Origin of the sequence: Paraburkholderia graminis C4D1M (genome assembly GCF_000172415.1) — a bacterium.
In the GTDB taxonomy this organism is placed as follows: Bacteria; Pseudomonadota; Gammaproteobacteria; order Burkholderiales; family Burkholderiaceae; genus Paraburkholderia; species Paraburkholderia graminis.
This window is the reverse complement of sequence record NZ_ABLD01000005.1, coordinates 57,672-114,783: the sequence shown is the minus strand read 5'-3', so window position 1 is coordinate 114,783 and position 57,112 is coordinate 57,672. Positions and strand designations below refer to the sequence as shown.

At 61.6% G+C, this 57,112-nt stretch carries 44 protein-coding genes, 2 tRNA genes and 9 pseudogenes (2 of these 55 only partly in view); 21 read left to right on the top strand and 34 right to left on the bottom strand.

Translation table 11 applies throughout. The features are described from left to right. Positions 1-94, bottom strand: the 5' portion of a protein-coding gene (locus tag BGRAMDRAFT_RS10805; protein WP_006048768.1) for a GNAT family N-acetyltransferase. The gene continues 440 nt to the left of window position 1, outside the view; 94 of the gene's 534 nt are visible here — the first part of the coding sequence; the start codon lies at positions 92-94; the stop codon falls past the left edge of the window. Between the two features lie 1,544 nt (positions 95-1,638). Between BGRAMDRAFT_RS10805 and BGRAMDRAFT_RS10795 the strand changes: the two genes are divergently transcribed. The 3 genes from BGRAMDRAFT_RS10795 to BGRAMDRAFT_RS10785 are packed head-to-tail and all read left to right on the top strand — an operon-like array spanning position 1,639 to position 4,765. After that, complete coding sequence (locus tag BGRAMDRAFT_RS10795) at positions 1,639-2,373, top strand: Crp/Fnr family transcriptional regulator (RefSeq protein ID WP_006048767.1); 735 nt, start codon at positions 1,639-1,641, stop codon at positions 2,371-2,373. 35 nt (positions 2,374-2,408) lie between these two features. Continuing rightward, positions 2,409-3,803: an undecaprenyl-phosphate glucose phosphotransferase gene (locus tag BGRAMDRAFT_RS10790; RefSeq protein ID WP_006048766.1), complete on the top strand. Its 1,395-nt coding sequence runs from the start codon at positions 2,409-2,411 to the stop codon at positions 3,801-3,803. Positions 3,804-3,805: 2 nt separating this feature from the next. Next, positions 3,806-4,765 carry a glycosyltransferase family 2 protein gene (locus tag BGRAMDRAFT_RS10785; protein WP_006048765.1) on the top strand — a complete coding sequence of 320 codons (960 nt, stop codon included), beginning with the start codon at positions 3,806-3,808 and terminating at the stop codon, positions 4,763-4,765. Between the two features lie 84 nt (positions 4,766-4,849). Here the strand turns inward: BGRAMDRAFT_RS10785 and BGRAMDRAFT_RS10780 are convergent, their stop codons facing one another. The 5 genes and pseudogenes from BGRAMDRAFT_RS10780 to rnr all read right to left on the bottom strand — a co-directional run bounded on the left by BGRAMDRAFT_RS10780 (position 4,850) and on the right by rnr (position 11,373). After that, on the bottom strand, positions 4,850-5,272 hold the full coding sequence (locus BGRAMDRAFT_RS10780; RefSeq protein ID WP_006048764.1) for a helix-turn-helix domain-containing protein: 423 nt from the start codon (positions 5,270-5,272) through the stop codon (positions 4,850-4,852). A gap of 300 nt (positions 5,273-5,572) precedes the next feature. Then, entirely contained in the window at positions 5,573-6,787 is a 1,215-nt protein-coding gene (locus tag BGRAMDRAFT_RS10775; protein ID WP_006048763.1) for a glycosyltransferase family 4 protein, read from the bottom strand. Between the two features lie 322 nt (positions 6,788-7,109). Further along, a pseudogene (gene rpiA / locus BGRAMDRAFT_RS10770) lies at positions 7,110-7,803 on the bottom strand (ribose-5-phosphate isomerase RpiA). 64 nt (positions 7,804-7,867) lie between these two features. Further along, positions 7,868-8,611 (bottom strand): 23S rRNA (guanosine(2251)-2'-O)-methyltransferase RlmB, encoded by a 744-nt coding sequence (rlmB, locus tag BGRAMDRAFT_RS10765; protein ID WP_006048761.1) that lies wholly within the window; start codon positions 8,609-8,611, stop codon positions 7,868-7,870. 266 nt (positions 8,612-8,877) lie between these two features. Continuing rightward, the gene (gene rnr, locus BGRAMDRAFT_RS10760) at positions 8,878-11,373 is read right to left on the bottom strand and encodes a ribonuclease R (RefSeq protein WP_006048760.1); all 2,496 of its coding nucleotides are present in this window, start codon (positions 11,371-11,373) and stop codon (positions 8,878-8,880) included. Positions 11,374-11,690: 317 nt separating this feature from the next. On the opposite strand from rnr, the gene BGRAMDRAFT_RS10755 reads away from it, so the two are divergent. From BGRAMDRAFT_RS10755 to BGRAMDRAFT_RS10745, 4 genes and pseudogenes are all read left to right on the top strand, one after another. Beyond that, positions 11,691-11,777: transfer RNA gene (locus tag BGRAMDRAFT_RS10755), tRNA-Leu, on the top strand. 152 nt (positions 11,778-11,929) lie between these two features. After that, positions 11,930-12,016: transfer RNA gene (locus BGRAMDRAFT_RS10750), tRNA-Leu, on the top strand. A 182-nt stretch (positions 12,017-12,198) separates the two neighbouring features. Continuing rightward, positions 12,199-12,342: pseudogene (locus BGRAMDRAFT_RS35925) on the top strand (integrase arm-type DNA-binding domain-containing protein); the annotation flags it as partial. 36 nt (positions 12,343-12,378) lie between these two features. Further along, the gene (locus tag BGRAMDRAFT_RS10745) at positions 12,379-13,314 is read left to right on the top strand and encodes a tyrosine-type recombinase/integrase (RefSeq protein WP_006048759.1); all 936 of its coding nucleotides are present in this window, start codon (positions 12,379-12,381) and stop codon (positions 13,312-13,314) included. A gap of 677 nt (positions 13,315-13,991) precedes the next feature. On the opposite strand, the gene BGRAMDRAFT_RS10735 is transcribed toward BGRAMDRAFT_RS10745, so the two are convergent. From BGRAMDRAFT_RS10735 to pdxR, 7 genes and pseudogenes are all read right to left on the bottom strand, one after another. Further along, complete coding sequence (locus tag BGRAMDRAFT_RS10735) at positions 13,992-14,348, bottom strand: immunity 8 family protein (RefSeq protein ID WP_006048757.1); 357 nt, start codon at positions 14,346-14,348, stop codon at positions 13,992-13,994. Beyond that, the gene (locus BGRAMDRAFT_RS36235) at positions 14,345-15,238 is read right to left on the bottom strand and encodes a VENN motif pre-toxin domain-containing protein (protein WP_409372908.1); all 894 of its coding nucleotides are present in this window, start codon (positions 15,236-15,238) and stop codon (positions 14,345-14,347) included. Before BGRAMDRAFT_RS36235 ends, BGRAMDRAFT_RS10735 begins: the two co-directional genes overlap by 4 nt. Positions 15,239-15,337: 99 nt before the next feature. Further along, positions 15,338-16,370 (bottom strand): annotated as a pseudogene (locus tag BGRAMDRAFT_RS36230) (DUF637 domain-containing protein); the annotation flags it as partial. Positions 16,371-16,373: 3 nt separating this feature from the next. Further along, positions 16,374-16,944: pseudogene (locus tag BGRAMDRAFT_RS34960) on the bottom strand (nitrilase-related carbon-nitrogen hydrolase); the annotation flags it as partial. A gap of 67 nt (positions 16,945-17,011) precedes the next feature. Beyond that, the gene (locus BGRAMDRAFT_RS10720; protein ID WP_006048754.1) at positions 17,012-17,323 is read right to left on the bottom strand and encodes a DMT family transporter; all 312 of its coding nucleotides are present in this window, start codon (positions 17,321-17,323) and stop codon (positions 17,012-17,014) included. 30 nt (positions 17,324-17,353) lie between these two features. Further along, positions 17,354-17,812 carry a carboxymuconolactone decarboxylase family protein gene (locus BGRAMDRAFT_RS10715; RefSeq protein WP_006048753.1) on the bottom strand — a complete coding sequence of 153 codons (459 nt, stop codon included), beginning with the start codon at positions 17,810-17,812 and terminating at the stop codon, positions 17,354-17,356. A 117-nt stretch (positions 17,813-17,929) separates the two neighbouring features. Further along, positions 17,930-19,351: a MocR-like pyridoxine biosynthesis transcription factor PdxR gene (pdxR, locus tag BGRAMDRAFT_RS10710; protein WP_006048752.1), complete on the bottom strand. Its 1,422-nt coding sequence runs from the start codon at positions 19,349-19,351 to the stop codon at positions 17,930-17,932. A gap of 271 nt (positions 19,352-19,622) precedes the next feature. On the opposite strand from pdxR, the gene BGRAMDRAFT_RS10705 reads away from it, so the two are divergent. The 3 genes from BGRAMDRAFT_RS10705 (at position 19,623) to BGRAMDRAFT_RS33390 (ending at position 22,370) form a co-directional block, all read left to right on the top strand. Further along, entirely contained in the window at positions 19,623-20,261 is a 639-nt protein-coding gene (locus BGRAMDRAFT_RS10705; protein ID WP_044020809.1) for an FMN-dependent NADH-azoreductase, read from the top strand. After that, positions 20,239-20,871 (top strand): LOG family protein, encoded by a 633-nt coding sequence (locus BGRAMDRAFT_RS10700; RefSeq protein ID WP_006048750.1) that lies wholly within the window; start codon positions 20,239-20,241, stop codon positions 20,869-20,871. Before BGRAMDRAFT_RS10705 ends, BGRAMDRAFT_RS10700 begins: the two co-directional genes overlap by 23 nt. A gap of 773 nt (positions 20,872-21,644) precedes the next feature. Continuing rightward, positions 21,645-22,370, top strand: coding sequence for a hypothetical protein (locus BGRAMDRAFT_RS33390; RefSeq protein WP_006048749.1), 726 nt, complete (start codon positions 21,645-21,647; stop codon positions 22,368-22,370). 840 nt (positions 22,371-23,210) lie between these two features. Here BGRAMDRAFT_RS33390 and BGRAMDRAFT_RS10690 read toward each other — a convergent pair. Continuing rightward, a complete protein-coding gene (locus BGRAMDRAFT_RS10690; protein ID WP_006048748.1) occupies positions 23,211-23,945 on the bottom strand; it encodes a GntR family transcriptional regulator in 735 nt (244 codons plus the stop codon). A 153-nt stretch (positions 23,946-24,098) separates the two neighbouring features. Here BGRAMDRAFT_RS10690 and pcaB point away from each other — a divergent pair, with 153 nt between their 5' ends. The 3 genes from pcaB (at position 24,099) to BGRAMDRAFT_RS10675 (ending at position 28,391) form a co-directional block, all read left to right on the top strand. Further along, positions 24,099-25,469: a 3-carboxy-cis,cis-muconate cycloisomerase gene (gene pcaB / locus BGRAMDRAFT_RS10685; protein WP_006048747.1), complete on the top strand. Its 1,371-nt coding sequence runs from the start codon at positions 24,099-24,101 to the stop codon at positions 25,467-25,469. 27 nt (positions 25,470-25,496) lie between these two features. Continuing rightward, entirely contained in the window at positions 25,497-26,909 is a 1,413-nt protein-coding gene (locus tag BGRAMDRAFT_RS10680) for a cation:dicarboxylate symporter family transporter (RefSeq protein WP_006048746.1), read from the top strand. Between the two features lie 75 nt (positions 26,910-26,984). Beyond that, positions 26,985-28,391 (top strand): class II fumarate hydratase, encoded by a 1,407-nt coding sequence (locus BGRAMDRAFT_RS10675; protein ID WP_006048745.1) that lies wholly within the window; start codon positions 26,985-26,987, stop codon positions 28,389-28,391. A gap of 259 nt (positions 28,392-28,650) precedes the next feature. Here the strand turns inward: BGRAMDRAFT_RS10675 and BGRAMDRAFT_RS10670 are convergent, their stop codons facing one another. Further along, positions 28,651-29,295: a hypothetical protein gene (locus tag BGRAMDRAFT_RS10670; RefSeq protein ID WP_006048744.1), complete on the bottom strand. Its 645-nt coding sequence runs from the start codon at positions 29,293-29,295 to the stop codon at positions 28,651-28,653. Between the two features lie 786 nt (positions 29,296-30,081). On the opposite strand from BGRAMDRAFT_RS10670, the pseudogene BGRAMDRAFT_RS10665 reads away from it, so the two are divergent. Next, positions 30,082-31,189, top strand: a pseudogene (locus BGRAMDRAFT_RS10665) (cytosine permease); the annotation flags it as partial. Here BGRAMDRAFT_RS10665 and BGRAMDRAFT_RS10660 read toward each other — a convergent pair. Further along, positions 31,174-31,326, bottom strand: a pseudogene (locus tag BGRAMDRAFT_RS10660) (carbonic anhydrase); the annotation flags it as partial. The pseudogenes BGRAMDRAFT_RS10665 and BGRAMDRAFT_RS10660 sit on opposite strands and share 16 nt — an antisense overlap. A 335-nt stretch (positions 31,327-31,661) precedes the next feature. Between BGRAMDRAFT_RS10660 and BGRAMDRAFT_RS10655 the strand changes: the two are divergent. Beyond that, on the top strand, positions 31,662-32,579 hold the full coding sequence (locus BGRAMDRAFT_RS10655) for a LysR family transcriptional regulator (RefSeq protein WP_006048739.1): 918 nt from the start codon (positions 31,662-31,664) through the stop codon (positions 32,577-32,579). On the opposite strand, the gene BGRAMDRAFT_RS10650 is transcribed toward BGRAMDRAFT_RS10655, so the two are convergent. The 10 genes and pseudogenes from BGRAMDRAFT_RS10650 to leuC form a co-directional block, all read right to left on the bottom strand. After that, entirely contained in the window at positions 32,570-33,493 is a 924-nt protein-coding gene (locus BGRAMDRAFT_RS10650; protein WP_006048737.1) for an SMP-30/gluconolactonase/LRE family protein, read from the bottom strand. The two genes, BGRAMDRAFT_RS10655 and BGRAMDRAFT_RS10650, sit on opposite strands and share 10 nt — an antisense overlap. 21 nt (positions 33,494-33,514) lie before the next feature. Beyond that, a complete protein-coding gene (locus BGRAMDRAFT_RS10645) occupies positions 33,515-34,546 on the bottom strand; it encodes an ABC transporter substrate-binding protein (protein ID WP_081653066.1) in 1,032 nt (343 codons plus the stop codon). 54 nt (positions 34,547-34,600) lie between these two features. Then, positions 34,601-35,443, bottom strand: coding sequence for a fumarylacetoacetate hydrolase family protein (locus tag BGRAMDRAFT_RS10640; RefSeq protein WP_006048735.1), 843 nt, complete (start codon positions 35,441-35,443; stop codon positions 34,601-34,603). A 13-nt stretch (positions 35,444-35,456) separates the two neighbouring features. Further along, complete coding sequence (locus tag BGRAMDRAFT_RS10635) at positions 35,457-36,212, bottom strand: SDR family NAD(P)-dependent oxidoreductase (RefSeq protein WP_006048734.1); 756 nt, start codon at positions 36,210-36,212, stop codon at positions 35,457-35,459. Between the two features lie 39 nt (positions 36,213-36,251). Further along, entirely contained in the window at positions 36,252-37,058 is an 807-nt protein-coding gene (locus BGRAMDRAFT_RS10630; RefSeq protein WP_006048733.1) for an ABC transporter permease, read from the bottom strand. After that, positions 37,039-37,893 carry an ABC transporter ATP-binding protein gene (locus tag BGRAMDRAFT_RS10625; protein ID WP_044020806.1) on the bottom strand — a complete coding sequence of 285 codons (855 nt, stop codon included), beginning with the start codon at positions 37,891-37,893 and terminating at the stop codon, positions 37,039-37,041. Before BGRAMDRAFT_RS10625 ends, BGRAMDRAFT_RS10630 begins: the two co-directional genes overlap by 20 nt. Continuing rightward, positions 37,890-38,914 (bottom strand): annotated as a pseudogene (locus BGRAMDRAFT_RS36095) (ABC transporter substrate-binding protein). The gene BGRAMDRAFT_RS10625 and the pseudogene BGRAMDRAFT_RS36095 overlap by 4 nt, the downstream one beginning before the upstream one ends. Positions 38,915-39,030: 116 nt before the next feature. Then, the gene (gene leuB / locus BGRAMDRAFT_RS10615) at positions 39,031-40,101 is read right to left on the bottom strand and encodes a 3-isopropylmalate dehydrogenase (protein ID WP_006048730.1); all 1,071 of its coding nucleotides are present in this window, start codon (positions 40,099-40,101) and stop codon (positions 39,031-39,033) included. Positions 40,102-40,133: 32 nt separating this feature from the next. Further along, a complete protein-coding gene (leuD, locus tag BGRAMDRAFT_RS10610) occupies positions 40,134-40,730 on the bottom strand; it encodes a 3-isopropylmalate dehydratase small subunit (protein WP_006048729.1) in 597 nt (198 codons plus the stop codon). 2 nt (positions 40,731-40,732) lie between these two features. After that, a complete protein-coding gene (gene leuC, locus BGRAMDRAFT_RS10605; protein WP_006048728.1) occupies positions 40,733-42,163 on the bottom strand; it encodes a 3-isopropylmalate dehydratase large subunit in 1,431 nt (476 codons plus the stop codon). 224 nt (positions 42,164-42,387) lie between these two features. Here leuC and BGRAMDRAFT_RS34500 point away from each other — a divergent pair, with 224 nt between their 5' ends. Continuing rightward, positions 42,388-42,528 (top strand): hypothetical protein, encoded by a 141-nt coding sequence (locus BGRAMDRAFT_RS34500; RefSeq protein ID WP_006048727.1) that lies wholly within the window; start codon positions 42,388-42,390, stop codon positions 42,526-42,528. A 289-nt stretch (positions 42,529-42,817) separates the two neighbouring features. Here BGRAMDRAFT_RS34500 and BGRAMDRAFT_RS10600 read toward each other — a convergent pair whose 3' ends face one another. From BGRAMDRAFT_RS10600 to BGRAMDRAFT_RS10575, 7 genes and pseudogenes are all read right to left on the bottom strand, one after another. After that, on the bottom strand, positions 42,818-44,311 hold the full coding sequence (locus BGRAMDRAFT_RS10600; RefSeq protein ID WP_006048726.1) for a methyl-accepting chemotaxis protein: 1,494 nt from the start codon (positions 44,309-44,311) through the stop codon (positions 42,818-42,820). A 51-nt stretch (positions 44,312-44,362) separates the two neighbouring features. Next, on the bottom strand, positions 44,363-44,800 hold the full coding sequence (locus BGRAMDRAFT_RS35320; protein ID WP_006048725.1) for a GMC oxidoreductase: 438 nt from the start codon (positions 44,798-44,800) through the stop codon (positions 44,363-44,365). Further along, positions 44,772-46,007 carry a GMC family oxidoreductase gene (locus tag BGRAMDRAFT_RS10595; protein WP_006048724.1) on the bottom strand — a complete coding sequence of 412 codons (1,236 nt, stop codon included), beginning with the start codon at positions 46,005-46,007 and terminating at the stop codon, positions 44,772-44,774. Before BGRAMDRAFT_RS10595 ends, BGRAMDRAFT_RS35320 begins: the two co-directional genes overlap by 29 nt. A 4-nt stretch (positions 46,008-46,011) precedes the next feature. Beyond that, entirely contained in the window at positions 46,012-46,656 is a 645-nt protein-coding gene (locus tag BGRAMDRAFT_RS10590) for an aldehyde dehydrogenase family protein (protein ID WP_232292253.1), read from the bottom strand. A gap of 154 nt (positions 46,657-46,810) precedes the next feature. Continuing rightward, on the bottom strand, positions 46,811-48,466 hold the full coding sequence (locus tag BGRAMDRAFT_RS10585; RefSeq protein ID WP_006048722.1) for a tannase/feruloyl esterase family alpha/beta hydrolase: 1,656 nt from the start codon (positions 48,464-48,466) through the stop codon (positions 46,811-46,813). Between the two features lie 59 nt (positions 48,467-48,525). Then, positions 48,526-49,568: pseudogene (locus BGRAMDRAFT_RS10580) on the bottom strand (hypothetical protein). Beyond that, the gene (locus BGRAMDRAFT_RS10575) at positions 49,565-50,914 is read right to left on the bottom strand and encodes an MFS transporter (protein ID WP_006048719.1); all 1,350 of its coding nucleotides are present in this window, start codon (positions 50,912-50,914) and stop codon (positions 49,565-49,567) included. The pseudogene BGRAMDRAFT_RS10580 and the gene BGRAMDRAFT_RS10575 overlap by 4 nt, the downstream one beginning before the upstream one ends. Before the next feature lie 112 nt (positions 50,915-51,026). Between BGRAMDRAFT_RS10575 and BGRAMDRAFT_RS10570 the strand changes: the two genes are divergently transcribed. Both BGRAMDRAFT_RS10570 and BGRAMDRAFT_RS10565 read left to right on the top strand, forming a co-directional pair. Continuing rightward, entirely contained in the window at positions 51,027-51,935 is a 909-nt protein-coding gene (locus BGRAMDRAFT_RS10570; protein WP_006048718.1) for a LysR family transcriptional regulator, read from the top strand. 172 nt (positions 51,936-52,107) lie between these two features. After that, positions 52,108-52,409: pseudogene (locus BGRAMDRAFT_RS10565) on the top strand (AMP-binding enzyme); the annotation flags it as partial. 93 nt (positions 52,410-52,502) lie between these two features. On the opposite strand, the gene BGRAMDRAFT_RS10560 reads toward BGRAMDRAFT_RS10565, so the two are convergent. Then, on the bottom strand, positions 52,503-53,399 hold the full coding sequence (locus tag BGRAMDRAFT_RS10560) for a LysR family transcriptional regulator (protein ID WP_006048716.1): 897 nt from the start codon (positions 53,397-53,399) through the stop codon (positions 52,503-52,505). Positions 53,400-53,683: 284 nt separating this feature from the next. Between BGRAMDRAFT_RS10560 and BGRAMDRAFT_RS10555 the strand changes: the two genes are divergently transcribed. From BGRAMDRAFT_RS10555 to BGRAMDRAFT_RS10545, 3 genes are all read left to right on the top strand, one after another. Beyond that, complete coding sequence (locus BGRAMDRAFT_RS10555; RefSeq protein WP_006048715.1) at positions 53,684-55,564, top strand: TRAP transporter large permease; 1,881 nt, start codon at positions 53,684-53,686, stop codon at positions 55,562-55,564. Between the two features lie 108 nt (positions 55,565-55,672). Continuing rightward, complete coding sequence (locus tag BGRAMDRAFT_RS10550; protein ID WP_006048714.1) at positions 55,673-56,752, top strand: TRAP transporter substrate-binding protein; 1,080 nt, start codon at positions 55,673-55,675, stop codon at positions 56,750-56,752. A 32-nt stretch (positions 56,753-56,784) separates the two neighbouring features. Continuing rightward, positions 56,785-57,112, top strand: partial view of an HpcH/HpaI aldolase family protein gene (locus BGRAMDRAFT_RS10545; RefSeq protein WP_006048713.1) — the 5' portion only. 389 nt of this gene lie beyond the right edge of the window; the window shows 328 of its 717 coding nt (coding positions 1-328); its start codon is at positions 56,785-56,787; its stop codon lies beyond the right edge, outside the window.

Here is a 57,112-nt window from a genome sequence, read left to right as displayed (position 1 = left end):
ATTGCTCGACGACGAACACTGCGCTGCGCGCCCGCAAGATCAGGTACAGCTCGCGTGCAGAAAGCTGCTCGAATTCCAGCGTTTTCCAGTTCATCACGTTCCCCAGCGGATTCTTTAATGTTCGGTGCGGCGAGCGCACAGGTTGCCCTCGCGGGCCTCGCACGATTGGCGGGCCGGTTTTGACGCCTACACGGTAAGGCCGCCGTACGGCTGTTTCCGTTCGCCATCGCACTCACGCTGGAGGTTGCCGAATCTTCATACGAGGCACCGATAACGCGGCGCGAACGGAGACGCTGCACGTCGGATAGTGACGGCCTTAAAGTTGCTGAGTGATGCGCGCCACGCGATCGGAAACGTGGACATCGCAAGCAAAATAGACGGCGACGACAGCGTTGTTTCGCTGACGCTACATTTCGCTGATTCGCACGGTGCCGCGACAACGGCGCATAGACATGGCCGCGAGGCTCGTTCGGCTCTCGCGAAATCGGAGTCGAACGCGGCGCGCACGGCACCCGACTTCGCGCCGCGTATCACCGACGTGCCGGTGTTCTTCCTCGGCACCTGTCGGACGAATACCGATCCCGTCAGCCGGAGAAGCAGCGAAGCGCAACCACAACACGCCTTCGAGCCGGCCCGCGACGCACGCATGAACATGCTGCGCGCGAGCAGGACAATGGCGTACGAATCGGACACGTTCTATGCGCTAGCCGACGAGCACGGTCGTGCTCATCTGGCCACACGTCGCATTGGCGAATTTCGACTATGCGAATGACGCGGCCCGCGCGCCCACTACAGACGTCTGGCCATTTTCAACTAATAAGGGCATCACTCATCACCACGCGTGGCGCCCTGCCCGACGCGATCCCACTCTCGCCACCCACATCACAAAGCGCGGGCTGTTGCGTGCGCATCCATCATTCAGCTTTAAAGCGGATGCAACACTTGCGGCACGGGCCGCCGAAGTCCGCGCGCCCGATGACGCATCCGCCACTTCTACGGATAGCCGTACCATCTACCCGCCATTTGCCCGCGATGTCTTCGCGAAGCGCGTAAAACCTCGCGCTGCGCGAACCCATTGGTCGGGCTGCGCCCATCACTGTCGCTTTTTTTGCGACTCCTGACAGCCATAAATGATGAACCGTGCGGCAACCGACGCAAGCGGTTGAACACATCTGAATCAATTCCGGCACATCGCGGACACCGCGCCAAAAGGCGCTCACAAAGCGCGGAACAACCCTGGCGCTCCAATCGCAAAACCGCCGCCACGCGCAGCGAACTCAATTGGATCAAGCACTTGGCCCGTATAAAAAGACCATCGCGCGCAGGCTCGACGCAAACGTCGGATGTACAGAATTGAAACAAAAAGGCGCGCGCAGGGGGTTTATTTCGCCCGCCCGTCGTCGCTGCGCCGCACCAGTCACGCTTTCCCCTATGGTTGGCACAGTCCTCGCTAATACAAGGACGCAACACCGCGGCGCCGTGAGGACGACCACAACGGCGGCGGCGCACCAACCAATACGGGGCCGACTCTGTTCACCCTGCGCTGACTGCAATGCAGAGCGCGCGTTATCAAAGGGTGCAGGAATCGGATCAAAAACAGGAAGACGCGAGACCCGCGGCTTCACGCGAGGACCGATCATGTTGACACTTCAATCAGATCTGCACGGAAACCATTTGCTCGGCGCATTGCCGTCTCACGAATGGCAAGCGCTTGCTCCGCACCTCGAACTGGTTCATCTGCGCACGGAACAGTTGCTCTGCGATTCCGGCCAACGCATTCATCACGTGTACTTCCCGACGACCGCGATCATTTCGATGCTGTCGACGATGGAAGACGGCAGCTCCGTCGAAATCGCCGCGGTCGGACGCGAAGGCATGACCGGCGTGCCCGTGCTCACGGGCGGCGAAACCATGCCGAACCGCGTGCAGGTGCAATGTGCGGGCTTCGCGTATCGCATGAGCGCGCAGGCCCTCAAGCAGCAATTCGCCCGCTCCGACTTCCTGCGCCGTCTGATGCTGCTCTACATGCACGCGCTTCTCACGCAAGTCGCGCAGACCGCGGCATGCAACCGCCATCACGCACTGAACAAGCAGTTGTGTCGGTGGCTGCTGATCGAAGTCGACCGTGTTGCGTCGAACGATCTGACGGTGACGCAGCAATTGATCGCCGACATGCTCGGCGTGCGCCGCGAGGGCATCACCGAGGCAGCCGGCAAGCTGCACGACGAAGGCCTGATTCACCATAGCCGCGGACACATCAAGGTGCTCGACCGCAAGGGGCTCGAAGCGCGCGCGTGCGAATGCTACGGCCTCGTCAAGCGCGAATTCGATCGCCTGCTGCCGCGCCTGCGCCAGGCCGAAACCGTCGAATAACACGCGGCGCGATTGCCGTCCTCGCAGAGTCGATAATGTTCAGGAATACTGCGCGATGCCTCGACGCATTCCTCGTGATTGCGGGAGGCCTGCTCGCCCACTGGATGCGCTTTGCCACGCTCGCCGCTTTGCCGGACACCGAACGCCTGCTGATTGCCTTCAACTGCGTGCTGGTGCTGTTGTTGTTTCCCGGCTTCGGCGTGTATGAAACATGGCGCGGCAAGCCGTTGACGGCGATGCTCGCACGCGTGGCCGCGGCGTGGCTCGCGGTCGTCGCTGCCGCGTTGCTGCTCGCCTTCACGCTGCATCGCATGGATGCGGTGTCGCGGCTGTGGTTCGTCTACTCGACGTTGATCTCGGGCGCGTTGATCGTCGCGACGAAGTGCGCGGTGCATGTGGCGTTGCGCAGTGTTCGCCGGCGCGGCATGAATTTCCGCACCATTGCGATTGTCGGCGCACCTGGCTTTGCGCGCACGCTCCTCGCGCATCTCGAGCATGCGCCGCAAGCGGGCTTCAGGCCGGTTTGCGTGTTCGACACAAGCGTGGACAGCAGCGTTGAACGGGCAGCGTATGGCGCGCGGCTTAATCGTCTGCCGGTGCTGACCGACCTGACTGCATTCGCCGCCAAAGTGCGCGACGAGCGCGTGAACGAAGTCTGGCTCGCGCTGCCGCTCTCGGAAGAACGCACGATCTATCGCTTTCAGCGCATGTTCAGGCATGACTTCGTGAACCTGCGTTTTATTCCTGACGTACGCAGCCTCTCGCTTTTCAACCACTCGCTCGTCGATGTGGTCGGTTTGCCCACGCTAAGTCTCGGCGCGCCGTCGCTCTCGCCGCCGCAGATGTGGCCGAAGCTGATCTTCGACCGGCTCTTCGCCGCAGGTGCGCTCGTCGCGCTCGCGCCGGTGTTCATCGTGCTCGCGACGGCGATCAAGCTCACGTCGCCGGGGCCCGTGTTCTTTCGCCAGACGCGCAAGGGCGCCGACGGCGAGCCGTTCTCGATCTACAAATTCCGTTCGATGACCGTGCATCATGAAGCGCAGGGTCAGGTCACGCAGGCCACGCGTCACGACGCGCGCGTGACGAAGCTCGGCGCGTTCATGCGCCGCACGAGCCTCGACGAGCTGCCGCAGTTTCTCAATGTGCTGCTCGGACAGATGTCGGTGGTGGGCCCGCGTCCGCATGCGCTCGAACACGACGATCTCTACAAGGATCAGGTGTACGGCTACATGCACCGCTACCGCATCAAACCCGGCATCACCGGATGGGCTCAGGTGAACGGCTATCGCGGCGCGACCGCCAAGGTCGAGAAGATGGAAGCGCGCGTGAAGTTCGATCTCTTCTATATCCACAACTGGTCGTTCTGGTTCGACATGAAGATCGTCTTCATCACGATTTTCAAGGGCTTTATCAGCCGCAACGCGTTCTGATCATGCCGCTACGGACGCCGCTCCTGAAAGTCTCCGTGATCGTGCCGACGTATCGGCGCACCGCCGATCTCGCGCGGTGCCTCGCGGCACTCGACGCACAGGAGCGCCGCGCCGACGAGGTAATCGTGGTCGCGCGTCACGACGATCACGCGACGCTCGACTGGCTGCGTACACGCGAAACCACGCGGCCCGATCCGCGCCGCTGCGTCGTGCTCGTGCATAAGCCGGGCGTCGTGGCCGCTTACAACCTCGGCATCGACAGCGCATGCGGCGACGTGCTCTGCTTCACCGACGACGACGCCGCTCCGCATCCTGACTGGGTCGCGCGAATCGCCCGCGCATTTGGGGGCGATGCATGCCTCGGCGGTCTCGGCGGCCGGGACATCGTGCATGAACGCAACGGTATTCCGCAGGGGCGGAAACCGTGCGTCGGCATCGTGCGATGGTATGGCCGCACGATCGGCAACCATCACATCGGTCATGGCGAGGCGCGTGAGGTCCACGTACTCAACGGAGTGAACATGGCGTTTCGCCGCGAGGCGATCGGCGCGCTGCGTTTCGACGCGCGGCTGCTCGGCAGCGGCGCGCAGGTTCATTGCGAAATGGCCTTCAGCCTCGACGTGCGCCGCCGCGGCTGGACGCTTGTCTACGATCCTGCGCTGCTCGTCGAGCACTTTCCCGCTCAACGCCGCGACGAGGACCCGCGCTTCGTCTTCAACGATACGGCGTTCTATAACGCGTCGTTCAATCTTCGACTCATCATGTGCGAACACCTGACGCCGCCAGGCCGATGGGCGTTCGTCGTTTACTCGACGCTGATCGGCGATCGCGCGGACCCGGGGTTCCTGCGCGCGTTGTCGTTGTCGTTGGCGTTCGAGCGCGGCGGAATGGCGCTTGCGTTTCGCAAATGGCGAGTGGGCTTACGCGCAATGCGCGGAGCGTGGCAGGAAGCGGCGCGCTAACGCCCGCAAGCCGAAGTAATTTGCGTTGCAATAGATAGCCGGTCAAGGGCTGCGCCGCATGAAGGCGCAGCCTTTTTTACGCCACTACAAAAACGCGCTGACGTCCGTCTGAAAGCGCTGCGCCAGCGCCTTCGCGACCTTCTTGCTGATCGCCCGGCGGCCCGCGAGGATATCGCTCACCACCGTCGGCGATGCGATGCCCATCAAATCCTTTTGCCGCAGCCCGTGCGTTTCGAGCAGATGCCGCAACACCTCGCGCGGCTCCGCTTTGGGCAGCGTCACGTTCTGCGCCTTCCAGCTCCGAACCAGGTCCGACACGATCGCGTGAAGATCGGTGAGCGGCTCGTTCTCCTTGCCGTTCAGATGATCGGCAAGGGCACTGGAGAGTTCGACCATCGTCTGATAGTCTTGTTCGTTGCGAATGGGAGTAATGGGCAATTGGGCCTGTAGCGCGGCCCAGCTTCGAGCGATGTCGGGAAAAGAGCCCGGAAGGCGATCGGCATTCATGAGTGTAGAGTCTTCCTCGTCCAAAGGTCGCGCATCGCATGCGTCATCGCGTGACGTACGGATTAACGACTGCCTGTTTTAGTAAATCGCAGCGACGATCCGTGATTGTTTGCGTTACCACGGCGGTTACGATTCGTCGCCTGCGTCGAATATCGCGTATTGAGGCGGCTTATGATCCACGCTGCCGCCTGCCCCCGATAGCCGCTCCGGTGGCATCGCCCGAACGGCTTGTTGATGGTGCTGCCCTGCTGAAACACGAGAGGATCGCCGAGCCGCGAAGCCGGCGAACGCCTCGGCTAATCATCCGCAACTGCTCTGCGCCGCCGGCTCGACCGGCCATCCGGCCGGTTCGGCGAGGCGCTCAGCGTCGATCCGCTGCACGGTTGCGGACTCGCCGCGTAAATGCTCGGAAGCGATCGTGCGCGTGACCTCGGCCATGAACGCGCGACGAAACACGGCCGCCGAAAACCGCTCGGCGTTCGCGCGGCACGCGGCCGACGTGATCTGTTCATGCTGCCGTTCGAACCGGTCGATTGCGTCGAGCATCGACGCGACAGTTTGTGATCCGAAATAAATTCCGGTGGGATGCGCGTCGCCGACGGGCACCACGGTCTCGAGCGACCCGCCCTTGCCGAATGCGATCACCGGCGTGCCGCACGCCTGCGCTTCGAGCGTGACGATGCCGAAATCCTCTTCGGCGGCGAATACGAAAGCTCGCGCGCGCTGCAAGTAGCTCTTGAGCACGCCGATCGGCTGATAGCCGAGTATCGTCACATTCGGCGCGGCCTTCGCGCGAATCGCAGCCATCTCCGGTCCGTCGCCGATCACGATCAGCTTGCGGTGCGGCGTCGCGCTGAACGTCTCGACAATCAGATCGATGCGCTTGTACGGCACCATTCGCGAGGCTGTCAGATAGAACTCTTCTTTATGCGTGCACAATTCGAATTCGTCGACATTGACCGGAGGCGGAATCACGGCGGCGTCGCGCCGATAGGTTTTCATCATGCGCCGCGCGACGAATTGCGAATTCGCGATCAGGCGGTCGACGCCATTCGCCGAATGCGAATCCCAGCCGCGCAGATAATGCAGCAACGCACGCATGAGCCAGGACTTCGGCCCGCGCGTCAAACCGGCTTCGCGCAGATACTCATGCTGCCGGTCCCACGCGTGACGCATCGGCGAATGCACGTAACTTATGTGCGTTTGATCAGGGCCGACGAGCACGCCCTTTGCGACCGTATGCGAACTCGTGATGATCAGATCGTAGTCCGCGAGATCGAACTGCTGGACCGCGAGCGGCATCAACGGCAGATAGGCGTCATAGCGACGGCGCGCGAACGGCAGGCGTTGAATGAAGGAAGTGGTGACGGGTTTGCCGTGCAACGGTCGACGGTCTTCGAGAAAATCCACGAGGCTGAAAAGATCCGCGTCGGGAAAGCATTCGATAATCTGCTCGAGTACCTTCTCCGCGCCGCCAGGTGCGACCAGCCAGTCGTGCACGATCGCAACTCTCATGATCTCCCTATCCTCGTTAACGCCTCCTGGGCATAGCGACGAGTGTAGGTGGCGCGTGCTTTACTGTGCGTGCGCGTGACCACATTCGACGCACGACAGCACGGGAATAATTCATTCGCCGCCATTCGCTTCTTGCGAATGCACGGAACAAATTAATTCGCTTTCCTATGCGCCACGCGTTCGATGTTTCGCTCAGCACGGCAATGCAGCGGCCCGCCGGCGAGCTAATGCTCAGACGGGGCCGCTGAAGCGTGTTTCGGTGAACGGATAAGGAAGGGCCGCAGGTGCCCGCACGATGCGATGCGGGCGTCTGGGTTATTGCTCAGACCTTGCGGTACTCGATGGTCTGTACGCCGGTGTCCGTGCCGAGCAGGCACAGATTCGCGCCACGGCCCGCGAAAAGGCCCACTGTCACGACGCCCGGCCACGCGTTGATATGCGTCTCGAGCGTGCGCGGATCGCTAATGCGCAGACCTTTGACGTCGATGATTTCGTTGCCGTTATCGGTGATGAACGGCGTGCCCTCTTTCGTCACACGCACGACCGGCACACCGCCGAGCGCGGTCACGCGGCGGCCGATCGCGGTGCGCGCCATCGGCACGACTTCGATCGGCAGCGGGAAGTTGCCGAGCGTGTCGACGAGCTTGCTGGCGTCCGCGATACAGACGAATACGTCCGACACCGACGCGACGATTTTCTCGCGCGTAAGCGCACCGCCGCCGCCCTTAATCATCGCGCCGCTGTGATCGATCTCGTCGGCGCCGTCGACATAAACCGGCAGCGAGTCGATCTCGTTCAGATCGAGCACCTTGAAGCCGTGCGATTGCAGGCGCGCGGTGGTGGCGAGCGAACTCGACACCGCGCCGCGATAGCGCGCCTTGTTGGCGGCCAGCGCGTCGATAAAACAGTTCGCGGTGGAGCCGGTGCCGACGCCGATCACCGAACCTCCGGCACGTTGGCGTGGACATATCGGCGGCGGCCTGACCGACCAGTTGCTTGAGTTCGTCTTGAGTCATGAGAATGCGGGCGAGCTGTAAAAGACGCTAGTTTACCGGAGTAAGCACTGGAAACCGGGCGAAATTACTTCTTCACCGCCCGCTGCCTGACGGCCTCGAACAGGCACACGCCGGAAGCTACGGAGACGTTCAGGCTCTCGACCGTGCCCGCCATCGGAATCTGCATGACGATGTCGCAGGTGTCGTGCGTGAGGCGGCGCATGCCCTCGCCTTCGGCGCCCATCACGATCGCAACGGGGCCGTCTAGCTCCGTCTCGTAGAGGCTCTTCTTGGCCTCGCCCGCCGTGCCGACGATCCACACGCCGGCCTCCTTCAGTTCACGCAGCGCGCGCGCGAGGTTCGTCACGGTGATGTACGGCACGGTGTCGGCCGCGCCGCTCGCGACTTTCGCGGCGGTCGCGTTCAGGCCGACCGCGCGGTCGCGCGGCGCGATCACCGCGTGGGCGCCGGCGGCATCGGCGACGCGCAGGCAGGCGCCGAGATTGTGCGGATCGGTCACGCCGTCGAGCACCAGAAGCAGCGGCGAGCCGTTGATGCCGTCGAGCAGTTCCGCGAGATTCTGCGCGAGCGGCATGTCGCCCGCGCGCGCCACCACGCCCTGGTGACGCTCGGTGTGCGCGAGCCCCCACAGACGCGTTTCGTCGGCGGCGATCAGGCGCACGCCCGCTTCCTTCGCCGTGTGCAGAAACTCCGTCATGCGGCGGTCCTTGCGCGTGGCGTCGTAATAAACATCTTCGACGGTCGACGCGTCGTGCCGGATGCGCGCGGTGACTGCATGAAAACCGTATAGAACCTTGTGACGTGCCATGACTGATACAACCTTTGATTGAGCGCAGCGGAGAAGCCGCGCTGCTGTGATGAATACGTGTGCCTGTCCGCGATCGGGCCGGCGCGTTAACTCATTAACTGCCTGATGAAGCGTGCCGAGGCAGTATGAAGCGCCGATCGAGCGCCGATCAAACTCGAACCAAGCGCGGGCTAAACGCGGGCCAAGCGCGGACCAAACGAACACCGCGCGCAACCGGCACGTCTTCACGTACCCGCTGCGCGCGGTTCGAGCGCCGACGCGGGGCGTTAGCGCTTCTTGCGCGCGGTCTGCCTGGACGCCGCCTTGGCCGACGCGCCGCCCTGCTTCTTCGCGGCGCCGCGCGCTTCCTTGACGGCCGCGCTTTGCACCGGCGCGGCCCGCTTGCGGCGCGCGCCCGGCGCTGCCGCGCCGCCTTCGGGCGACGACAACTCGCGCACGCGCGGGCCGCCGTTGTCCGCGGACGACTTGTCTGCCGACACGCTGCGAGCCGGATGCGGCTTGATCGGCGTATCGCGCACGAGGCGGAAGTCGATCTTGCGCGCGTCCAGATCCACGCGGCTCACCTGCACGCGCACGCGATCCGAGAGCCGGTAGCGAATGCCCGTGCGTTCGCCGCGCAGTTCGTTCTTGATTTCGTCGTACTGGAAGTAGTCCGAGCCGAGTTCGGTGACGTGCACGAGGCCTTCGATAAAGAGCGAATCGAGCTGCACGAAGATGCCGAACGACGTGACGCCGTTGACCATGCCGCCATATTCCTCGCCGAGCTTGTCGCGCATGAAGTAGCACTTGAGCCAGGCTTCGACGTCGCGCGATGCTTCGTCGGCGCGGCGCTCGTTAGCCGAGCAATGCAGGCCGAGCTCTTCCCAGATCGCGACGTTGGTGCCGCGCGTGCGGCCGGTTTTTTCGTCGTCGGCCTGCTGCATGGCCCGAGCGCGCGGTGACAGCGCCGTGTTCAACACGACGCCTGCCGGCGGCTCCGGCTGATACTTGCGGCCTTGCAGAATCGCGTAGATGGCGCGGTGCGTGAGCAGGTCGGGATAACGGCGGATCGGACTCGTGAAGTGCGCATACGCCTCATACGCGAGACCGAAGTGGCCGATGTTGTCCGGGCTATAAACCGCCTGCTGCATCGAGCGCAGCAGCATGGTTTGCAGCATCTGCGCGTCGGGCCGGTCGCGGATTTGCGCCATCAGCGCGGCGTAGTCGCTGGCGTGCGGCTTGTCGTTGCCGCCGAGCGTGAGACCCATGCCGCGCAGGAAGGTGCGCAGATTCTCGAGCTTCTCCGCGGTCGGGCCGGCATGCACGCGGAACAGGCCCGGATGCTTGTTGCGCTTCAGCAGGTCGGCAGCGCACACGTTCGCGGCCAGCATGCATTCCTCGATCAGCTTGTGCGCCTCGTTGCGGGTGCGCGGCACGATCTGCTCAATCTTGCCCTGCGCGTTGCAGACGATGTACGTCTCGGTCGTATCGAAGTCGATCGCGCCGCGCTTCTGCCGCGCGGCAAAGAGCGCCTTGTACACGCCGTAGAGGTTCTGCAATTGCGGCAGCAGCGCGGCGCGGCGCGCGGCTTCCGGACCCTTGGTGTTTTTCAGCACCGCCGCGACTTCCGTGTACGTCAGACGCGCAGCCGAATGCATCACACCAGGATAGAACTGATACGCCTTCACTTCGCCGCGCGCCGTGACGATCATGTCGCACACGAGCACGCAACGGTCGACGTTCGGATTGAGCGAGCACAAACCGTTCGACAGTTTCTCCGGCAGCATCGGAATCACGCGGCGCGGAAAATAGACCGATGTGCTGCGCTCGATCGCGTCGGCGTCGATCGCGCTCTTCGGATGCACGTAATGCGACACGTCGGCAATCGCGACGATCAAACGGAAGCCGTCGCCGCGGCCGACCTTGATCGGCTCGCAATACACGGCGTCGTCGAAATCGCGCGCGTCTTCGCCGTCGATCGTGACGAGCGGCACGTCCCGTAGATCGATGCGATGACGCACGTCCGTAGGACGAACTTCGTCGGGAAGCTTCGCGGCTTCGGCAAGCGCGTCGGGGCTGAACTCATGCGGCACGCCGTATTTGCGCACCGCGATTTCGATTTCCATGCCGGGGTCGTCGATATCGCCCAGCACTTCCGCGACGCGGCCAAGCGGCTGCGAATGACGGCTCGGAAAATCGGTCAGCTCGACCACCACCACCTGGCCGACCTTGGCCTTCTTGGTGTTCTGCGTGATGAGGATGTCGTGGCCGATGCGCTTGTCTTCGGGCGCGACGATCAGCGCGCCGTTCTCGTTCAGCAGACGCCCGATCACGCGCTTGTTCGCGCGGTCCGTGACCTCGACGATGTGCCCTTCCGGCCGGCCGCGCCGGTCATAGCCGACGATGCGTGCAAGCACGCGGTCGTTGTGCATGACCTTCTGCATTTCGGCGGTGGGCAGGAAGAGATCGTCCTGGCCGTCGTCGCGAATCAGGAAGCCGTAACCGTCGCGATGACCCTGAACGCGGCCTGCGACGAAGTTCGACGGATGAGTCAGCTGATAGAGATTGCGCTGATCGAGCCGGATCTGGCCGTCGCGCTCCATGGCGCCGAGGCGCTTGAAAAATCCTTCGCGCTCCTGGCGCTTGATGGACAGGGCTTCGGCGATCTCGTTGGCGGCGAGCGGCGTTTCGCTCGTACGCAGGACGCCGAGGATTTCCTCGCGGCTCGGAATCGGATACGGAAATTTGCTCAAGGGCTTGTCGATGATTTTTTCTCGTTGCATGGACGTCGGTCGGCGATCTGGCTCGGCTTAAGAAGCGTTTGCGTGGCGCCTGAATGGCACTTGCTGCTGCACTAAAAGACTCTCTCGGGTCCGGCTTGTTCAAGGCTGAGTCCGACGGGCTTGTGTACCGTGCCAACGAACTACTGCGAGGCATTCTAACACCCGTCTCGCACGCCACGCGGGCCGTCAATAGTCGCCAGGAAGCGTCGCCGGCAAGCCCGCGCGGGCTCGTTTGCGGCGTGTTTAAGCAGCTTTTGAGAAACGCTTGACAGCCTCGATGCTGTCGCTATAATGTCGGTCTTTGCTGTTCATCACCTGCCCAGGTGGCGAAATTGGTAGACGCACTAGGTTCAGGTCCTAGCGGTGGCAACACTGTGGAGGTTCGAGTCCTCTCTTGGGCACCAGGATTCAAAATTGAAGCCGCCTCGGTTCATCGGGCGGCTTCAGTTTTTATGTAGAGCGGTAATGTTGTTTGTTTCGGTTCAAGGCGTGGGTTGGCGGCGGGGATTGACACGCTGCATCATCCCGCTAAAATAGCGGTCTAGCTTCAAGACGTGCCCAGGTGGCGGAATTGGTAGACGCACTAGGTTCAGGTCCTAGCGGTGGCAACACCGTGGAGGTTCGAGTCCTCTCCTGGGCACCAACAGTTGTTCCGGCTTGGTTTTAGCTCAAGCCGAAGAAGTTCGAGAAACCCCGTAAGGTTAAAAACTTTACGGGGTTTTTTGTTTTTACAGGTCTCGGGCGTTGCACCGACATCGGTGATTTTTTGCGTTTAGACGCAATCGGGATGTTGGACCATGCTGGTCAGACGACAACAAAACCTGACTGCTCCGCTATCGACGACCGAGTACGGGCAAGCAGAACTTCCTCGACCTCGGCCTCCACCCGATCTCACGCATCGTTGATGCGCGACGATCGGCCACTACCGCACGCAATCTCGTAAGCGAAGGTACCGATCCGGTCGAACGTCGCCGCGCCGAATCCGAGTCCATCGCCCGCAAACGCGTGGCCGAAGGCGCCTTCCACTTCCATCTCGTGGCCGAGCGCTGGCTCGACTTCAAACGCAAGGAATGGGCGGACGAAACCTACCGGAAAGCGGACTTTGTCGTGCGCGAGTACCTGACTTCCGCACTCCGCAACAAGCCCATCTCGACGCTTGCCACATCTGAGGTCAAGCCCGTACTGGGAGCGATTGCCTCTCATGCGCCCAACCTCGCGACCAAAGCACGCCAGTATGTCGGTGGCATCGTGACGTACGCGGTCCAGAACGGACTGCGCGAAGATGGCGCCGCCTTAACACTGCGCGGCGTTGTGCCCCGCCACAGGAAAGGTCACATACCAGCGATCACCAAACCTGCGGACATCGCTCCGCTGGTTCATGCTATCGATGCCTACAGGTCGCCCATTACCCGCGCCGCCCTCAAGCTCACCATGCTGACTGGCCTTCGCCCCGGCGTGGTTGCCGCAGTCCCGTGGGACGAGGTGAACCTCAAAACAGCAGAATGGCACGTTGCAGCCGAGCGCATGAAAATGCGGCACGATCACATCGTGCCATTGCCGAAGCAGGCGGTCGCCATCTTGAAAGAAGTGCAATCACTCACGGGCAAGGGGCACTATGTCTTTCCGTCCCCTGCCCGTCAAAAGACTCCGCATTTACATCGAGACGCATTGAGCAAGGCACTACGGGACATGGGTTTTCAAGGGAAACACGCGACGCACGGTTTCCGGGGCATGCTCCGCACGGTCGGACGAGAGCGACTCGGGATGGACATCGATGTACTCGAAGCGCAACTGGCACACGCCAAGCGTGGCGATGTGCAAAAGGCCTACGATAGAACAACTTTTGACGATGATCGTCGCCGGGTCATGCGGGAGTGGGCCGACTATATCGATCGGTTAAGCATGCCAACGACAGAAGCAGGATCAAGCACGCAGCGCTGAAGACCACACCCACTTCATTGTCAATCTATCGGCTGCAACCTTACCTGGACAAGGATGCAGCTAGCTCATAAATCGACGATACCGCCAACGATACCGAAAAATACCACCGGCACTTTCCGCCGCTCCGCGGACCGCAGCGGAGGCTCAGTTCCAACTCTGTTAAATCCATCTCGAAGACGAGGCAGTTCGAGAACATTGGTGTCGGCAGTACCGTCATCGATACCGTCTAGCATTCTCCAACGCGGTCTGACCAAAGCCGCCCAGTGCCAAGGGCCTCACTCACAGAGCCTGATCCTTGGGAAATCTCCTGCTGCCCGGTCTGCTGAGTTATGCGACAACCGAATAGTGATTTGGCAACGTACGAAACATGACCCGGCACAACAACTCTTCCTTCGTGGACGTACCGTAGGCCTCATCGACGAGTTGATGCGACAGTCTGAGCCGGACTGCGCTGTTCGGGCCATCATCATCGCGGTTACCTCCACGCAGAATCCACGCGACGAACTCGAGCAAGTTCTTCTGTCGCACCCCGGGCTCTCCTTTTTAGCACCGTAAGATAAATACTGGACCGACGACGAATTGCGCAAATCGGGCAACAGCATCACGACGCTCCACGACGCCGCAAACGACAAACCCGGCCGAAGCCGGGTCTGGTCATCAAGATCGAAGCTGATAGTTCAAGGTTGATAGTCTTCAAATTCCCAGCCGCCGAATCGACTCAGCTTCAACGCCAAGCCATGCCAATCGTCCGCAGTGCAACTTTCCACATATCGGCTTATGGCCGACTCGATCTCAGCTAAGTCGTACTCAAACACGATCAGCATATGGCGTCCCCACACGGCCTTACGATCCGAGTACTTGGCTTTAATCCAGTCTGGGGTGCAGACCATGGTCTGAAACAGGTCGGCACCCTTTTCGTTTTCCGGGCCAATTTGCAGCTCGACCAAGAAACCAAAGCAGGCTTCGTCTTCGGGCCAGTAGGTCCGTAGCTCAACATCGGGGGAAGAAATGCCCTTTAGCTTGGCTCGCATCATGGCCCCGTGATGTTCAAATGACCATTATTCTGCCACGCTCCGCTTGGCACACTCCGCGACTGGAAATTAGCTTGCACTCCGGTCGTAGCGTAGGAGCTATTGGGCTTCGGTGAAGGTGGACGATACTGCCGCAGGCCGTCCGCGCTGATCAGCGTACTTCCGTCTGTCTGGGACACCCGATAACCCGGACCAACCCAGTCTTGCCCAAGCACGTTGGCATCTGCGGTCGACGCTTCGCCTAATGCAAAATTGCCTTTGCCAGTAGCCGCATCACGCAACATACCAATCTGTTCTCCCGCCGTCAGACCGCCACTGTTTGTGGCGCTATTTACACCTCCTTTCGTGTTGTCATTGTTCCCACTTTTGGTTGAATCGCCGCTGGTCCCACTATCGCTCCCAGGACCGGTAGAAAAGATGGCTCCAATGCTGGGCAAGGAAAACGACGTAGGTACCGGCACGATTACAAACGTACAGTCACCGTATGGTACGCAGACCGGAATAGGTGTTCCGGCCAGGGTAAAGCCGCTGGCGTGTTGTCCCTGCGAGCCACCGCTTAGGTCGTCATCGTTGTTGCCTGGGTGATCTGGCAACTGCGGCAGGTTGTTCCCGGAATCGTCCTTTGAACTGCCCGTTGCACTCGCGACATAGCCGATTGCAGCGATCTTCGCCGGCGCGGGCAACATTGCGCTACAAAAAGAACTCTGCAGACAAGCCTTGAGGATGTCAGCGGTATGTTTCTCGGAGTTGTTAGTCGCTTCGTTTTCGGCCCAAGTTGCTCCGGCTTGCGCGTCGCCGCCTGCAAGGCCGGCGGCGACGCCACCCGTCAAGACGGACAGAGCCGTCACGACTGCGGCCTGGCCCTCAGTAAGCGGTGCCCCGGTCGGATCCATCGCGATGATTGCAAGCGGCGACAACGTCGCACTTGTGGCCGCTCCAATAGCTCCGCCCGTGCAGCCGGTGCCACTTAGCGAACTGGCAGCGCACCCCAGCACCGCATGTCCCAGTACGTTTTCGATCGGAAGAGGGGCTGTGCCATCGCCGATGGCATACGCGCCCGATGCCGCCGTTTCCTGAAGCAGCGCGTTCTGGAATGCGCCAAGCAGGCTGCCTCCCTCAATCGCTGTACCTACGCCAGCCGAAATCCCGGCCTCGGCCAGCATTGCCAGAGCTCGGGTTTCCAAGGTAGAGGCGGTTGATACAGTCGCCTGATTCACAGTGGTGCCAATCGACGGATTAACACCGGCGAGGCTGGCAAGGGAGCTAGTCGGACCCCCGACAGTTAAGGGTGCCGTCGTGAAATCGAATCCGGTGTCCGAATTGTAAGTAATGCCATTCGTCAGCCCCGCCGTGATACCAGCAACGCCAGCCGCTTCAAATGCGCTGCCCCAATCCAGACTTCCGGTCATCGTCAGTTGGGAGGCGATGCTCGACGTGAACCCGGCAAAAGCCGCCGACAGCGCTATGTTGCCCAGCCCTGCTGTCGTCGCTACTGTCGCCGCCGAGGTCGCCGTTGCAGTGGTTGCCGCCGTGCCTGCTGCAGACGTGCTACCGGCCGTCGTGCCCAGCGTCGCGCCTATCGCCTCGCTCGCAGCCCCCGCGGTTATGATCGAAACGACAACGGCAAAAGCCAGACCGACAATCTCCGCGGCCCCAAAGCCACCCATCGCGGTAAAGCTCGTGTCGAGATGGTCGCTACAGGATGGCCTTTTCCTGTCCGGTGACCGACATACCGGTCTTGCTGTCGTAAGAAAGGCCGTTCACAAAACTGGCCTGGCCGGTCTGCTGTAGCGCCGCCTGTTGCAGTGTCAGGTCTTCCGCCTGTGGACTGTAGTAGAACAGCGTCGAGGATGGCTGCAAGCTAGCCGGCAGATTGTCCAGCAACGTTTGTGGGCCCAGGGCACCGAGCATCGAACCAGCCAGCGATCCCGAAAGATACGACGCCTTACCCGTCACGGGCGTGGGCAAGGCTCCGCCTACCGAGCGCGGCGTCGACAGATTCAGCCCGGGAAGATTCACGAGGCTTGCGCCCCCAAACGATCCGGGGTACATCGCCGAATGAATCTGCTCTCCTTCGACCATCAACGCGTAGCGCGCGAGAGGCAGATAGTGCTCCCAGCATGCCAGTTGCCCAATGCGACCGACTGCGCTGTCCACGGCTACCAGTCCTGATCCGTCTCCTTGTCCCCAGACAATCCGTTCGTGGTAGGTCGGCGTCAATTTGCGCCGACGCTGGAGCAGCGTGCCGTCGGCATCGAACAGGAGTTGGGTGTTGTACACCGTGCCGCCATCGCGCTCGTTGATTCCGATCGAAACGACCATGCCCGCCTGACGACACGCGTCGCCGAGCATCTCGGTCACCGTCGAGGGGACAGTGACGGACTCTTCGATGAGACGCACGTGTTCGGCACCGAGCCTGAAGGGAGCCTGGACGAACGAAAAATAGGGATAGTAGGGAACGATAGCTTCGGGGAAGGTCGCGTACTGGACGCCCTTGCTGCCAAGCTCCAGAATCTTGCGCACGACCTTCTCAACCGTGCCGGTCCGCGCTGTATAGGACGGGACTGATCTGTACTGCCGCTGCTTTTACAAGCGTCATGAGACATCTGCCTTAAGAGTTGATCCGGTTTCAGTCAGGTCGGCGGTCGCGGCTCCATCGAACGGGTTCATGCAAACTTGAGTCCGATCACGCCACTGAGAATCAGCAGAATGAAGAACACCCGCAACGGTGCGGCCGAATCTCCGAGCAAAGCGATACCAAGGATTGCCGTACCCGCCGCCCCGATTCCGGTCCACACGGCGTAGCCGGTCCCGACCGGGACCGTACGAAGCGCCACGGACAGCAGAACGACGCTCGACAGCCCCGTCGCAACCGTAAGCAGCCCGGGCGTAAGTCGCGTGAAGCCGACTGAAGCCTTCATCGCAAAGGCAAACGCAATCTCAAGCAAGCCCGCCAGGCCAAGTAGTAGCCATGCCATCAGTGAAAACTCCGTACGAGATGTGCGATGTCAGGCTTTGGCGCTAGCCGCGGCCGGAACGGTGCGGAAGGCGATCCCCAGCCGATTGAAGGCGTTCATCAGGCCGATCGCATAGGTGAGATCGGCAAGTTCCTTATCATCGAATTCCGCTGCCGCCGCTTGATACGCGGCATCGGGAATGTGCGTTTCGGCCACACGCGTGACCGTTTCCGCCCAGGCGATTGCTGCTTTCTCGCGCGTGTTGAACAGCGTACCGGCGTCGTGCCAGACTGGCAGAAGGGTGAGCTTCTCGTCCGATACTCCGAGCTTCCTCAGATCTCGTGTGTGCATATCGATGCAGAAGGCGCATCCATTGATCTGCGAGACGCGCAGATACACGAGGTTGATCAGGTCCGTTGCAAGGCCGCATTTCTGCAGTATCGAATGCACTTCGCCGAACGCCCGATACGCTTGCGGCGATGCCTTGGTGTAGTTGATGCGTTGAATCATGAAATACCTCTCTGATTGATCGTTAGGGAGGCCTCATCTTGTCGCATCTTGGTTCAGTCCAAAAGGACCATAAACTTGCATTTGAGCTGTGCCATGACCGCGCAGGAGTTCAATGGATTACATCAGCGACAGGATGCGCTTGCCGAGTTGCGCCGCAGTTGCCTCGCTGTCGACGTTAGTAAAGGCGATGAGCAGTGCCGATCCCGCTTTCCGTCCCTCGCCCCAATCTGAAAGTGCTTCCGCGTAGAGGCCGTTTTCGCTCATACTTGCAACGAGCCGTCGGTCCGACCGACGACCACGCAAACGCAGGATCAGATGCATGCCGCCAGGCTGGGCATCGATGTCTACATAATCGCCCAATTCGCTTTCCAGACCTGCAACCGTCGCATCGCGTCGTTCCGCATACAGCCTGCGCATTCGCTGGATATGCCGTGCAAAGTGCCCCTCTCTCATGAACGACGTCACAGTCGCCTGAACGAGATGCGACGTGCCTGTGCCAAGCGTATGAACGACCTGCTCAAAGCGTTCGGTGAGTGCGTCGGGGACCACGAGATATGCGAGTCGAAGGCTCGGCATGAGCACCTTACTGAAAGTGCCTGCATAAAGGACTCTTCCCTTTGCGTCCAGACTTTTCAGCGCGGGCAAAGGCCGGCTGACATAGCGATATTCGCCATCGTAATCATCTTCGATGACCCATCCCTTGTTTTGCGCAGCCCATTCCAGCAAAGCGATGCGGCGGGGCAAAGACAGTGTCACGCATAAAGGGCTTTGATGGGCAGGAGTTACGATCGCCGCCCGCGCGCGCGGTGCGAGTTCAATGCCGCAGGCAACATCTATCCCTTCATTGTCGACAGGAATGGGGACACCCTTCAGACTGAGCATGCCCATCAATTGCCGGGTCGGCGGGTATCCCGGGTTTTCGTACCATACCTGATCGCCTGCGTTCAAAAGCGCGCGAGAGATCAGTTCGATCGAGTGACGATAGCCCGATGTCACGAATACCTGCGTTGGGGCACACATGATTCCGCGCGAAACCTGAAGGTATGCCGCGATTGCCACGCGTAGCTCGCCTAACCCACATACCGGCGGGTGAACCATATCGAACGTTTGCATCGCGCGAATACGGTTCGCGCCGAGCCGCGCCCAGATCTTTCGGGGAAACGCGTCAAGTGCGGGCAAGCCCATCTGCAGAGGCAGGATGGAGTCCGGTCGGAAGCTGGGCGCTTCTAGCGAGGCCGTTAACTTCGGCTGCACTTCGCGTTTCGGAACTCGCGCTCGGAGGCCTGGGGTGACGATAGTTCCCGCCTGCCCTTGCGCGACGACATACCCTTCGGCAGCCAATAGCTCATAGGCGCTATTCACTGTGCCCCGCGCGAGACCGAGATCGGTCATCAGGGCACGCGCGGAAGGTATTCGATCGCCGGGCTTGAGCGTGCCATCGGCGATGACCGCCACAAAACGCTCATAGACCTGGCGATAGAGCGGAATCGTTGAGGTGGGATCGAGTGGCGAAACAATGGATGCTTTCAATTTGACCACGAGCGGTCGCCTCTGCTGAAGAGTTGAACGAACGCCTGCCGACAGGGCTCACGCCGCACGCAGCCATGGCGCTTGGTCTGCCGCTCCAGTATTGTCCGCTATTCATTTCGATGTCGTCGCGATGGTCTACACGAGAACTCAATTCTTGGTCCTGTTAGTTGATCCATCGCGTCTTTACAGTAGTGCCATGCGATACGCTTGCCAAGCGATCTAGGCGCATCAGAGGAAAGCGTCACCGCTGCCTTGAAACCGATCTTCCGAGTACCAATAGATGAACATTTTGCACCTCACATTCAGTTCACGGGGAGAGTTGTCCGAGAGTCGAAAGCTTTCGAAAAAAATCGTCGACATACTTGTTCGACTGAATCCCAATGCCGAGTTGATCGCACGGGGGCTCGGCGATGGAACACTACCGCACATCGACGCTGAGTATGCGTCCATGCAGCATTCAAACGATGCAGGCCAACCCGGGACGGGGTCGTCTGCGAGGTCCGACCAATTGATCGAGGAGCTTGAGCGAGCAGATGTAATTGTCATAGGAACGCCCATGCACAACCTCAGTGCGCCTTCCTCTCTTAAGGCGTGGATCGACCATGTCGTTCGCGCACGAAGGACGTTCACCATGACGTCCGCGGGTAAGAAGGGAATGCTGCACGATCGACCGGTTTATATCGCAGTTGCGTCTGGCGGACGTTTCTCCGGAGCGAATGCCCATCAGCCAGACTTCCTGACGTCATACTTGAAGACCATTCTGGCGTCGATTGGACTTTGCGACGTCCGTTTCTTCACAATCGAGGGGACGGGAGGACGCGCGGAGTCGGTGGAACTTAGCCGACGCATTGCCAATCAGGAGCTCAGGCGTCATTTCAACTCTCTCGGACTTAAGCATGCCTGCGAAAACCTTGACTGAGATGCCGGCGCGCGCTATTAACGCCATCGCCGTGTTTTGTGGCTCAAACTTTGGTGCTTCAGAACAGTATCTTGAAGATGCGCGCAAGCTCGGCTTGGCGCTCGCATGTGCGGGCATAACGGTAGTGTATGGCGGCACGACCAAAGGCCTGATGGGTGCCGTAGCCGACGCGGCTTTATCGGCGGGAGGGCAGGTGCACGGCGTCGTCACCGAAAGCCTGCATCGGCGCGGGCATTCGCATTCGGGACTGGCTCATTGCGAGGTCGCCGCGACGCTAGGAGCGCGGAAAGCACGAATGGTCGAGCTTGCCGACGCCTTCGTTGCACTACCCGGGGGTATAGGAACGATCGAGGAAGTCATGGAAGTGTGGACGATGAACCAGTTGCAGGAAATCGACAAACCGTTGGGGTTGTTGAACACCGCGGAGTTCTTCACGCCCTTCATCGCATTCATCGATCATATGATCGAGCAAAGATTCTTGCCCTCAGCACATCGCGACTCCATCGCTATTCATTGTGAAGCGAGTGCATTGATCAACTCGTTACATCGGCAGCCGGGTATCAACGTGCCCAAATGGTTGGAGCCCATGAGACCGTCAGGAGCATCATGAAAATTGGACAGCTGCTTACGAGCGTGGAAGAGACACTCGCCGGGCTAGTAAGGGGCGAACTGTAAGACCGCTTCTGGCCGATGCCTCCCCGTTGGTGAACGGCTCGACGCCACTGGTTCAGGTCGAACCGCGGCGCCGGTGACGCGGTCGCGCATTCCCGGACAGCTAACGGAGCGATCCGGTCGCCTACCCAGGCCATACGCGCTCCCCGCCGTACCGGAATTCCAAGGCTAGGCGTAGTGTCTGACCACATTGGTTGACGCATCCAGTACGGAGGCCTAACAGGAAGTGCCTTTGCGTCCCCATGCCGCACGGTGATATCACCTAGATGCCTTGCAAAATGCTTACATATACGCTCTAATAGGAGGGTCGGCACTTGTTGATTACTAGCTGGGCCACTGCCTCGAGGTACAGTCGTGTCTTCCAACCAGCGTTCTCGCCTCTCCTTGTTTTGTACTCCTACGCAATCGAAGGCGCGTACTCACGAGCATTGGAAAACCAATACCTTCAAGCGCACACAGAGCCGCGTCAGCTGCGTGGATAACTCAGCACTTTCTCCTGCCCGGCTCTTCGCATAAAGCAAAACCAATAAAACGAGAGCCGGGCTCACCATCTTTCTATCGACACCGGCGGTACTCTATCGCGAGCTACGTGATGGGCGTCCGCTGGTATGCCGAACGAACTCGAGATCCATCGCGCTGCGTGCGCGCCGCTCCTTTGCCGCGCGACCTGACAGCGGCGGGATGGGATCGTCGTTGAAGGATAGGAAAGCCATGAGAACGCAAACCAAGCGTCTGAATGAGACGCCACCGCTCAGCCCAGAACGCTCCGGCACCGTCAGTCGCCGAACCCAATACCAGGGCTACCGTTTGATGGCCCGGGCAGAACCTGTGAGGAGTGCATTGCACGCCGCCCATCTGGTGATTGAAGCGCCCTGCTACCCGACGCAGCGCTGCTTCAACGCGCTGGATTATTTTTACGACCCCGCACTGGCCGTGCAATATGCCATCCGATGGGGACGGATCTGGGTCGAGCACCGGCTCACGAACGTCGCGGTACAGCGTGTGATATCAACGAAGCCGGCAAGCAACGCCGCACTGCTTCTGCACAAGGAACGCATTACCCCGCCGGTAATCATAGACGAACCCCCGGGCGAAAAAACGCTCCGCTTCATAGCCCGAAAACCCGGAAGTTCAACCGCGGCGCTTGCCTACTGGCTTGGCGTGACTGAGCCGTCTAGTGAGGCGAGCCTCACTGAGTTAACCCGGCGCTTCGCGCCCCTGATGCAGGTCGTCTTCCCTGACGATCGACCCGGTGCGTTCGTCAACCGTAGCGCGCTGCTCGCTATACATCAGTTGGGAACGATCGATCGACTTGTTTTCGTGGACGGCTCATCGCTCGACGTATGGAACGACCGCGCTTGCGCGGATATCTGTAACTTGCATTCCAGCCTGACGCACTCATGCTGTCTGTCAACGACCCGTCGATCACGGCTATGACCGGCCGCGCGGCAAGCCACCCTATCGTTGCCTGCTGCGACGCCGAACGACGCCCGAAATGTACGCAGCGGCCGACCGTGTCGTCGACTCGGCGCGCTACTCCTCGACGCCATGGAAGCGACTGCCGTCTTTGCCAAGTCGGCGGTCGCTCGTCATGTTGATGATATCGAGGAGGGATGCTGCGAAGAAGCAAAGAAACCCGACAGCGGCGCTAGCGTGAGTGTCGCCCAACGGCTGACATCTTTCGCGGTGACGTTAGCGGTGCCGTAGCTGCTGGGGAATGGCGTCACCGTCTCTACGACGGCGAACAAAAAGCCTATCTGCGCCAAGCACCGATATCCATGAAGAATGAGTGGCCCGCATCATTTCTGTTGTCATCGCGGCTACGTAGCCGAAAGAGCTCGCTCGGCCAAAGTTCCGCCTCGTTTTCATACGCGAAGGCGGACCTCCGCAGGAGGCGGTGCTGCGGCCGAGATGCACTGCTAAGCATGGCGGGTTTCGGGAAAATAAGCCGTTCGAGTGCGCGCTTTACGGCTCGGGCAGCGTCAGAGTCTTGCCGAATCGGGCCGAACTGCGGTGGGCGCGATGCGACCCTCTCTCGCCGATTGTACCGACAGAGGTTGAACGGCTGGTATCAGATGTGGACAGGTCTTGGAACCACGGTTGTATTGGACAGCCGGGCGATCGCAATTTCCCCGGGATCACCGGCTCCCGAGATCAGCGGGATGCGGCGTTGCATCCGGGGACGCCGTGGATGCCACCCGTCGACATCCGTCGTAGCCAAGTCCCGTCTTGACCAGTGCCGGAACCGCGGCGCATTCGAATCGACTATGAAATGCGTCAGGGATTCGAGCGCTTGAGCCGCATCGCGACTGAAAATCTTTCTGCGGGATGGATGCTGACGGATACCTCGAAGCTCTTGCCCGCCGCGTCCAGATAACGCCGAACGATCTCGAGGGCCGCCGTTCCCGCTTCCACGCGCAGCCGCTTCGCCATCTCATCCGACACCAGCACCGCCTGAATCCCCTGCTGGATCTCCGCGATGCTGTGCCCATAGCGCTCCTCGATCAAGGCGCTGATCAGCCGGTCGGGTTGTTCGCGCGCGATATCCGCCACGTCAGCATAGTCCGGCGCGATGTACACGTCAGTCCATCCGACCGGCGCACGGCTTTTTCCTCCGTCGATGCGCAGGCTCGAAATGCGGAGAAACCGCGCGCCTTCCTGACATTGCAGCGTCCTCGCGAGATCGCGGTCCGCGGCGATCACGTCCGTCGATTGCACCAGCCGCAGATGTTCCGAGCCGAACTGGGCCAGATCGTCGACGGAAGCGAGCGTCGGCCGGAACTCGCTCCTCGGTCGCGCCGACTCGACCCGCGTCCCCGCGTTCTTGCGACGCGAAACCAGACCCAGTTGCTGAAGCTCGTGCAGTGCGGCGCGCACCGTATGACGGCTTGTGCAGTAGTAATCCCTCAACTCCAGCTCGGTCGGAAGGACGCTGCCGACGGGATAGCGCCCCGACGCGATGGCTTCTGTGAGTTCGCGCGCGATGTCCGCGAAGTGAGGTCGGTTGCTCATCTCGTCTATCGAAAATGTCTTGTTTTGCTCGCTAGGGGTAAATCATAGCTTGTCCTGACATGTCCGAACATAATATTCTTGATATGTCCGGACTTATTAAAAGGCTAGCCTCGTGCTGTCCGCCTCTCTCTCTTTCGAATTCTTCAGGTCGTAATGACAAAATCCGCCTTTCCGATGGCCAGCACCGTGGTCGATTCCATCCTGTTTCGTGACGCCTTCGGCACCGCCAAGATGCGCGCGGTGTTCTCCGATCACGCGTTGATCCAGCGCTACATCGATGTCGAAGTGGCGTTAGCGAAAGCGGAAGCGCGCGTCGGCGTGATTCCCGCCGATGCCGCCGAAGTGATTGCGCGTGAATCGACGATCGAGCGCATCGATTTCGATCACATGCGCGAAGAGACCGATATCGTCGGTTATCCGATTCTGCCGCTCGTGCATCAACTAGTCGAAATGTGCGGGGACGCCGGCCGCTACGTGCACTGGGGCGCGACGACGCAGGACATCATGGATACGGCAGTCGCGCTGCAAGTGCGCGACGCGCTCGATTCGATCGAGGACGACATCCGCGAACTGCGCGCCATTCTCACGGATCTGGCGAAAAAACATCGCGATACGCCGATGGCCGGCCGCACGCACTTGCAGCAAGCGTTGCCAGTGACTTTCGGCTACAAGGTCGCAATCTGGCTCGCGATGTTCGATCGTCATCAGGAACGCATGGCGCAGATGCGCGAACGCGTGGCCGTCGTCGAATTCGCGGGTGCGGCGGGCACACTGGCATCGCTCGGCGACAAGGGCTTCGAAGTGCAGAAGGCGCTCGCCGAAGAGCTGAAGCTCGGCCTGCCCGCAACGACGTGGCACGTCGCGCGCGACGGCTTCGCCGAGGCCGTTAACCTGCTCGCGCTGGTCACCGGCTCGCTCGGCAAGATTGCGCTCGACATCATGATCATGGCATCCACCGAGTTCGCGGAAGTCTACGAGCCGTTCGTGAAGGGACGCGGCGCGAGCAGCACCATGCCGCAGAAGCGCAATCCCATTTCGAGCGAACTGATGCTGGCGGCGGCGAAGGCCGTGCGTCAGCACGCGGGCCTGATGATCGATGCGATGATCCAGGACTTTGAGCGCGCCACCGGCCCGTGGCATGCCGAGTGGATCGCGATTCCCGAAAGCTTCATCCTCACGGCGGGCGCGTTGCACCAGGCGAAGTTCGCGCTCGGCGGCCTCATCGTCGATGAAGCGCGCATGAAGCACAACCTCGGCATCAGCAAGGGCTTGATCGTCGCAGAAGCCGTGATGATGGGCATGGCGCCCCACACCGGACGTCAACAGGCGCATGACATTGTGTACGACGCATGCCGCACCGCGAACGAACATGGCGGCACGCTCGCGGAAGCGCTCGCTGCGCTGCCCGAAGTCACGAAGCACTTCGACCGCGCCGCCATCGACCGCATGACCGATCCCGCGAACTATCTCGGTCTCGCGCCGCAGATGGTGGACCGGGCCATCGCGCTCTCGAGCGAAATCTGAGCATCAAAAACGATGGAGGAGCACGCGATGCATAACCAACACGCATTACATAACGCGCCCGTCCCAGCGAAGAGAACGCTGCCGTGGTACCGCAAGCTCGGCATGCAGGTGCTGCTGGCGCTCGTCATCGGTATTGCGGTGGGATTGTTGTTTCCGAAGTTCGGCGCGCAACTGAAGGTGCTCGGCGACATCTTTCTCGCGCTCATCAAGGCAGGCGTCGCGCCGCTCGTGTTTTTGACGATCGTGCATGGCATCGCTTCGGCGGGCGACGTGAAGAGCGCGGGGCGCGTGGGGTGGCGCTCGATTGTCTACTTCGAAGTCGTTTCGACGATCGCGCTCGCCGTCGGCCTGCTCGCGGGCAATCTGCTGCAGACGGGCAAGGCGATGACGTCCGTCACTGTCGGCGCCGTGCCCGCGAGCGCGGCCAAAGCCGCGCCGCAGGGGTTCACCGAGTTCGTCATGCATATCGTGCCGGACAATTTCATCGGCGCATTCGCAAAGGGAGAGCTGCTGCAAGTCGTCGTCCTCGCGGTGATGGTCGGCATCGGCATTCTCGCGATTCCGGAGCGCCGTCGCGTACGCATCAACGAAGGGCTGGATCTCATTTCAGAAGTTCTCTTCGCGTTCATCAATCTCGTAATGAAGCTCGCGCCGCTCGGCACGCTCGGCGCGATCGCCTTCTCGGTGGGCAGCAACGGCACGGCCGTGCTGATCGCGCTCGCGCAGCTCGTGCTGAGCTTCTATGCGGTGGTCGTGCTGTTCATCATCGTGGTGATGGGCGTGATCGCGAAGCTCGCGCGTTTCAGTCTGTGGCGCTTTCTGCGCTATATCAAGGACGAGATTTTCATCGTGCTCGGTACCGCTTCGTCCGAGAGCGCCCTGCCGCGTCTTCTGATCAAACTCGAACGGCTGGGCTGCGCAAAGCAAACCGTCGGGCTCGTGTTGCCAACCGGCTATGCGTTCAATCTCGACGGCACGTCGATCTTTATGTCGATGGGCGTGATGTTCATCGCGCACGCGTACGGCGTGCCCATCACGCTGGATCATCAGATCGGCATTCTGCTGCTGATGCTGCTGACGTCGAAGGGGGCGGCCACGGTGTCGGGCGGGTCGTTCGTCGTATTTGCGGCGACTGTCACGTCGACCGGCATCCTCCCCGTCGAAGGCCTTGCGTTGATCTTTGGCGTGTACCGCTTCATGTCGATGGCCATCGCCACCTGCAATACGATCGGCAACAGTGTCGCAACGGTCGTGATCGCCAAGTGGTCGCGGAGCTTCGATGCGGCCATCGCGGAGCGTCACCTGTATCCCGAACGCTTTCCTGTCACCGCGCATGCCGACGCGTATCTGGCCGACGGCAATCTTCTGCCCGAAGACATGAACGACGCCAATCCGCATCCGCGCGGCATTCCGCTTAAAGGCGCGCGGAACACGCCCTGATTCGGTGTAACGTCTTCACGGCGCGCGGCGATGTCATGCCGCGCTCGACTCAATCACTCGATGCTTCAACGCGCTATGACCAAACCAACGCGAATCGAACATGATGCGTTCGGTCCCGTCGAGATTCCGTCGGATCGATACTGGGGCGCACAGACGCAGCGTGCCCTCGGTCTTTTTGAAATCGGTGAAGAGCGCTTCCCGGCTGTCCTGCTGCGCGCATTCGGCCTACAGAAGTACGCGGCCGCATGCGCGAACGTGCAGTGCGGCGTGCTCGCACCCGAACTTGCCTCGGCGATCGAGAAGGCCGCGATCGAGCTGCACGAGGGACGATGGGATGACCATTTTCCGCTCACGATCTGGCAGACGGGATCCGGTACGCAGACCAACATGAACGCCAATGAGGTCATCGCGAACCGGGCAAACGAATTGCTCGGACAACCGCTCGGGACCAAGGCGCCGGTGCATCCGAACGATCACGTCAACCGGTCGCAATCGTCGAACGACAGCTTTCCTACGGTCATGCATGTGGCGGCCGCGATCGAGGTGACCGAACGGTTGCGGCCGGCGCTGGGTGAACTTCGTTCAGCACTTGCCGGGCGCGCCGAGGCCTTCGCCGACATCCTGAAAGTCGCCCGCACACATCTGATGGACGCCGTGCCGATGACTATGGGGCAAACATTCGGCACCTTCGCGCGCCAAGTTTCGAATGCGCTGGCTCGCGTCGACGATGCCTGGTCCCGGCTCTTGATCCTGCCCCAAGGCGGCACCGCTGCCGGCACGGGCCTCAACGCGCCTAAAGGCTTTGATGGTTTCTTCTGCGCGACGCTCGCGGAGGCCACCGGTTTGCCGTTTGTGCCCAGTCGCCATAAGTTCGAAGGCATGGCGGCACACGACGTGTTGGTGGAGCTATCGGGCGCATTGAACACGATCGCAACATCGCTGTTGAAAATCGCGAATGACATAAGGTTCCTTGCTTCCGGTCCTCGCTGTGGACTCGGCGAATTGCGGATTCCCGATGACGGACTGACATCTTCTATCATGCCAGGCAAACGCAACCCGACGATTGCTGAAGTACTTGTGCAGGCGTGTTTCCAGGTAATCGGTAACCACCAGACGATCACCATAGCCAACGCCTCCGGCAACTTTGAACTGAACGTCGCGAAACCAGTGCTTGTCTACAACCTGCTGCAATCTCTGCGGGTTCTCGCCGATTCCGTCAGCGTTTTTGCAAGACGCTGCGTTTGTGGGATTGATGTGGATCGTGAACAACTCGTGACTAACGTTGAGCGGTCACTGCTGGCAGTCACTGCCCTCAATCCCATACTGGGTTACGATCGAGTTGCACAGATTACGGCGACGGCGTTGCGCGACCATGTGACACCACGCGCAGCCGCGATTGCGCTCGGGTTCCTCGACGGCGATGAATACGACCGGCTAGTTAACACTGCTGTGCTCGCCGCGGGTAACGCTTCAGAGCGGTAAATCTGGACGCCGTACGAACTGGCGGAGTGCAGGAATCAAAGCCGCGAGATCGGTCTGTTACTGCTCTCGGTCCGACACAGCTCGTTCGGTTAAATGGCCGCTCACAGAAGTGAACAAGCCCTTCGAATGACGACCCCGCGAGACGGCCGACTGGCCGCAATTGGCCGAACTCGGAAGCCAAATCAAGCGGTCAGGCCTCCGTTCACCTCTGTCAACTTGGGTGTAGCAGTTTCCCCGAGGACAGCGCTCCAGAAGTAGCTCAGTTCTGGACGTTTTCCTCGCAATCTTCCCAGTACCTCAGCGGGTCGTGATTTTGTGGATAGCGTAAGTTGAGCCACGCTGACAGCTTGGTCCAGTCCGGATGGTTCGTACCCGTTTGAGCAGACCAGGTCGACGACCTCTCAAGAATTTGACCGTTCCCGCGATCACGGACAAGCAAGCTGCCTAGTCCGTTTGAACTGTTCGCCTGTGGCTCAACCAGATACCGCGGGAGAATTCTAAGTTCAGCATTCTTGGCCCACCCGTATAAGGCGCGGAGCACGCCGGACGGATCTCGCAACTCGATGGGGCCGCTTTCGGGGCGAACGGCGGTCCATCCTTCAGGAAACTCCGCGACAACCTCGTCCTTACCCTCCCTCACCCACTTCACACGCCATGCCCGCGCGATCGCCTCGCGCATGCGAGACACCGACTCGTAGCCGGCCGGCAACTCGATCGCCACCGGAAGTGTAATGAGGTTGTCTTTCCAGAGTTTGGTTTCGTCGTCGGCGCGCTCGACCGCGTCGAATGCCCCTGCTTCGAAAGGGTTCTCGGGGCGGCTCGATACTCTCACGTTCCCGTCCGGCAGACCCTCGAAAAGGCGCTCAGCATCATGGCGGGTAAGTTTTGTCTTTCCTTTCTTCATTGGTGTCTCTACAGCAAAGTTGTCTCGCAAACGCCTGTGTCCTAACGACCGAAGTCGGGCGACACTTCCTCGCGCGCGCGTTTGAAGGTGCGCGTGATCCTATTCTGCGCCATTCGCTTGCTCCCGGCTTGCGCGGCGGTAATCGCACGGCTTGGGCCGCCGTCCCTGCCGCAAACATTGGACGGATCGATCCACGCCAAGGACTAGAGCGCGCTCGCACGAGCGATTATCGACTTCTCGCAAACCCGGTTTCTATGACAGCGTTTATCGAGTGAGAGACGGCACAACGCGGGCAGTTGAACTATTTACGGCCGCCTGCCGCCTATTGAACGGACGATAGCGTACCCCCTGCCGAAGAGGTCGGTCATGCAGCTACGGATGATTTTGCTGCTGTTCGCAGATCGACGGCCCTGAACATCAAAGTCGTCATTCAGCGAATGCGGGTTGTCGACCCGGAAGAGCCTTTGCCATTCTGACTAGCAGGCGTGGGGCAATACAAAATGCACTTGCTCGATCCGGGCGGGTCGTCTGCGAGCGGCGCGCAATTTTATTGATCGGCGCGGTCCCATGGACAACGACGACGAACTTGCGATGATGCTCATTGTGCGTGGGGTCGGAATGTTGGCTTGCGCCGGCAAACATCTCGATCAGGGCTAACTCATTCAGTACTATGCGGCAAAGTACATACAGTTCTTGCATACCGGCTTCATTCAGACGCGGGCGTATCGTCGCCCAGCCGTCTCTGGCGGTTTTTCCTCAGCTCCACAATTTCAAGGGAGACGACAGATGGAATTCCGCAACCCATCCCCCGGCCTGTACAACGAAGATCTGGCGCCCGCCAGGGTGCGCAACTGGGGCGCCTTCAGCATCTTCACCGTCTGGATCCCGGGCGTGCACAGCCTCTGGGCTACTACCTCGCCGCCAGCCTGTTCCTGCCGTGCGGCAGCTTTACCAACTTCCGGCTGGCGATCGGGCTCGGCTCGCTGGTGATCTTCGCTCTGATGAACCTGATCGGCTACGCCGGCGAGAAGACCGGCGTGCCTTACTGGTGCTGGCGCGCGCCTCCTTCGGCGCGCAGGGCGCCAACCTGGCGGCGCCGGTGCGCCCCGTGGTGGCCTGCTTCTGGTACGGCGCGCAGACGGCAGCGTCTTCGGGCGCGATGGTCGCGCTGCTGATCCGCAGCGACAGTCTGATGGCATTCCACAAGGGCGCGCATTACCTCGACCACTCGAGGCTCGAGGTGAGCTCCTACGTAATCATGTGGGCGCTGCAGCTGCTCCTCATCCAGAAGGGCATGGAAACCGTGCGCAAATTTCAGGACTGGGCCGGTCCGGCAGTATGGGTCGCGATGCTGATTCTTGCCATCGGCCTGTGCGTCAAGGCCGGCGGCTTCTCGTTTGACCATGGCATGCCGATGAACGTGCTGCTCGAGAAGACCCGGGACGCCAGCGTCAGCGGCGAGCCCGGCTCGTTCTGGGCGCTGATGGCAGTGCGGGCGACCTGGATCACCTACTTCGCAGAGTTGTACCTGAATTTTTGCGACTTCTCGCGCTACGCGAAGAGCCGCAACGCCGTGAAGAAAGGAAATCTGTGGGGCCTGCCGGTCAACCTGATCGCGTTCTCGCTGGTCGCCGGCGTCACCACAATCGCCGCGTTCAAGGTGTACGGCGAAGTGCTGCTGCACCCCGAGCAGATATCGGCCAGCTTCGACAGCTGGATGGTGGTACTCATCGCGGCGCCGACCTTCGCAGTCGCCACGCTGGGCATCAACCTGGTGGCCAATTTCGTCTCGGCGGCGTTCGACATCTCCAACGTGTTCCCCAGGCATATCAGCTTCGGGAAGGGCGGCTACATCGCGGCGATCATCGCGCTGATGCTCTACCCGTTCGCGCCGTCGAGCGCATCAATCGAACCGGTTTCGATGTTGTAGACCCAGCCGTGCAGCGCAAGATGCTCCTGTTCGAGCGCGAGTCTCACAGATGGGCGCGTCTTGATGTTCGCCAGCTGAGCAATCACGTTTTCGCGGACCATCACCACTGCGTCAGGCACGCACATCGAGCCCACGGCAAACCAGCAGCGCTCCATTCAATCAGCACCGAGGAGGCGGCGATGCATGTGCGCTCTCGTTGGTCGCTATTTCGACGTTATCTATTTCCAACCAACGGTCCCTGCGTACGTTCTGAACGTCCTTCCGGCGGGCCCGCCGGAGGCTCCTTCCGGACATACCCTGCCTAGCGGATCTGTTTGCCAGATTAAATTGTTTGAAAGCTCCGTCTGGGATTTTGCACACGTAACCCGTCCCGGGCATACTCTGGCTCAATAGAAAGGCAAGCACTTCGGCGAAAGACCGCCCCCCCGGAGACTCGATGCGTCTGGATTTGCAATCGCTGAAACTGTTCGTCGCTGTCTGCGAGCGCGGCAGCATCGCCCGCGCGGCAGAAGCAGAAAACATCGCGCCTTCGGCTCTGAGCAAGCGCATGTCGCATCTGGAAGACGCGCTCAAAACCGCCCTCTTCGTGCGCAGCAACAAAGGGCTCGAATTGACGGCCGCAGCCGCGGCCTTGCTGCAGCATGCGCGCGTGGTTCTGCGCGACATCTACCAGATGGAAAGCGAGTTGCTCGATCATGCCGAAGGAGTACGCGGTCAGATCAGACTGAACGCCAGCCTCTCGACCATCGTCCAGTACATTGCCAACGACATCCGCGACTTTCTTGCACTGCACCCGGGCCTGCGCATCGACCTGCAGGAGAGTCTCAGCCCCGCCGTGGTCCGGGCCGTGGCCGAAAACGCCGCGGATATCGGCGTCTTCGGCGGCACAACCGTGACCACCGGCTTGCAGGTCTTCCCCTACCGCAGCGACCGGCTGGTCGTCATCATGCCGCCCGATCATCCGCTGAGCCGCGCCGACCGGGTCGCATTCCGCGACGTCGCCAGATATCCGCTGGTGGGCCCGCAACCGGGCAGCTATCTGAACTCGCTGGTACTACGCGCGGCAGCCGACCTGGACCACCCGCTCAAACTGTCGATTCGCGTCAACGGCTTCGAACCGGTGCGCAGCATGGTGGAAGCGCGCCTCGGCATCGGCTTGGTGCCTGAGCATCATGCGGAGCGTTACGTCAGTTCGGGACCGTTAGTGGCCGTGCAACTGGACGAACCGTGGGCCGAGCGGCATTGGAAGATCTGCGTACGCGAAGCCGAGACGCTTCCCGCGCCGGTCCAGCTTTTTCTCAAACACCTGCTCGCGAGCCAGAAGGCGCAGCCGGCGACCGACCGTCAAGAATAGGCGAGCTTCAGCCCGGCCTGCGGCCAGGGCAGTGAGCCGAGGCGCCCCGTGCCCGACAGCGTCACGTAGGCCGTCTTCATGTCGGCGCCGCCGAAACAGATATTGGTCACCATGCCGTCCGGCACCATGACCTGCCGCAGCAACTCGCCGGTCGGCGCAACCACGGTGATACAACCGGTGACCAGCGTGGCCACACAGATATTGCCTTGCACATCCACTGCCAGGCTGTCGAAGCGCTGATAGCCCGGCAAGCCGCATACAAGTCGCCCGCCGTGCGGCGACGGATAAGGGTGCTTGCGCGCCCGGCCCGGTGCGTCGAGGTCGAACGCCCACAGTCGCGCGGTCTCGGTTTCGGCCACATAGACCACGCTGTCGTCCGGCGACAGGCCGACGCCGTTCGCCGTGGTGAGCGGATAGGCCACTTCCACGATCATCGATCCGTCTGCCCGGCCGTAGTAGAGGCCCGCGTGATCGCGGTCGCGCAGCCGGTTCTTGCCGAAGTCGGTGAAATAAAAGCCGCCGTCATGATCGAACACGATGTCGTTGGGGCCGCTCAGCGCAAAGTCCCCGCAACGGTCGTACAGTGTCGTGAGCGTGCCTGTGTTCGGGTCGAAGCGCTCGATCCGGCCGCTGGTGTAGGCGGGGTGTATGCCCGGTCTCGTGCGGTTCAGCCCGGCGACGGTACGGAACAGGAAGCCGCCGTTGTTGCAGACATAGAATGCCCCGTCCGGCCCTAACGCCAATCCGTTGGGCCCCCCGCCCACTTGTGCCAGCACATCGACCGTGCCGTCGGCTGCCACGCGGCTGATGGTCTCACGCTCGATTTCCACCAGCACGATCGCGCCATCCGGCATCGCCACTGGCCCTTCCGGGAATTTCAGGCCTTCGGCCAGGATGCGAATGCCGCTCTCCATCGTCGGTTTCCTTTTTGCAACTCAATGCTTGTCGGCATTTTCGACGAAGCGATTGTCGTAAGTGGCCTTGAGGTCGATCGATGCTTTGCCGATCTCGGGATCGAACGCCGCCAGCACGTCGCGCACCGTGTGAGCGGCGGCGTCCGTCATAAGGCCGTCACGCGAGATGCAGCGCTGCATGTTCGCGTAGGCTCGCGCGAATACATCCTTGTCGGCCAGCGCGTACTGCGGCGGGACGGCTGCGGCGACCTGCTCGGGTGTGGCGTGCGCCATCCAGCGCTCAGCCGCAAGAATTGCATTCGTCACCGCCTGCACGGTATTGGGGTATCGGGTAGCGAAGTCCCTCGTCGTATAGATAGAGGCTTCTGGATAATCGCCGCCGAGCGTGGCGCGCGTACCTGCCGGATCGCGCATGACGGCCAGCGTGAACAGATCGCCACTGTCCTGTAGCACGGTTGCGACCGGGTCGTTGCTCATCAACGCGTCGATCTGGCCGCTGCGCGCGGCGGCAATCGCGCCGGCAGACGAGCCCACCCCGATGATCGACACGTCGCCCGGCTTGAGCCCAGACCTGCTCAACAGATAATTCACGCCCATATGAAAGCTGGAACCGGGCGAACTCACGCCGATGCGCATACCCTTGAGGTCCGCATACGTTCTGACCTTGCCGTGGCTCGCGCGCGTCGCGCCAAATACCCAGCCGGGGCACGATGCCAGGGTCACGAACGATACCAGGTGCTGTCCCTTCGCCGCCATCGTGATGGTGTTGGAATAAGCACCTGCCACGATGTCGGCGCTGCCGCCCAGCATCGCCTGCAACGCTTTCGCTCCGCCGCTGAACACACCGATCTCGACATTGAGTCCGGCCTGCTTGAAATATCCGCGGCTTTGCGCAATCACAAACGGCAGATATGGAAAACCCACGCCCGCCGCCGCCAGGTCAATACTGCTTTTCTCGGGCACCGGCCCGGCAACGGCGGCCACCGGCTGCGCGATCACGAGGGCCGCGCACGTGGCCAGTAGCGGCAAGATCAGACGCCCGAGCGTTCTCACGATGATATGTCTCCTGTCCTTGTTTGCGACTGCGGCCCACTGCATTTCAGAACGTCAGCCCTGCACGACGTCCTGACGCTGGTTGCCGAGGCCTTCGATGCCGAGCGTGACGACATCGCCTGGCTTGAGATAGACGGGCGGCTTCTGCCCCAGTCCGACGCCCGGCGGCGTACCCGTGGAAATGATGTCGCCCGGCTGCAGCGACATGAACCGCGACAGGTAGGCCACCAGATAGCGCACGCCATACACCATCGTGGCGGTGCTCCCGTTCTGGTAACGATGTCCGTTGACCTCGAGCCAGAGCCGCAACGCCTGAGGGTCGGGTATCTCGTCCGCGCTCACCAGCCACGGGCCGGTCGGACCAAACGTATCGGCCGATTTGCCCTTGGTCCACTGCCCCTCGCGTTCGGCCTGGAACGCGCGCTCGGACACGTCGTTGATCACGCAGTAGCCGGCGACGTGGTCCATTGCATCGCGCTCGCTCACATATTTTGCGGTCTTGCCGATGACGACGCCCAGCTCGACCTCCCAATCCGTTTTCAGAGCATCGCGCGGAATCTCGATTGTGTCATTGGGGCCGACAATCGCGCTCGTCGCTTTCATGAAGATGATGGGTTCCGGCGGCACGGTCGCGCCGGTCTCGGCGGCATGGTCGGAGTAATTGAGGCCAATGCAGATGAATTTGCCCGTGCCGCCGACGCATGGTCCGAGGCGGACATTGCCTTCCACCCGCGGCAACGCCGCAAAATCGAGCGCCTTCAGATGAGAGAGGCTATCGGGCAGCAGAACATCGCCGGCAATGTCGGGCACATGGCTCGAGAGATCCCGCAGATTTCCATCGGCATCGAGCCCGCCGGGTTTTTCCTTGCCGGGTGCGCCGTAGCGTAACAGCTTCATAGGTGTGCTCGCTTCAGTAGGTGGCGCGTCCGCCGGACAGGTCGAACACCGCGCCGGTGGTGAACGAATTCTCTTCGCTCGCGAGCCAGGCGATCATCGCGGCCGCTTCGCCGAGTTCGAGAAAACGGCCGCGCGGGATCTTGCCGAGCATGTAGCGGATATGTTCAGGCGACTGCTCCATCGCGCCGGGCGTGCGCGCAACGGCGGGCGTGACGCAATTGACCGCGATGTCGTGACTCGCCAGTTCCTTACCGAGCGATTTGGTCATCGCGATGACGGCAGCCTTGGCCGAACTGTAGGCCGCTGCATTCGGATTGCCCTCCTTGCCTGCCACCGACGCAAGATTGACGATGCGGCCGTAGTTCTGGCCGATCATGCCCGGCACGACCGCACGGCAGCAATGAAAGGTGCCGTTCACGTCGATGTCGATCACCTGCTTCCAGGCGTCCAGCGGGTAGTCGATGAGGGCAGCGTTGGGGCCGACGACGGCCGCGTTATTGATCAGGATGTCGATGCGTCCGGCCGCTTTCAGCGTTCCCGCCACGGCGGCCTGGACGCTCGCATAGTCGGCGATGTCGGCCTGCTCGAAGTGAACATGGTGCTCGCCGAGGCCGGCACGGGCCTGCTCCATGCCGGTAGGGTTGATGTCCCAGATCACGAGCCGCGCGCCGGAGGCGAGCAGCCGGCGGCCGACCTCGAGGCCGATACCTTGCGCGCCGCCGGTCACTACGGCGACGCGGTCCTTCATGTTGATCGCATTAGTCTGCAAGATGATTTCCTCGGAAAACTGTTCGGTTGCGAAACGCGCCTAGGCGCCCGCCGCGACCGTTTGCCCCGCGACGGGCCGCCAGCGCAGCAGATGGTCTTCGATCATCGACACCGCGGTATCGAGAACGAGGGCGAACACGGTCAGCACCAGAATGCCGGCGATAACCGAGTTGATGTCGAACACGCCTTCGGCCAGCAGGATCAGATAACCCACTCCCTTCTCCGAACCCAGGTACTCTCCCACCACGCTGCCCACGAAGGCGATGCCGATCGCGTTGTGCAGGCTGGAAAATACCCAACTGGTCGCGGAAGGCAGGTAGACGTGCCGCATCAGCTGACGCGAACTCGCACCCAGCATGCGGCTGTTGGACAACACGGTTGGGCTCACCTCGCGGACGCCCTGGAACACGTTGAAAAACACGACGAAGAAAACCAGCGTCACGCCGAGCGCCACCTTCGACCAGATGCCGAGGCCGAACCAGAGCGCGAAGATCGGCGCGAAAATCAGTCGCGGCATCGAATTCATGGCCTTGATGAACGGATCGAACACGACTGCAAGGAACGGGTTGAGCGCGAGCCACAGGCCGCATGCCAGCCCGGACGCCGTGCCGATCGCGAACGCCAGCATCGTTTCGAGCAACGTGGTGTACAGATGGCGAAACACCGAGCCCGTCACGAACCATTCGACGATACGGCGAGCGACGCCTAATGGATCGCCGAAGAAGAAAGGCGACAGCCATTTCTGACTGGTGCCGAGCCACCACAGAAACAGAATGCCGAACAGAATCACGAGCCGGGTCAGCAACACGGTGAACCGGTCGGCCGGTTTAAATTCGATTGTGCGCATAGCTTTTCAGAACCTCCCCTCGAAGCACGTCCCAGATCTGGGAGTGCAGTTGCAGGAAACGCTGCGTCATACGGATTTCCGACATCTCGCGCGGACGTTCGAGATCGATGTCGAACTCGGCGATAGGCCGCGTCGCGGGCCCTGCCGACAGGACGATCACGCGGTCCGACAGCGAAATCGCCTCTTCGAGATCGTGAGTCACGAACATGACGGATTTGCGGTCGAACGACCACAACTGAAGCAGTTCGTTCTCCATCAGATGCCGGGTTTGAATGTCCAGCGCGCTGAACGGCTCGTCCATCAAGATGATGCGGGGGTTGAGCGCCAGCGCCTGCGCGAGACTCGCACGTTTGCGCATGCCGCCCGACATCTGGTGCGGATACTTCTTGCCATGGCCGTGCAGACCCACTCGCTCCAGCCAGTCGCGCGCGACGGCCAGCGCCTCTTCGCGCGGCGTGCCATGGAAGATCAAGCCTATCGCGATGTTTTCCTCGGCCGTTTTCCATGGCATCAGCGCGTCGACCTGGAACAGATAGGCGGCCTGCCGGTTCAGGCCGTTGGCGAGCTTCTCGCCGAACACGCTAAGCGTCCCCGACGAGGGACGTGTCAGTCCCGCGGCCACGTTAAGCAGCGTGGATTTGCCGCAGCCCGTCGGTCCGACGATAGAGACGAACTCTCCGTCGCGGATCGTCAGGTTGCCGCCTGAAATGGCGGTGTAGGTCTGCGCGTTCTTGCCGTTGCCGGCAAAGGTGCACGTCACGTTGTCGAAGCAAAGCGCTTCGCGCACTCTTGGCTCGCTGTTCGCGAGGGGGACACTGCAGGTTGCTGTGCTCATGGCTGAATCTCCGCCGCCCTCCTGACGAACCGGTTGTCGTAGGTCGAGGAGAGGTCGATGTGGGCCGAAGCCACTGTCGGGTCGAAAGCTGCCAGCACGTCACGCACGGTCTGGGCGCCCTTGGGGTTGATCTCTCCGTTCTGCGCGATACACGGGCGGCTGTTCGTAACGCCTCAGCGTAGAGCGCCTTGTTGTCCGTCAGAAACTCTGGCGGCACGTTGTCCGCGACCTGTTGCGGGGTCGCTTTCGCGATCCACTTCTCCGCGCGCACAATCGCATTGGCTACGGCCTGCACGGTCTTCGGGTTCCTGTTGACGAAGTCCTGCGTCGCGAACAGGCTCGACTCGGGATAATCCGAGCCGAACACCTTGACGTTACCGTCGGCCGTGCGCATGTTTTCCAGCGGCTTCAGGCTGCCGTCCTTTGTGAGGACCGTGGCGCTCGGGTCGTTGACGATCAGCGCATCGATCTGGCCGGCCCGCACAGCCGCGACCGCCCCGGCCGCCTGCCCCACGCCGATGATCGACACGTCCGAAGGCTGCAGCCCTGCCTTGTGAAGAATGTAGTTGACCGCCATGTGCGTGCTCGAACCCGGCGCGCTCACGCCGATCCGCATGCCTTTGAGATCTTTCGCCGACTTCACCTCGCCCTCGCGCTTCTTCGACACGCCGAAAATCCATCCCGGACAGATGACCTGCGCCGCCACCATGACCAGATGCTGGCCCTTGGCTGCCATCGTGATAGTGTTCGAATAGGCGCCCGCAACCATGTCGGAACTGCCGCCCAGCAGGGCCTCCAGCGTCTTCGAACCACCGGAGAAAGCGGCGATGGTGACGTCGAGCCCTTCGTCCTTGAAGTAGCCACGCTGCCTCGCGACGAGCATGGGCAGATAGGTGATGCCGACCGAGGCCGCGGCGATGTGCAACTCGGGTTTCTCGGGGACATCCTTGGCCACAGCCGTGACGGAACCACAGACAAGCCCGAACGCTGCGCACAGCGAAATGGCGAGTTTCAGCTTCATGATTGTCTCCTCCCTTTCTGGGATTTTCTGGTGCGGCAAACTGCGGGACGGAACCCGGAGTGCCCGTGCCCGTCATTGCTGCGATGCCGGGCGCAGTCGGCGTGACGCGGCCCGGTCTAGGCCGGCTGCTTGCGCAGCATCTCGACCACCGCATCGCCCATGTCACGCGTGCCGACGCTGCGTGTGCCCTCCTGGTGGATGTCGGCGGTACGGTAGCCCGCGGCCAGTACCGCGCGCACGGCCCGTTCGACGCGGCTCGCGGCGTCTTCCATTTCGAAGCTTTCGCGCAGCATCATCGCAAGCGACAGGATGGCGGCGAGCGGATTGGCCATGTCCTTACCGGCGATGTCCGGAGCCGAACCGTGCACCGGCTCGTACAGACCTTTGCGGCCGGAGCCGAGCGAGGCAGAAGGCAACATGCCGATGGACCCGGTCAGCATGGCCGCCGCATCCGAGAGAATGTCGCCGAACAGGTTGCCGGTGACGATCACATCGAACTGCCTCGGCCGGCGCATCAGCATCATCGCGGCAGCGTCCACGAACAGATGGCTCAATTCGACGTCGGGATAATCGCGGCCGACGCGCGTGACCACCTCGCGCCACACCTGGCTCGCCTCCAGCACGTTGGCCTTGTCCACGGAGCACAGTCTGCGGTGACGGCGGCGTGCGGCCCTGAATGCAGCGTGCGCGACGCGCTCGACCTCGGACTCCGCATAACGCATTGTGTTGAAGCCCACGCGCTCGCCTGCCGGATTGGTCTCGAACCCGCGCGGCTCGCCAAAATAGGCGTCGCCATTCAACTCGCGCACGATGACGAGATCCAGCCCGTCGACCACTTCCGGCCGCAGGGTCGACGCACCGATCAATTCCGGGAACATGTAGGCCGGACGGAAGTTGGCGTAAAGCGTCAGCGCCTGGCGCAACTGCAGCAGTCCGGTCCCCGGACGGCGGTCGCGCGGAATCCCGGCTTCATCGGCCACGCCGACCGCGCCAAACAGGATCGCGTCGGCCTTGCGCGCCAACTCCAGTGTCGGCTCGGGCAGCGGCACGCCGTGCGCCTGAAGCCCGGCCTCGCCGATGGCCGCCTCATGGGTCTCGGCCTGGGGCGCCACGACCTGCAGCACCTTGAGAGCCTGGGCCAGTACTTCCGGACCGATACCATCGCCTGGCATGACTGCAATCTTCATCTGAACATCTCCTTTTGTTATCGGGAAAGCGCTTAACAGGTTTCCGCGCGGTTGCGCTCGAACGCATCGATCCGATCCTGGTGCGACAGGGTGTAGTCGATTTCATCGATGCCGCGCAGCAGGCACTCTTTTGCGAACGGCTCCATGTCGAACGCATGGACCGCGCCGTCGGGCAAGGTCACGGTCTGCGCGGGCAGATCGACGGCGATGCGACTGCCGGGGCTGGCCGACAAGGTGTCCAGCAGAGGCAGCACCACGGCCTCCGGCAACATGATGGGCAGCAGCCCGTTCTTGAGACAGTTGATGAAGAAGATGTCGCCGAAGCTCGGCGCAATCGCCGCGCGAATGCCGTAGTCGTATAGCGCCCATACCGCATGCTCGCGCGACGATCCACATCCGAAGTTGTGGTTCGCCACGACGATGCGCGAGTCACGGTAAGCCGCCCGGTTGAGAACGAAGTCGGGCTGTTCAGTGCCATCCGGGCCAAAGCGCAGCGACCGGAACAGAAACTTGCTGAAATCGTCGGAGCGGGGTTTTTGCAGGAAGCGAGCCGGCAGAATCTGGTCGGTATCGCAGTTGATCGCAACGATCGGCGCCGCCACTGCGTCGAGGTAAGTCAGGCTTTCCATGCTCATGCTCCTAGCAGACGGCGCACGTCTGTCAGACGCCCCGTCACCGCGGCGGCCGCCGCCATGGCCGGGCTCATCAGATGGGTGCGCACGCCGGGGCCCTGGCGGCCTATGAAATTGCGGTTTGACGTGGACGCGCAGCGCTGCCCGGGCGCGGCCGTGTCGCCGTTGGTCGCAAGGCACATCGAACAGCCGGGAAAGCGCCATTCGAACCCGGCCTGTATGAACACACGATCGAGCCCTTCCGCTTCGGCCTGCGCGCGAACCTCGTGCGAGCCCGGCACGACCCAGGCCTCGACGCCCGGTGCGATGCGCCGGCCGCGCGCGACTTCGGCCGCGCTGCGCATGTCTTCGATGCGGCCGTTGGTGCACGAGCCGATGAATACCCTGTCGATCGCCACGCCTTCGAGCACCTCGTCCGGCGTCAATCCCATGTAGTCGAGCGCGCGCGACATCGCGGCGCGAAGATCGGGATCGGCCTCGCGGGCCGGATCGGGCACGCGACCGTCGATGCCGCAGGCGTACTCGGGCGTCGTGCCCCAGGTCACCATGGGCGCGATCGCAGCCACGTCGATATGCACTTCACGGTCGAACGTCGCACCCGCATCGGTCGTCAACGTGCGCCAGTGCGTAATTGCCCGGTCCCACTGCTCGCCCTTGGGGGCGTATGGCCGCCCCCCCAGATACGCGAAAGTGGTTTCGTCGGGAGCGATCATCCCGGCGCGCGCGCCGGCCTCGATGGTCATGTTGCATAGGGTCAGCCGGCCTTCCATCGACAAAGCCGCGACCGCGGAGCCGGCGTATTCGATCACGTGGCCTGCCGCGCCGGCGACGCCGATCCGTGCAATCACCGCGAGAATCAGATCTTTTGCGCTGACGCCCGCGCCTGGAATGCCGTGGAGCGTGACGCGCATGTTTCTCGATTTGCGCTGCCACAGACATTGCGTGGCGAGCACGTGGGCGACTTCGGTTGCGCCGATACCGAACGCGAGCGCACCGGCTGCGCCGTGCGTCGACGTGTGGCTGTCCGCGCAGACGATGGTCATGCCTGGCAGGCTCAGGCCCTGCTCCGGGCCGACCACATGGACGATGCCGCGCCGCCGGTCTTCCATGCCGAAGAGCGTGATGCGCGACTCCGCCGAGTCTCTCTGCAGCGCCTCGATCATTGCGCGCCGCTCCGGGTCGCGCACTGCTACGAGTTCGTTTGCTGCACTGGATACGTAATGATCAGCCGTGCCGAAAATGCGCCCGGGCGAACGCGGCTTGAGCCCTCGCGCACGCAGCAGATCGAAGGACTGCGCGGTGACGTCGTGAATGAAATGCCGGTCGATGAACAACAGATCCTGTCCGTCGTCGCGCGACATGACCCGGTGAGCCTCCCAAATCTTGTCGTAGAGAGTACGCGGGCCGGCCGCTCCCTGGTCGAGTTGCATCGCTTCGTCTCGCTCCATCAATGTGTCGGCCCCGGCAACCGCAGCCATGCGGTTCGCGGTCGATCGGTGAGCAACCATCTTGCACGAGGCGAGCGGGCTTGTTCGTGGTCTTTTGGAAAGGCACCATCGCCGATCGCGATGACGAACTCACTCGGAGATCGAGGCAGCCCGGTAAGCGATAGAGTTGCGCGCAGGCCGGGACAGCAACAGGTGTAATCAACACCATGTCGTACATGTTCGCTGGCATCGGCGAACCGGTTATCGGCCACATTATCGATGCCACCGGCCATACGTCGATGATCTTTCCGATTGTCGCGGGGCTTTGCGCAGCAAGTGCAGTGCTTTCGATGCCGATCAAGCGCTGAGGAACCGCGTCGCGCAAACCGGGATGGACTTCTCGATGTGTTTCTATTGCTGCAAGTCGATTCGTGGACGGCCGTTTTTATCTCTGGAGCGGCCGTTTGGTGCGCGCTGACTCGAACGGCCGAGTGGGGTCGGAAAGACTCAGTCGTCGATAGAGAGAGAAGACATTCGCCGGCACGATTTGCGAATGTCAGTGAAGCGTCCTTCTTTAAGGACGCTTCACTGAAGAGCTGCTGCCGCGGTCTTTATGCGGTCAACCAGTGCGTCCTGCGACCCACGTCCAGTTTGATCTCAGATGTCGAAGAGGGAGACGGCTTGCGCGACGCCGGCCGCTTTCAGACGGATTTCTTCGGATATCGAAGCAACGGCGTCTACCAGCGCCGAATTCCGTTGCGTCGTCACGTCAATCGCCGTTATGGCCTCTTCGATCTGCACCATGCCATGCCGTTGTTCGGCACACGCATCCTTTATCTCACCAATCAGGTTGCAGACTGTGGTTACGGCGGCCTCCGTTTCCCGCATTTTCGCGCCGGCTCTTTCTGCGACGCCGCGGCCCTCCTGGGCCAGATTTACGCTATTTGTGGCAAGGCTACGGATTTCATTGGCGGCCGCCGCGCTTCGCTGAGCAAGAGCCCTCACCTCGGCGGCCACGACCGCAAAGCTGCGCCCGCCTGGTCCCGCACGAGCCGCTTCCACTGCGGCGTTTAGAGCAAGAATGTTGGTCTGATACGCTATCCCATCGATCACGCCCAGTATGCTCCCGCTTTCCGAGCTGGACGCATCAACCTGCCGCATGATCTCGACCATCCGCTCGACTATCTCTCCTCCCGCACGCGCCACAACCGTGGATTCCTGCGCAAGTCGATCCGCCTCCCTTGCCGCCTCCGTATTGTTCAAAATCGTCGCGTTGAGCTGCTCGACACTAGCTGCAGTATTCTGAATACTACTAACCTGTTGATCGGTCCGTTCGGACAGGTCACGATTTCCGCCAGATAGCGTCTCGGTCCCCGAGGATACATGGATCACCCCGTCACGCACATCGGCTACCGTTGTCCGCAAGTTCAGGATCGCCTGGTTGAGTAGCAGCAGGACGTCCCCTAATTCGTCATCACGCGGCAAGCCAGGCGCAATGTCGAGCTGTCCTGCCGCCAGACCAATAGCCACCCGGGTGATTTCGCGCAAAGGCCGATAAACCATTTTTGTCAAAAGCCAACCGGCAATGACGAAGACAGAGAGCAGCACGGCGCATATAGTTTCAAGACGTACTCCATTGGAAGATGCAATGCACGCCGAGAACGATGCCAGCAACAGCCCCAGCACGACACTCGCAATCTTCCAACGCAAACTTATGCGTATGGCGCCGGACGGCGAAAAGAACCCTCTTTTCTTCCGAACTCTTCCGCCGTGTACAGACCAGTCCCTGCTGCCGTCACCGATCATTCGGTAGGCGTGGGCTACGTCGGCGGCCTCCGCAAGTTCGATGGGTTCGATCATCGCAATTGCCCGTTTGCCGGAACGGCTGGGCATCAGATTCGATCGGGCCCAAAAAACCTCACCAGTCACCGTTCGGTAAGCGAGGAATCCAATCCATGGGCGATTAGCCCGCACCGTTTTCTGGATATCGAGCAGGACGGCCTTAGGTATATCTGCAAGTAGCGACGACGCTGGCGCATTAAGCACGGCTTCGCGGGACCACCCGAGCGATTCCACGAACGTGTCGTTCACATATTCAACGTTCCCATCAAGTGCCACCATAACGAGTGGACGGCGTGCGCTTGACGTCATTTCTCCACCTCGCAAAGATCGCTCGCAGCATCACGTGTGTCTGTCATCGCTTCACTCGGGCTGCATTGCATACGAACGGTCGCTCGCCGCAGGTGACACGGTTGCGCTCGACATCATGATGTCCACCGCTCTATCCGCGACCGCCATTACCGTCGCATTCGTATTGGAGCTAATGATCGACGGCATCATCGATGCATCGAACACACGCAACCCGGTGACGCCTTTCACTTGGAGATCCGGCGTCAGGACTGACATCGGATCGTCAGGATGCCCCATCCTGCATGTGCCGACCGGATGATAGTTGGATTCCGTCGTCCGCCTGATGTACTCGGACAGTTCGTCGTCCGACTGGAGCTGGAGCCCCGGCCCCACTTCGGCCTTTACGATAGACGCGAAAGGTTCGTGAGCCGCGATTCCTCTCAGATACCGGATCGCTTCGACGAGCCGCTTCGTGTCTTCGTCATCGTGGAGCCAGTTGGGATCGACCAATGCATCGTCTGTCGGGTCGGCCGATTTCAGCCGCACGGTTCCGCGTGAACGCGGCCGCACGAGATTCGCCATCAGCGTCATGCCGTAGGACGGCTTTGGAGCCTGCGGATCGGGCCACATAACCCCAACGCAATAGAGCTGCAGGTCCGGTTCGCCGTCCGGGAACGCTGAGGTTCACGAACGCCATCGTTTCCGCACCGTTCGACGCAATGGGACCATTATGGAAAGCAAGGTATTGCAGCCCGTTCCATAGGGCACGTGCTCCGCGATCCTCGCCGAAGTAACCGTGCTGCCCGTGCGTGGTCATCGAGACCACCGCGACGTTATGGTCCTGCAGGTTTTCGCCCACGCCCGGCGAGTCGACCCGCACCTCCACGCCGTGTTCGCGCAGATGGGCTGCGGGACCGATGCCCGACAACATCAGCAGCTTGGGCGTCGCGAAAGCGCCGGCGCAGACAATCACTTCGCACGACGCCCGCGCCTGCACGAGCGCGCCGCCTGCCGTGTATTCGACACCGACCGCGCGTTCTCCCTCGAAAACAATGCGATGCACATTGGCTTGTGTGACCAGGGACAGCAGCGGATCGGACATGACCGGCGCAAGGAACGCATCTGCAGCACTGCAGCGTTGCCCCCTGTGCGTAGTCGTCTGCATATACCCGACTCCGCGCAGCGTTCCGGCATTGAAGTCCGTCGCGAACGGCAAGCCCTTGCGCTGCATGGCACGCACAAACCGGTCCGCCACATCGGCTTTGTACAACGGGTCCGAGACCTTCAGTGGGCCGTCGGCGCCGTGCGCCTCGTTGTCGAGTCGCTGGTTGCCTTCCTGTTTGCGGAAATACGGCAATAACCCTTCCCACGACCAGCCCGGATCACCCGTAGCGGCGACCCAGCGTTCGTAGTCGGTACGCGATCCCCTGGTATAAGCCATCGCATTCACGGAGCTGCCGCCGCCGACAACATTGCCCTGCGGAATGGAGACCGCGCGACCACCCAGCGACGCCTGCGGGGCCGACGCGTAGCGTTTTATAAGCGGGCTACCGTTGAACAGCATTTTGAACGTCCCAGCGGGCATACGGATCAGCGCGCTGTTAGCCGGCGGCCCTGCTTCCACCAGCAGCACTTTCGCCCGCCACTCGCGAACCAGTCGGTTCGCCGTCACGCAGCCAGCGCTCCCGGCGCCGACCACAATGTAGTCGTAGTCCATCACGTCACTCCTGCCGCGCGCGCGGCAAACCGGCAGGAAGATAGATCGCCTGGTCTTCCAGGAATGCGTGCAAGCCCTCTGGACCTCCCTCTCTACCGATCCCCGATTGCTTGAAGCCGCCAAACGGCACGTTAGGCGCCATCTCCAGTCCGTTGACGGAAACGTTGCCGGTTCTGATCCGCCGCGCCATTGCATAACCGCGCTCGACGTCGCTGGTGAACACCGTACCGCTCAGCCCGAAGTCGGTATCGTTCGCCAATGCCACCGCCTGGTCGACGTCGTCGTACGCGATGATCGACGCGACGGGGCCGAAAATTTCTTCGCGGGCAATCGTCATGTCGGCTGTCACGCCTGCGAATACGGTAGGCTCGACGAAGAACCCCTCTTCAAATCGAGGACTGCGGGCACCGCCCGTCGTGATTCGCGCCCCTTCCAGCGTGGTAGACGCTGGGTCCGTATAGGGCGGCGAGCAACCGATTGAACTATGCGCGCTGACTGCATGATGAACGCAGACCGCTGCCGAGGCGCTACAGAGAAGCTGGCAGCATTTCGAACCGCGGCGAACGGTCGTATCATTGGCGACTGCTATTGTTTGCCGATCGGCCGTTGGCCCACTGGTCGGGGCGAGTGGATTTAAACCTCCGACCACCTGCGCCCCATGCAGAAATTAGCGCCTGCTGACAATCTGCACCTTCGGGGCCGTGATCGACACCAAAATTCCGACTCGTTCCACGATATGCTGTGAGCGACCGCCTGGCGCCGATCGTGGCGCCGTCCTGCACGCGGCGTAAAGCAATTGCGCGTCAGGAGCTAGCGCACTGGAAGCTCGCGGCCACATTGATATCTCCGCCAATGTACTTTGGCCATAGCGGATAACGGCAAAGCGGCCTCGTTCTACCGAGCGTTGCGGCGTTCAGATCGCTCATCGAGAGGGTTTCGGGCGCCTTGCCGGTCTCTACCCATTGATCGAGTGCGGAAAGGGAATCGACGGCCGGATGAAACGGTCCCGTGCCGTGGCCTACGCCCGGCATCAGGTAGAAGCGTGCGAACCCATCCACCGTGCTCTGTCCGAAGCGCTGCACAAGTCCATTGTAGTAATCCGTGCTCGAGTCAGTGCTGACAATCTCGTCTGCAAGACCGTGCGTCATGATCAGCTTGCCGCCTTTCGCGACATAGGCGCTCAAGTCGGTGCTGGTCGCGTCCGTGAGCGCCGACACGGTTTGCACTCGCGACTGGTACGTACCGGGATTCAGCGGGTCGAATGTCAATGAATCGAAAGTCGGCACGCGCGTGACGAAGTACTTGACCCACTGGTCGCCCGTTACCCATTGGTTAGCGTCCTTCTTCCCCGCTGGGTTTGCAGGGACTCTGGACTCGCCGAGATCGCGCGTGGTATTTGGCCCAGCGAAGACTGAACCGGCGAGAATGTTGTAGCCGGCATAACGCATCACGCCGTTAGCAAGCGGATAAGGCAATTGCAGCGGCGCAGCAATGGTCTGCACGGTCGCGATCTGCGCGTCAGACAGACAGGTATCGCCCGAGTCCGCGCCGCTCGGGCAGCGCAGCGATGCCAGCACCGTGGCCGACTGTGCCTTGCACGCCGCCACGTTCGCGATGACGCCGTCGGCAACGCCGTCGAGCGCATCACATGCGGTCATGACCGCGTTCTGCAGCAGCACCGTTTTCGCCACGTCGAGCCAACCCGCACCGCCATTCAGATAAAGCGCCCGGCCGAGCACGACATTGCTCAGACGAAGCCCCGTATAGTTGAGCGCGGGACGGTTCACCACAATGCCGTCGTAGTCCTGCGGCCAGCGCTGCGCTTCGCTCAGACCATCGCGTCCACCCGTCGAACTGCCGAAGAAATAGACCTTGCCGGGCGCGCTCGCGTAGCGCTTTTTGATCAGCGCCATGGCGACGTCGTGTGTCTTCTTGAGGCTCAAGCCGCCGTAGTTCGCAAGCGACTCGTCGTTGGCGGCGAACTTGCCGTCCGTAATGCTCGAGCTCTGATGCCCCGAGTCGTCGCCGAAGGTCACATAGCCGTTTGCGAGCGGCGTGGATGTGCCGGTCGGGGCCATGTCGAGCGGATCGACACCGGTGATCAGCGTGCCGTCGAAACCGCCGCCGCCATAATGCAGCGCCTTGTGATTCCACCTGGTCGGGAGGTTGACCTGGAATTTGATGGAAGGCGCAGTCGGGTCGACCGGGGCGATTGCACCGTTCACCTGGCAGTATTCGCCGCTCGTTTCGACTAGCGTCGCGCTGGTAATCGTCGCGCCGCTGGTCGGTTCAGCAATCGAGGACGCAGGAATCGACAGCCCGCTCAACGCGCTGCATTGCGTGGCCGCGGTGGGCGCAGGCGTCGAACCGCCTGGATTCTCGCTGGTCGGTCCATTGCCGCCGCATCCGCTGATGCAAAAGGTGAAGGCGAGCGCCCACCCGAGCGATCTTCTGATCATCTTCGTCTCCTGAAACGATTGGCTGGTTATGTTGTTGCTATGCGTTCGCGCCGCTGTCGCTATTCGAGCGCGCGGCCGTCATGCACGACGCCGGTGTCGATAAGCCGTGCAGTTGTGCCGAAGAGCGCCTGCACACCCGCCTGCGACACGAACATCGCGTCACCGCTGTGCGCCGCGCCCGCCACCTCGACTAGTTGATGACGCAGTTGCGGATGCCGTCTGCACAGATACGCGAAATAGGCGCGGCCCCTTGCGAGTCGATGCGGGCCCTGCATCATGGCCTCGCATGAGCGGTCGAGAGCCTGATGAGCCGGATCGTTGTCGTGCGTGCCGAGCAGGTAAGTTACGTCCCGAACGACATAACGGTATTCGAGCTGTTGGACATCCAGTCCCTTTGCATAGCGCGGCAACCCTTCCGTGCCGTACTTCCATGCGTTGAACCCGGTGCAAGCGGCGCGTGCGTCTGCGTTCGATCCGTCTGTACAGTGCGGACGCCAAGCGTCGAAGTACACATACGACGACGGATTCGCAATGACATAACGCACGTTCACTCCCGCCGCCCTGCATCGCGCGGCGGCGTCGCTGAGTATCGCGTGACGATGCGCGACCTGTGCCCCGCCGGAATGCCCGGCAATGACGATCTCCCGCACCTTCGGATAAGCGCCGTCACGCACGTAGTGTTCGATCAGCGCGTCGAGTACATCGAAAGAGCTCAGCGGCGCTGGCCCGATCGCATCGAGACCGCCCATCCACGAGGTCCATTCCCAGTGCAGACAGTTGGCCGGCAACGAATGATGCTGGACATCGGCCGTCGCCAGAAACTGGGGTACGGCGAGGATCACGCTGTCGGGCTCGACACTCGACGACGCCGCGCACACTGCGTGGATTGCAGATACGCATCCGCATCGCGAAGTCTTCCGTGCAGCATTACGACCACTCGAGTCACCTCGGTGGGGCGCGCACTGCCGCCTTTGAAAAGCGGCACGGCCGCCTCACCGCGCGCGTTCGATACGATCAACCGTTCGCTGGCCACCACCTGCACGGGCACTTCGTTGCGTGGCCGTGCATCGCTGTCCATTACAAGATTCATCGCGCCGCTCATTGACCGTCGGCCAGCCAGAGATCAGGCTTGCGAACGAGGCGCCGCCCCGAGGCCGTCAGTCCAACGAGCAGCAGCGAAATGACGCCTGCGCAGATCAGATACCATGCCGGGACCAACCGCGAGCCGGTAACGTCGATCAACGTCGAAACCGTGAGGGGCGCAAGACCGCCGAACAGCGTGACCGCCACGTTGTAAGAGAGCGCAACGCCTGTCGAGCGCGTCGAGGTCGGAAAAAGCTGCGTGAGCATGCCGGGGTGCGCACCTGACATGAGGCTCAGCACGACAGTCGCAATCATTTGCGCGGTGAACACACGTTCAGCGGACGGCGCGGCGAGTACCCATGCAAAGAGCGGATAGGCAACGCACACCCACGCTATCGTGACCGGGAAAAACAGACGATATGCGCCGAAACGGTCGGCAAGACGCCCCGCCAGCGGATAGCCGACAATCCCGATGAGGCCCGACATGGCCGTGCCGAACAACGCGTTTTTCAGCGGCAAATGCAGCTGGTGCTCGACATACAGCGGCATGTACGAATGCCACAGGTAGTTCGTTGCGGCTCCAACGATGATGACACCCATCGCGCACAGCGCCGCATCGCCGCGCTCACGAATGAACGTGCGAAGCGACTGACGCGGTGCGTGTCCGAGCCGCTCGCGCAGCTGAAGAAATTCCGGCGACTCACCTACTTTGTGCCGGATATAGAAGCCCACCGGACCGACGAGCGCGCCGAGCAGGAACGGCACGCGCCAGCCCCACGACACCAGCGATTCGTGCGAGAGCCGCGTGGTGAGGAGCAGCGAGCAGAGCGATGAGAGCAGGAGCGCGACGGCCTGCGATGTCATTTGAAAACTGCCGAAGAACATCTTGCGCCGAGGCGGCGCATATTCCGTGAGCATTGCGGCTGCGGTTGCGAACTCTCCACCCACCGACAACCCCTGCAGAATGCGCGCGACAATCACAATGAGCGGCGCAGCAATCCCGATAGTCGCGTAGCTGGGTGTGAGGCCCATCATCAGCGTACTCAGCGCCATTAGAAGAATCAGCAGCGACAGGGTCTTGCGGCGCCCGTAACGATCGGCGCACGCGCCGATAACAATGCCGCCGAGCGGCCGCACCAGGAAGCCGATTGCAAACGTGGCGAGCGTCAATGTGATCGACACAAAGCTGTTGTTCGCAGGAAAGAACACCTGTGCAATGACCCTGGCGAAATACCCATAGATCAGAAAGTCGAACCACTCAAGGCCATTGCCGATGACTGAAGCAAGCACCGCACGGCGCATCTGTGAACGGCTCAGCGGCGGCGCGGCCGCAGCGGGCGTGACCGCTTGCATAACGGTTTGCATGTGTCTCCTTTTGTTTTCGGCTGCCTGCGAATAAAGAGTACGTGCTGAAGTCACCAATGTAAAATACATATGAGACGCGGTTGCCATATCCAAAACATATAGCAGGCTAGCCATGGAACTGAGACATTTGCGCTACTTCCTCGCGGTCGCCGAAGAAGGCCAGTTCACGCGCGCCGCCGCCCGGCTGCACATTCGGCAACCTCCGCTGTCGCAGCAGATCCAGGAACTCGAACAGGAACTCGGCTTCGCGCTTTTCGTGCGGCAGCCGCGCGGCGTCGCGCTGACGGCGGCAGGTGAAACGTTCGCAGCACGCGCCCGTTCCGTGCTGCTCGAACTGGACAATGCGGTCATTCAGGCGCGCCGCGTCGCGCAAGGGCACATTGGCACCGTGCGCGTCGCGCTCACGAGTTCGGCCGCGTTCCACCCTCTGACGCCCACCGCCATACGCAATTTCCGTGAGCTGTACCCTGAGGTCGCAATCGACATGACGGAGGTCAACGCGGCGGACATCATCGAAATGATGGTAGACGACCGCGCGGATGCTGCGATTCTGCGCAAACCGGTTCACACGCCCGCAGGTCTTCGGTTCGAACTGCTGGCTGAAGAACGGATGTTGCTGGTGCTGCCCGTAGGACATCGGCTCATAAGCAGCCGGGCAATAGCGCTTCAGAAGCTTGCCAACGAGTCATTCATTTTCGTGCGTCGGCATGGCGCCCCCGGCATGTACGCGGATTTTATTAGCGCCTGTCAGTCAAAGGGTTTCGAGCCGCACGTGGTCGAGGAAGTGCCGCGCATGGTAACGGCCATCAACCTCGTCGCGGCGGGCGGCGGTATCTCGCTCGTTCCCGCGTCGATGCATCGCTACCATCAGGAAAGCGTGCGCTACTGTCGCGTGGCGGGCGATCGTGCTTTTCGCGCACCACTGCATCTCGTTACGCGTGATGACTCGCAAAGCGCGGTGGCTTCCCACTTTCGCAAGACGCTGCTCGCTTTTGTGCATCGGCATCCGAGCCGCGAGTGAGTGTTGGGCTGGCGAGGTTTGATGGGAGGGGCGACCAGTGCTGCTGTTTCATGCGGCGTGTCCTGTCCTGTATAACAACGTACGCATGTCACTACGGGGCGTGGACTGTTTCGGGAACGTGTTGCCATCAGGTCCAAGTCCGTTGTCGCGGGCCACACGCGAATACACACCAAGCGCCGGTTATCGCATCGGTCCGGGACCGATCGAGGACTGGCTGCTCCGCCATCCGGCGGTGCCGGCCGCCGCCGTGGTGGGCGCGCCCGACGCCGGGCGCACGGAAATCGTTTGCGCCTTCGTGGTGCTCAAGGACGGCTTCGCGCCTGGCGATACACTCGTGCGCGAACGGCAGGCGCATGTCAGAACGGCGCTCGCGCACACGAATATCCGCGCAAAGTACTGTTTGTCGCCGCGCTGCCGCTGACGGCAACCGGCAAGGTCGTCCGCCGCGCGCTGCGCGATTCGCTCGCCGGCTGACGAGCGCGCGACACCGCCAGCGTCTCTTTTCCGGCTAATACTGTGCGATCGCCTGGGCCGCGCACGCCTGGCCGGAATGCATCGGCCGAGAGATCAGAAGAGCTCGTGATGCGCGATCAACTCACGAATCAGATCGACCAGCCTTTTGATTCCCGGCCCAAACTCACTCGCCTGGTAGCAGATCGAGACGCTATGCGCCGGGACCTCCGGCGCAACCACAAGCTGCCGCACCCGATGCGCGTCGACTTCCGACTGGATGATGCGCACCGGCACCAAGGCCACGCCCAGTCCTTTGACAACCGCCTGAACCGTCACCGGCAGGCTATTGCAAGTGCTCACTCGCTCCGGCGTCACGCGCGCGTCGGCGAACCATTTGAGAACCGTCTCATGCAGCCTTGCCGTCGGCGGGCTGATGAGCAGATGCAGGGAAGCGAGGTCCGATGGCGACAGCACCTCGCGCGTGACTGGGAAACCTGCATGCGCAAACCACCCGAAACGGTTCTTGCCGATCACCTCCTGTTTCACATGTCCGGGCACATGTGCCTCCGACACGATCGCCACGTCCAACTGCTCTGCCGCAAGCATCTGGCTAACCGCGCCGGTATCGCCGACGAAGATGGACGTCCGCACCGCCGGATAATGACGCTCGATGCGCTCGATCAGATCGGTCGCCGACACCAGCGCGAAGCTTTCATTCATTCCGAGCCGCAGCAAGCCTCGCAGCGGATCGCGCGTGCGAAAGCGCTCGACGAGTTCACTCGCGCTGCCCAGCGTTCTATCGGCCAATTCGATCAGCGCGTGCCCCTCGGCGGTCAGCCGGATCCTCGGTCCCTGTCGCACGAACAACTGCACGTTTAGCGCCGATTCGAGTTCCTTCACGCGCGCTGAAATGCTGGGCTGCGCAAGGTGCAGGTCCTCCGCAGCCGCATTAAAACTGCCGAGACGCACCACCCGCTCAAACGCGCGCAATTGATCCAGCGTTACGTTCATTCCAGTACCCCGCGCTCGGCGTCGATAGAAAATTTGGATCGCTAGACCGCAAAACAATCAGTTTTTCCTTGCGAAGGATAGCGCTTAACATCGCCTTCACGAAACTGGGAAAACCCGGCACCGCAGCTCACCGACGCCAAGCGTCTCACGTGCGCCGCGCAGACTGAGTAAAAAATACGGAGACGACGCATGGACATCATCAACGCATCGGACCCTGCGTGCGCGGTCCGCAATCTTGCGCTGCGAGGCGGCGCCCGCCGCGCGATGTGGTGCGGAGGTGCACGATGCAGCCGGTGAACTCGACCGCGCACGGCCCACTTTCGGGCCCCGCCCGTGCTGATCTGCCTGCGTGGATCCGCTCCACGGATCGCATCGTCATCACAGTGCTGAATCTGATGCTGATAGCGCAGGTGTTTCTGATCTTCGTCGCGACGCTCTCGCGCTCGGTGTTTCATTCGTCGGCGCTCATGGGCGTCGACGAGCTATCACCGCTCTTTCTCGTGACCGCCGCGTTTCTCGGCGGCGCTGTTGCCTACAGCCGCGGCCAGTTCCTGTCGATCCGCCTTTTCGTGGACCGTCTGCCGAGGCGCTGGCAGGACACCTGCGATGGCGCATCGGAATGGATCGTGATCATCGTCTCTCTGCTGATCGGCGGCTTCTCGATTCCCCTCCTGATCTCGAACGCGGACGAATCGACCGTGCTGCTCGGAATTCCCTACGCGTGGAGCACTCTGCCGATCACCTTCGGATCGGCACTCTTCGTGATCCATGCGGCGCTTGCGAATTTGAAGCGGCCGACCTTCGCAAAGCTAGCCTCGTTCGCACTGGTGTGGCTGCCGGTGCTCCTTTTCATGTTGTGCAAGACGTGGCTCGGTCTTCATGCGCCCGTGCTGTACTTGCTGCTGACCGCGCTCTTTCTCGGCTTGATCGTGATCGGGGTGCCGGTGGGATTCGTGCTCGCGGTGATCGGCGTCGTCTGCGTGCAGGCAATTGGCTCGGCCGATATGATGTCCGCCGTCGCCAACGCTCAGCGCGGCTCGGGCGGCTTCATCTATCTCGCGCTGCCGTTCTTCATCCTGGCGGGATTCATCATGGACCGCGCGGATGTGGGACTGCGCATCGTCGATTTCGTCGGCAGCCTGATCGGACACAAGAAGGGCGGCCTCTTCCAGGTGATGATCATCGGCGTGTACATCTCGTCGTGCATATCGGGCTCGAAAGCCGCCGACATGGCAATGGTCGGCCTGCCGATGAACCGCAAGCTGCAACACCACGGCTACGCCGCCGAAGAACGCGCGGCGCTGCTTGCCTCGTCGGCAGCGATGTCGGAGTCTGTGCCGCCTTCTATTGCGTTGATTCTGATGGGCTCGGCCACGTCGATCTCGACCGGCGCGCTGTTCGTCGCCGGTCTGATACCAGCCGCGACGCTCGCGATCTGCCTGATGATTCTAGTGCGCGTGCGTGCGACGTTCGCCGGCTGGATGCCGACCCCGCGCGCGAGCCGCGCCGAAGTGCGCGCCTCGGCGAGGCGCGCCGCGCTGCCGCTGCTGATGCCCGTGATCCTGATCGGCGGCATCGCGGGCGGGCTCGGCACGCCGACCGAGGTGTCGACTTTCGCGGTGCTGTACGCGCTCGCGCTCGGCCTTCTGAACCGCAAGATCGGCGCGCGCAGCTTCTGGCAAACACTGACACAGGCGACGCTGCTCAACGGCATGATCTTTTTCACCGTGAGCGCGGCCACCATTTTCTCGTGGGCGCTCACCCTCGAAGGCGTGACTACCGCGATTGCCAATATGGTCGCGAGCTTCGGCGCGGCGACCTTTCTGCCCGCCGTGGTGGTCATCACGGTATTGCTCGGCTCGCTGCTCGAAAGCTTCGTGACCATCATCATCATCGCGCCGCTGTTGCTGCCGGTGGCTATCCAGTTGGGCATCAATCCACTGCATTACGGCATCGTGATGGCGGAGGCGTTCGGCATCGGCGTGATCCTGCCGCCAATCGGCATCGCGCTATATGTCGCGTGCGCGATTTGCGGTGCACAGGTGGAACGCGCAATCCGGCCGATGCTCTGGTATCTGCTGGTGCTCTTCGCCGGCCTCGTGATCGTTGTGTATGTGCCGGGACTCACCGAATTTCTGCCGCATGCGCTGGGCTTCAAGACGTAAACCTTCATGAACCTGACACTCAATCCCACGAAAACCGGATATGGGTCACTCGCATAACAGCGCGCCGCCAAACGGAGCGGCCCCACCAGCCTGGAGGAGACACAACAGATGAAACCGATCAACATCGTCACACATGGGGCAGCGGATAGTTCGGAGCCAGCTGGCGCCGCGCTGGACGAACATGGCCGCGCCCGCCGCGCGGTGATGCATGCGGCGGCCGGCACGGCGCTCGGCGCCGCCTTCGGGCCGCTCGCGAGTTTGCATGCGCACGCGCAGGGCGCGCCGAAGCGTCTGCGCGTTGCGCATACGGCACCGACCGAGCACGGTTGGCACGTATGGTCCGTCGCGTTCAAGGAGTCGCTTGAAAAGCGCAGCAAGGGTGCCATGCTCGTGCAGATCTATCCGAATGCGCAGATGGGCACGGAGCGCGACATTGGCCAGGCGGTGCGTAATGGCGCGCTGGAAGTCGGCGTGATCGGCGTGGGGCTCACGAACTGGGTGCCGGAAGTGTCGATCACCGATGCGCCCTATCTGTGGAAAAGCCGCGATCAGGCGTACCGCGCGTTCGCCGGCGCATTCGGCGACGATCTGCGAGCCAGGTGCCGCGAAAAGGGCTTCGGGCTTATCGGCTGGACGGATCTGGGTTTTCGCTGCATCACTAACAGCAAGCGGCAGATCCAGTCGGTAAACGACATGCAGGGGTTGAAGATGCGCGTGCCGATCTCCAAGGCCTACATCGCGATGGTGCAGGCGATGGGCGCAACCACTGCGGCAGTCGATCTGAGCGAACTGTACCTCGCGTTGCGCCAAGGCGTTGCCGACGGCCAGGAGACGCCGCCCACAGTGGTCAAGTCGAACAAGTACTACGAAGTACAGAAGTACGTCGCGAAAAGCGATCACGTGCTAACCACCGGCTATTCGGTGACCAGCACGAAGTATTTCGATGGGCTTACCGCCACCGAAAAGCAGACTTTCATGGCCGCCGCGAACGATGCCGACAACGTGCTGCGCACCCACACGCAGAAGGAAGAGGTCGACGCATACCAGTTCCTCGGCAAGCATGGCATGCAGGTGAACCTCAGCGTGGACGTCGAATCGTTTCGCAAGGTCTGCCTGCCGCTCGTCGACAAGATGCCCGACCAGTTTCCACCACACCTTGTAAAAATCGCGCGCGCGACGCCTGTCTGAGTGCTCATTTCCTAACAACGGATTCCTGAAAAATGAACCATGTAAAGCACGCGGCGGCAACCGGACAGCCAATTCGAGGCATCCATCTGACCTTTGCTGCGCCCGCCGTCATCGAAGTCGCGAGCGCGGCCGACCTGCAGTTCATCTACATCGATGGCGAGCACGGCGCGTTTGACTGGCGCGATGTCGAGGCAGCCTGCATTGCCGCCGAACGTCACGGTATGACGCCGATCGCGCGGGTACCCGACATTTCCGTCGCGACCATCACGCGATTTCTCGATCGCGGCGTGCGCGGCATCGTTGCACCGCACATCGAGACGGTCGAGCAAGCGCAGCGCGTGATCAGCGCAACCTATTTCG

What these genes read in the sequence shown, in the direction of transcription:
- BGRAMDRAFT_RS10650 (WP_006048737.1), bottom strand. Translation starts at nt 33,493, where the DNA reads ATGGAGAGCGGCATTCGCATCCTGGCCGAAGGCCTGAAATTCCCGGAA.
- leuC (WP_006048728.1), bottom strand. Translation starts at nt 42,163, where the DNA reads ATGCAACTCGACCAGGGAGCGGCCGGCCCGCGTACTCTCTACGACAAG.
- leuD (WP_006048729.1), bottom strand. Translation starts at nt 40,730, where the DNA reads ATGGAAAGCCTGACTTACCTCGACGCAGTGGCGGCGCCGATCGTTGCG.
- BGRAMDRAFT_RS10700 (WP_006048750.1), top strand. Translation starts at nt 20,239, where the DNA reads ATGCCTGCGAAAACCTTGACTGAGATGCCGGCGCGCGCTATTAACGCC.
- BGRAMDRAFT_RS10775 (WP_006048763.1), bottom strand. Translation starts at nt 6,787, where the DNA reads ATGAGAGTTGCGATCGTGCACGACTGGCTGGTCGCACCTGGCGGCGCG.
- BGRAMDRAFT_RS10560 (WP_006048716.1), bottom strand. Translation starts at nt 53,399, where the DNA reads ATGAACGTAACGCTGGATCAATTGCGCGCGTTTGAGCGGGTGGTGCGT.
- BGRAMDRAFT_RS10785 (WP_006048765.1), top strand. Translation starts at nt 3,806, where the DNA reads ATGCCGCTACGGACGCCGCTCCTGAAAGTCTCCGTGATCGTGCCGACG.
- BGRAMDRAFT_RS10680 (WP_006048746.1), top strand. Translation starts at nt 25,497, where the DNA reads ATGCATAACCAACACGCATTACATAACGCGCCCGTCCCAGCGAAGAGA.
- BGRAMDRAFT_RS10630 (WP_006048733.1), bottom strand. Translation starts at nt 37,058, where the DNA reads ATGCGCACAATCGAATTTAAACCGGCCGACCGGTTCACCGTGTTGCTG.
- BGRAMDRAFT_RS10790 (WP_006048766.1), top strand. Translation starts at nt 2,409, where the DNA reads ATGTTCAGGAATACTGCGCGATGCCTCGACGCATTCCTCGTGATTGCG.
- BGRAMDRAFT_RS10735 (WP_006048757.1), bottom strand. Translation starts at nt 14,348, where the DNA reads ATGATGCGAGCCAAGCTAAAGGGCATTTCTTCCCCCGATGTTGAGCTA.
- rlmB (WP_006048761.1), bottom strand. Translation starts at nt 8,611, where the DNA reads ATGGCACGTCACAAGGTTCTATACGGTTTTCATGCAGTCACCGCGCGC.
- BGRAMDRAFT_RS10715 (WP_006048753.1), bottom strand. Translation starts at nt 17,812, where the DNA reads ATGATTCAACGCATCAACTACACCAAGGCATCGCCGCAAGCGTATCGG.
- BGRAMDRAFT_RS10780 (WP_006048764.1), bottom strand. Translation starts at nt 5,272, where the DNA reads ATGAATGCCGATCGCCTTCCGGGCTCTTTTCCCGACATCGCTCGAAGC.
- BGRAMDRAFT_RS10795 (WP_006048767.1), top strand. Translation starts at nt 1,639, where the DNA reads ATGTTGACACTTCAATCAGATCTGCACGGAAACCATTTGCTCGGCGCA.
- BGRAMDRAFT_RS34500 (WP_006048727.1), top strand. Translation starts at nt 42,388, where the DNA reads ATGTCGTACATGTTCGCTGGCATCGGCGAACCGGTTATCGGCCACATT.
- BGRAMDRAFT_RS36235 (WP_409372908.1), bottom strand. Translation starts at nt 15,238, where the DNA reads ATGGATCCGACCGGGGCACCGCTTACTGAGGGCCAGGCCGCAGTCGTG.
- BGRAMDRAFT_RS10640 (WP_006048735.1), bottom strand. Translation starts at nt 35,443, where the DNA reads ATGAAGCTGTTACGCTACGGCGCACCCGGCAAGGAAAAACCCGGCGGG.
- BGRAMDRAFT_RS10555 (WP_006048715.1), top strand. Translation starts at nt 53,684, where the DNA reads ATGCAGCCGGTGAACTCGACCGCGCACGGCCCACTTTCGGGCCCCGCC.
- BGRAMDRAFT_RS10570 (WP_006048718.1), top strand. Translation starts at nt 51,027, where the DNA reads ATGGAACTGAGACATTTGCGCTACTTCCTCGCGGTCGCCGAAGAAGGC.
- rnr (WP_006048760.1), bottom strand. Translation starts at nt 11,373, where the DNA reads ATGCAACGAGAAAAAATCATCGACAAGCCCTTGAGCAAATTTCCGTAT.
- BGRAMDRAFT_RS10705 (WP_044020809.1), top strand. Translation starts at nt 19,623, where the DNA reads ATGAACATTTTGCACCTCACATTCAGTTCACGGGGAGAGTTGTCCGAG.
- BGRAMDRAFT_RS10670 (WP_006048744.1), bottom strand. Translation starts at nt 29,295, where the DNA reads ATGAAGAAAGGAAAGACAAAACTTACCCGCCATGATGCTGAGCGCCTT.
- BGRAMDRAFT_RS10585 (WP_006048722.1), bottom strand. Translation starts at nt 48,466, where the DNA reads ATGATCAGAAGATCGCTCGGGTGGGCGCTCGCCTTCACCTTTTGCATC.
- BGRAMDRAFT_RS10575 (WP_006048719.1), bottom strand. Translation starts at nt 50,914, where the DNA reads ATGCAAACCGTTATGCAAGCGGTCACGCCCGCTGCGGCCGCGCCGCCG.
- leuB (WP_006048730.1), bottom strand. Translation starts at nt 40,101, where the DNA reads ATGAAGATTGCAGTCATGCCAGGCGATGGTATCGGTCCGGAAGTACTG.
- BGRAMDRAFT_RS10595 (WP_006048724.1), bottom strand. Translation starts at nt 46,007, where the DNA reads ATGGACTACGACTACATTGTGGTCGGCGCCGGGAGCGCTGGCTGCGTG.
- BGRAMDRAFT_RS33390 (WP_006048749.1), top strand. Translation starts at nt 21,645, where the DNA reads ATGAGAACGCAAACCAAGCGTCTGAATGAGACGCCACCGCTCAGCCCA.
- BGRAMDRAFT_RS10625 (WP_044020806.1), bottom strand. Translation starts at nt 37,893, where the DNA reads ATGAGCACAGCAACCTGCAGTGTCCCCCTCGCGAACAGCGAGCCAAGA.
- BGRAMDRAFT_RS10600 (WP_006048726.1), bottom strand. Translation starts at nt 44,311, where the DNA reads ATGACGTCAAGCGCACGCCGTCCACTCGTTATGGTGGCACTTGATGGG.
- pcaB (WP_006048747.1), top strand. Translation starts at nt 24,099, where the DNA reads ATGACAAAATCCGCCTTTCCGATGGCCAGCACCGTGGTCGATTCCATC.
- BGRAMDRAFT_RS10655 (WP_006048739.1), top strand. Translation starts at nt 31,662, where the DNA reads ATGCGTCTGGATTTGCAATCGCTGAAACTGTTCGTCGCTGTCTGCGAG.
- BGRAMDRAFT_RS10675 (WP_006048745.1), top strand. Translation starts at nt 26,985, where the DNA reads ATGACCAAACCAACGCGAATCGAACATGATGCGTTCGGTCCCGTCGAG.
- BGRAMDRAFT_RS10550 (WP_006048714.1), top strand. Translation starts at nt 55,673, where the DNA reads ATGAAACCGATCAACATCGTCACACATGGGGCAGCGGATAGTTCGGAG.
- BGRAMDRAFT_RS10720 (WP_006048754.1), bottom strand. Translation starts at nt 17,323, where the DNA reads ATGGCATGGCTACTACTTGGCCTGGCGGGCTTGCTTGAGATTGCGTTT.
- BGRAMDRAFT_RS10690 (WP_006048748.1), bottom strand. Translation starts at nt 23,945, where the DNA reads ATGAGCAACCGACCTCACTTCGCGGACATCGCGCGCGAACTCACAGAA.